Genomic DNA, 55,353 nt, shown 5'->3' with positions numbered 1-55,353 from the left:
CCCGGCACGGCGCGGATCACGAGGAAGACCACCCCCGTGGCCAGCACGAGCGTGACCAGCGCGGCTCCGAGCCGACGCAGCAGGGCCTCGATCATCGGCAGTGCGCCCTCACGCCGCGATCCAGGCCTTGGCGAGGCCGAACCACCAGCCCGTGGGATGCTGCGCGTAGTTCCGCACGCGCTGCTGCGCGACGCTCACCAGGTCGGGCGAGAAGAGCATCACCGTCGGCACGCTCGCGTCCACGACCTTCTGGAACTCCACATAGATCTCCTTCCGCCTCGCGGGATCGGCGGTCGCCATTCCCGCATCGAGGAGGCGGTCGCCCTCGGCGTTGTTCCAGTTGCGGAAGTCGGCGCCCCGCGGCTGGCTGTGGAAGTGGCGGTAGTAGAGGATATGCGGGTCGGGCTGCGTGCCCCAGTCGTTGAAGGTGAAGCGCATGTTCCGCGAGCGGTAGGCGTTCAGCCACACGCCGAGCTCCACGCGCTGGATGTTGAGGCGGATCCCCAGCGGCGCCAGCTGCTGCGCGAGGGTAACCCCGGCCGGGTCCATCCACTCAAAGCCGATGATGCTGATCAGGTCCATGGTGAAGCCGTCCGGCAGCCCGGCCTCGGCCAGGAGGGCCTTCGCGCGGGCCATGTCCGGCTTCTGGTTCGGCAGCGCGCTGATGGGAGCCCCCCAGCTCTCCTGCATGGCCGCGGGGATGGTGCCGAGCACCTTGCCCTTGCCGCTGATGGAAGCCTGCATCACCGCGTCCTTATCCACGGCGAGCGCGATGGCCTGCCGCACGCGTGGGTCCTTCAGCTGCGCGTGGTTGCCGTCCAGGTCCAGCGAGCACTGGCGCAGGGAGGAGGCGGAGGTGATGTTCAGGCCGGCCTGCCCCTGCAGCTGTTCCGCATCCTGCGGGCGGGCCAGCAGCGCGAGATCGACGCGCCGGCTGCGCAGCGCCACCAGCACGCTCGCCGCGTTGGGCTGCACGCTGAACAGGACGCCGTCCAGATAGGGCTGCCCCTGCCGCCAGTAGTTCGGGAAGCGCGCCATGCGGATGTGGCTCTGCGGCCGGAACTCCTGCAGCATGAACGGGCCGGTGCCCACCGATTGCTGGGACAGCCGCGCCCGCGCCTGAGGCGTGGCGAATGTGTCCACCGGCACCACGCCGCCGAAGCGGTTCGTCAGCGTCATCGGCAGGGACGCATTCGGCTCGGAGAGGCGGACCACCACCGTATGGTCGTCTGGCGCCCCGATCTCCGCGATCGTGCCGAAATCCAGCGCGCCCGGGCTGCCGTTCGCGGGGTTGCGAACGTAGTCGTAGCTGTACTTCACGTCGGCCGAGGTCATCGTGCGGCCGGTGTGGAAGCGCACGCCGCGGCGCAGCGTGAAGGTGTAGGTCAGGCCGTCGTCGGAAACGGCCATGGATTCCGCCAGCAAGGGCTTCGCGACCCCCGAGGCGTCCTCGAACATCAGCCCCTGGTACATCAGGACGGTGATCGCCGTGCGCGCGTCGCCGGCCTGGTGGAAGGGGTCCAGGTTCGGCGGCTCGTTGGCGATGGCCACGGTGAGGGTGCCGCCCCGCCGCGCCTGCGGGTCGTCCGGCCCGTAGACCGCCTCCGCGCCTCCATCCTGCCCGCGGGCGGGCAGGGCAAGCCCGCCCCCCAGCAGCCCCGCCCCGGCCAGGAGGGCGGTACGGCGGTCAATCGTCAAGCGAGGTGTCGAGAGCGGCATGGAAAGGATCCTCCGGTCGGTGGCGTGCGTAGGGGACGGTGCTCTCCGTTGTTCTCAGTCGTGCAGGGCGAAGACGAACTCGATCTCCACCGGCACGTTCCGCGGCAGCATGGCCACGCCCACGGCGCTGCGGGCGTGCCGCCCTGCCTCGCCGAAGACCTGTCCCATGATGCCGGAAGCGGCATCGACGACTCGCGGCTGGTCCACGAAGCCGGGAGCGGAGGCGACGAAGCCCGTCAGCTTCACCACGCGCGCCACCGCGTCCAGCGATCCCGTCACGGAGCGCAGCGCCGCCAGGCCCTGCAGCGCGCAGAGCGCGGCCGCCCGCCGGCCGGCCTCCAGCTCCACCTCCTCCCCCAGGCGGCCCAGCACGGGCAGGGCGCCCTCCGCGTCGCGCGGCAGTTGCCCGCTGACCCAGACCAGCCCGCGGTCGATCACGGCCGGGACATAGTCGAAGGCCGGCTTCGGCAAGGGCGGCAGGGTGATCCCCAGCTCGGCCAGTCTCGCCTCGTGCATCAGGCAGCCTCCTCGATGAGTTCCGCGAGAGATTCGGACAGGATGGCGTCCAGGTCCCGCGCCGCGCCCCAGCCCAGGGCGCGCAGGGCAGCGTCGTCCACCAGCGGCAGGTCGGGTTCCCCGGGCTCCTCGCGCGCGGCGATCAGGCCCAGCCCGGCCAGACGGTCCAGCACGGCCGCGATGCCGGCATGGGTCACGGTGAGCCCGGCCATGTTCAGCCGGCGCGGCGGCGCCTCGTGGCGGGCCAGCAGCAGCAGCGCGGCCGCCGCGTCGTCGCCGTGCACCGCATCGAAGGGCGTGGAAGGCACCGCCAGCTCCAGCGGCTCGCGCGACGCCGCCGCCCGCAGCATGCGCGCGTAGAGCGTGGCCGCGCCCGCGTACCAGCGCCCCGGGCCGAGCACGAGCGGCAGGCGCAGCGTGGTGACGGTGAGCCCGAGCGCCTCCGCGCCCCAGTCCGCCGCCTGCTCCGCCATCAGCTTGGAAAGGCCGTATGCGCTGCGCGGGGCGGGCTGCGCCGCCTCGTCCACCCGCCCAGGGGCGTAGAGCGAGGGCGGGCCGTAGACCACGGTGGAGCCGCACCCCACCACGCGCCGGACCCCGGCCATCGCGCAGGCGGCCAGCGCCGCGGCGAAGCCACCGGCGTTGACGGCGATTCCGCCCGCCGGATCCTCGATGGCGGCACGCGCCAGTCCGTCGCCGGCGGGATTGTGCCCGGCGGCCCAGACCAGCGCTGCCGGCCGGAAGTCCCGCAGCGCGTCCAGCAACTGACCCGGCGTTTCCGCGCGGCCGTGATACCGCGCGACGCCGTCGCCGCGATCCACGTCGCCCGGCCCGAAGGAGGCGACCTCCACGCCGGCCGCCATCGCCTGGCGCAGCAATCGCCCGCCCACGAAGCCCGCCCCACCGGCGACAAGGAGGCGCCCGGCCTTCATGGCACCGCCTCCAGCACGTCGTCGCGGATACAGGCGGCCAGCCGGCCCGGCTGGATCTCGCGCAGCGCGGGCACGGTTTCCGCGCAGGCGGGAAGCGCGTGCGGGCAGCGCGTGCGGAACACGCAGCCGGATGGCGGATTTGCGGGGCTCGGGATCTCCCCGCCCAGGACGATCCGCGGCCCCCTCGCCTCGCCGGGCCGGCCGGGCGAGGCGGAGAGCAGCGCGCGCGTGTAGGGATGGGCAGGCGCGCGGAGCACCCCTTCCGCGCTCCCCTCTTCCATCACCCGCCCGAGATAGAGCACGGCGACACGGTCACAGAGGCTCCGCACCGCGTGCAGGTCGTGCGAGACGAAGAGGAGGGCGAGGCCGCGCTCCTCCCGCAACTCCCGCAGCAGCGCCAGGATCTCCGCGCCGACGGAGACGTCCAGGGCCGAGACGGGCTCGTCCGCGACCACGAAGTCCGGTTCCACGGCGAGCGCCCGCGCGATGGCGACGCGCTGCCGCTGCCCGCCCGAGAGCGCGTCCGGGCGCCGGTCGTAGAGACCCGGCGGCAGGCCGACCCGGCGCAGCAGCGCCGCCGACCGCTCCCGCGCCTCCCGCCCCCGGGCGAGCCCGTGCAGCGCCATGCCCTCCGCCACTGCCGCGCCGATCCCCATGCGCGGGTTGAGGCTGCCGAAGGGGTCTTGGAAGACCATCTGCATCCGCCGCCGCAGCGGCCGCATCGCGGGGCGCGACAGGGCGGTGATGTCCCGCCCGCCGAAGGTCACGCGGCCGGCGGTGGGCTGCGCCAGGCGAAGCAGCAGGCGGCCGAGGGTGGACTTGCCGCTGCCGCTCTCCCCCACCAGGCCCAGGGCCTCGCCGCTGCGGATCGCGATGTCCACGCCGGCCACGGCGCGCACGGGCCGGCGGCGCGGCGCCAGCAGCGTCGGCCCACCGAACTCCATCACCAGCCCCTGCCCCTCCGCGATCGGCGCGCTCATGCCAGCGCCTCCCAGCGGATGCAGCGGCTGCGCCGGCCGGGCGCGACGTCGAGGAGCGGAATCGGTCCCTCGCGGCAGGCCTCCACCGCCAGGGCGCAGCGATCCGCGAAGCGGCAGTGCGGGGGCGGTGCCAGCGGGTTCGGCATCGTTCCGGGAATACCGCGCGGCGGCGGGCCCTCCTGCGCGGGAATGCAGTCCAGCAGCGCGCGGGTATAGGGATGGCGCGGCGCGGAGAGCACCTCCGCCGCGCCCCCCTCCTCCACCACCTGGCCGGCGTAGAGCACGCAGAGGCGCTGCGCGACCTCCGCCACCAGGCCGAGATCGTGGCTGACGAAGATCATCGCCATTCCGCGCTCCCGCTGCACGTCGCGCAGCAGCTCCACGATCTGCGCCTGGATGGTGACGTCGAGTGCGGTGGTCGGCTCGTCCGCGATCAGCAGGCGTGGCTCGCCGGCCAGCGCGAGGGCGATGACAGCGCGCTGGCGCATGCCGCCCGAGAGCTGGTGCGGGTACTCGCCGGCCCGGCGCGCGGGATCGGGAATGCCGACAAGGCGCAGCAGTTCCACGGCCCGCGCAGCCGCCTCTCTTCCGCCGAGGCCGAGCAGGTGGCGCAGCGTCTCCGCGATCTGGTCGCCGATGGTGAAGAGCGGGTCGAGAGCGCTGCCAGGGTCCTGGAAGACCACGGCGATCTCCCGGCCGCGCACGCGGCGCAAGGCCTCGCCGCGCAGGGTGAGGAGGTCGACCGGCTCGCCGCCCCGCCCGCGCCAGCGCAGTTCCCCCGCCGCGCGCGTGCCCGCCTCACCGGCCTTCATCCGCGCCACCGCCATGGCCGTCACGGACTTGCCACTTCCGCTCTCCCCCACCAGGGCGAGGGTCTCGCCCTCCTCCAGCGCGAAGGAGATGTCGGCGACTGCCGTCACCCAGCCCTGCGCGCCGAGGAAGCCGACGGAGAGGCCATCCGCCGCCAGCAGCGGAGAAGAGGCGGGCGAGGCGCTCACCGGGGCCGGAAGCGCTCGAGCGCGGCGCGGTCCGGCTCCACGCCGAGGCCCGGGGCGGAGGGCACGGCGATGGCGCCGCCATAAGGCAGCAGCGGCTCGCGGAACAGTTCGTCGCGCAGCGGGTTCTCGGCCACGTCGTACTCGATCCAGGGCGGGTCCACCTCGCTCTCCGCCACGCCGGGATAGGCGGGCTGCGCCGCCACCAGCTGCACGGCCGCGGCCAGCCCCAGCCCGGTGCCCCAGACATGCGGGGAGAGGCGCGCGTGCCGCAGCGTGCAGAGCTGCCCGATCAGCCGCCCCTGGGAGAGGCCGCCGCAGAGGGCGAGGTCGGGCTGGGCGATATCGATGGCACGCGGAGCGAGCAGGCGATCGAAGGCGAAGGCGGTGTAGAGCGCCTCACCGGTGGCGACGGGGATCTCCCGCCGCGCGTAGAGCGCCCGGAAGCCCTCCTCGTCCAGGGGACCCAGCGGCTCCTCGTACCACTCGATGCCGAAGGGCGCGATGGCGCGCATGCTGGCCTGCACCTGGTCCAGCCCGTAATTGCCGTTCGCGTCCACCGCGATCCGCATGGAGTCGCCCAGCGTCTCCCGCGCCAGGCGCACGCGCGCCACGTCGTCCGCCACGCCCCGCCCGATCTTGATCTTGCAGCAGGCGAAGTCGCGGAACCGCGGCAGCTGCGCGGCCAGCCCCTGCGCTGGATCCGCCGTGAAGTAACCGCCCGAGCCGTAGACCTGCACCGTATCCCGCGCGCGGCCGCCGATCAGCGCGTGGGCGGGCAGGCCGTGCTCCTTCCCCAGCGCGTCGTGCACGGCCATGTCGAGGCCGGAGAGCAGCGCCATTAGCCCGTTCTGAAGGCCGAAGTGGTAGTTCCGCGCGAGGACGCGGTGGAACAGCGCGCCGTGGTCGGACAGCCTCGCGCCGCGCCAGTCCGCCTCCACGAAGCCGAGATAGGGGGCGCAGAAGCCGGGCGGTCCCCAGGCCTCGCCGAAGCCGCTGGTGCCGGTGTTGGTCTCGATCTCCACGATCGTCGCGCCGCGCGCGGAGACGAGGCCGCGCGCCATGCCATAGGCGTTCTCCTCGCCCATCACGTGCAGCACGGGGTGCAGCACGATGCGGGCGATGCGTGCCATGGTGTCGGGCGATGTCATGTCGGGGGGTGTCATGGTGCCAGCCGCTCCCTGGAGCCTTCGAGGTGCTCGGCCATTGCCGCCCGGGCGCCCGCGGCGTCGTGCCGCACCATCGCGTCCAGGATGGCCTCGTGTTCCCGCGCCGTGTTCTCGGCCCCCTGCTGGTCGGCCATGTAGAGGCGCGAGGCGTGGACCTGGGAGTTCAGCGCCGCCAGTGCCTGGCGCGCGGGGCGGTTGCCGGAGGCCTTGGCGATGAGGTCGTGGAAGGCCTCGTCCGCCGCGGCGTGGGTGCGGTGGGTCTGCCAGGGGCCGCGCCGCACATGGGCCCCCATGTCCGCAAGGCAGGCGCGCAGCAGCCCGGCCTCGCCCTCCGTCAGGCGCAGCGCGGCCTGGGCCGTGAGCCAGGGCTCGATGTGCAGGCGCGTGTCGTAGAGGTCTCGCAGGAAGTCGGCATCGGGAAGAGGCGCCACGCTGAATCCGACAAAGGGTTCGACGGTCACCAGCCCCCGCGCGACCAGGGCGGCCAGCGCCTCCCTCAGGGGCGTGGTGGAGACCGCCATCTCCCGAGCCAGGGCATCGACGTTCAGCCGCGCCCCGGGCTCCAGGTCGCGGTCCATGATCCGGGCCTGGAGCCGTGCCCGGACCTGCTCACCCAGACCGACGCGCTGAACCGTGCTTGTATCTTGCATCCTATAGGATATGGGATGGGAGGGGCGCTTCCCTGTCAAGCGCCATTCGATGAGGGATCCGCTGATGCTGGCGAACGCGACCAAGCCCTGGGCCACGCTCACTCCCGAGGAGCACGAGTTCCACTACAACCCGCAGCGCGCCTTCCCGGACTTCGCGACGCACCGGGAACGCCGGGCACCGCTGAACGAGGCAGCCCTCACCGATGCGCGCCGCATCGCGGACCTCGCTTATGGCGAGCACCCACGCCGCCGCCTGGACATCTACCCCGCCGACCGGCCGGGGGCGCCGATCCATGTCTTCTTTCACGGAGGGTACTGGCGGGCGAACGACAAGGACGGCTTCGGCTTCGTCGCCGCGGCCCTGGTGCGGCGCGGCTTCACCGCCGTGATCCCGAGCTACGAGCTGTGCCCCGGCTCCACGCTGGACGGCACGGTGGATTCCGCCCTGGCCGCGATCGGGTGGGTGGCGCGCAATGGGGCCCCCTACGGCGATCCCTCCTCAATCACTCTCTCCGGCCATTCCGCCGGCGCACATCTCTGCGCGGCCGCCCTGGCCACCGACTGGGCTGCGCGCGGGCTGGATCCCTCTTTCCTGCGGGCCGCGACGATGATCAGCGGCGTCTACGATCCTGCCCCCGCGATGCTGACCACGGTGAACGAGGCGCTGAGGCTGACGCCGGAGATCTCGGCACGCCTCGACTACGAGCGGGCCGTGCCGCTCTCACGGGCGCGGGTCCACCTCTTCGTCGGCGGGCGGGAGCCCTGGCACTGGATCGACCAGACCTTCCGGTACTCGCACCAGCTTCGCCGGCACGGCGGGGACCCCGAGGTGCACGTGCTGCCCGGCCACGATCACTTCGACATCCTGGATCAGTACACCGCCGAGCATAGCCCCGTCCTGGAAGCCATCTCGCGGCAGAGATGACACCCGAGGCTCCCGCCCGTTCACGGCAGGCGGGGCAGTCCCATGCTCATGGCGGCCGCCCCTGCCCCGGCTCTCGCCTCCGCTTCAGGCCGCGGGCCGGAGAAACAGGCGAAGATCCAGCGCCGGGTACAGGGCATTTTGGCAGTGGTCAGCTAGGCTCCACAGGACGCTGCTGTCCATGCAGCTCAAATAGTGCGCTGGCATGGGCGCGATGATATCGCGTAAATCCCCCTCGCGGCTCAGCCGACCACCGATGATCCGATCAGCTTGCCGAGCGTGATCGGCAACTCGCGCACCCGCTTCCCGATCGCATTGAACACGGCATTGGTCACGGCCGCCCCGACGCTGGTGATGCCGATCTCCCCGATGCCATGCGCGCCGAGCAGGGAGCGCGGATCGGGGATGCCGGTCCACATCACATCGGTCTCCAGGACATCCATGTGCACGGGGAGGTGATGGTCGGCGGCACCTCCCGGTGTTCGCGTCACGATCGCCGGGTGCTCGCCGCTCGCTTGCTGGGATCGGAAGCCACGGTTCGAGACAGCCGCGGGGCGTACAGCCTGAGCGCCTCCACCAGTGCTTCGGCTGCCGGTGAGAGGGACCGGCCGGCACGCCGGATCACGACGACCTCCCGGACGAGGTCCGGTGCCAGAGGGCGCCTCTCCAACTCGGGAGCGATCGCCAGTTCGCTCACGCTGGACGGTAGCAGGGCAACGCCCAGCCCCGCACGGGCCATGTTGATGAGGGTCGCCGCGTGCACCGCGCGCTGGCGCGCCGAGAGGGCCAGCCCCCCCGTCGCGAAGGCGGCCGCGAGTAGGGCATCGACCGAGGTGTCAGTCTCCATGAGCAGCAGCGGCTCGGCGGCCAGTCGCTCCACGGTAACGGCGCCCCTGGCGAGAGGGTGACCCTTCGGCATCACGGCAAGGATGCGGTCCCGGAAGATGGGCTCCGCCTCCAGGTCGGTCCCGTCTTCGGGCCGGGTGGCGATGCCGACCTCGACGAGGTCGCCGCGAACCATCGCATGAACACGCCCCGTCACCGCTTCCCGAAGGCGCACCTGAAGTGCCGGATGCCGCTCCTCCAACCGGGCGACGGCCTGCGGCAGCAGCCCCGAGGCGACGGACGGGATGGCCGCCAACCGCACAAGCCCGGCGCGACGCGCGGCGGTGCCCCGCGCCTCATCCAGCACCTGGTCGATGTCGCGCAGGAGCGGCTCCAGCGCGCGCGCCAGCTCCTTCCCCGCAGCCGTCGGCTCCACGCCGCGGGGCAGCCGGTCGAGCAGGCGCAGGCCGAGCGCCTTCTCCAGCCGTCGCACCTGCACCGTCAGCGCGGGCTGGGTGCGATGGAGCAGCGCGGCCGCCTGGCTGAACGAGCGGTGCCGCGCGACGGCGACGAAGGCGTGCAGGCTCTTCAGGCTGATATCCATATCGTTGTCTTATAGGTGGCCGACAATTTTTCAATTGTCCTATAGCACGCCTGGCAGCAACGCTCCCCCAGGTCATGCGGCAGGGCCGAGAACGGCCCGCCTCTCGGGAGGAGGTCTCCATGCATCATCAGCGGCGTCCGCCGGCGCTCCGGCGCCGGGAGTGGCTGGCGGGAAGCCTGGTAGCCCTTGCCGCGCATGGCCGGGCGCGCGGCGCATCGCCGGACGAGCGGTGGAGGCCGTCGCGCCCCATCACCCTCGTCGTTCCCTTTGCCGGCGGCTCCGCCACCGATGCCGTTGCCCGCCTCCTGGCCCAGATCATCACCGCGAGCTTCAACGGGCTTCCGGTGGTGGTCGACAACCGCGCCGGCGCGAACGGGGTGATCGGAGCGGGGCTCGTGGCCCGTGCGGAGCCGGACGGGCACACGCTGCTCGTGACAACCAACACCACCCACTCCGCGAACCCGGCCCTGCTGCGCCATATCGACTACGACCCAGTCGCGGATTTCGCCCCGGTGGCGCGGGTCGGCGACGTCCCGTTCATGCTGACTGTGGGCCGGAACTCGCCGTACCAGTCAGCTCGGGCGTTGCTGGACGCGGCGCGCGCCCGGCCAGGGCGCATGTCTTATGCGAGCGGCAACAGCACCGGCATCGTCGCGGGCGCCACCATGGCGCGCCGCGCCGGGGCGGAGATGCTGCACGTTCCCTACCGATCCACGCCGCCGGCGATGACCGACGTGATCGCGGGGCGGGTGGACTGCATGTTCGTCGACATCGCCGCGGGGATCGGCAACGTGCGGGGCGGCCAACTCCGCGCCCTCGCCCTCAGCACCGCCAGCCCCTCGCCATTGCTGCCCGACGTGCCACCGCTGGCCGAAGCCACCGGGCTGCCGGGCTTCGACCTGATCTCCTGGAGCGGCGTCTTCGCGCCGGCACGGACCCCTGCCCCGGCCATCGCCGCGCTCAACGCGGCGATCCGGCACTCAATCGAGACGCCGGAGGCGCGCGCCCGCTTCGCGGAGATTGGCTACGCCGTCCTGTCCGGCACACCCGATGAGCTCGGCCACTTCGTGCGCCGGCAGATCGAGGTGTGGCGCGAGCTGGTCGAGGCGGCCGGGATCGAGAAGGAATGAACGGCTCGGCATTCCCTCCGCCCGGCGGCCTGGAGGAGGCGCTGAGTGGCGTCACCGTGCTCGACTTCGGGCAGCTCGTGGCGGGCCCCGTCTGCGGCATGTACCTCGCCGACATGGGCGCGACGGTAATCAAGGTGGAGCCGCCCGAGGGCGAGCTGGGCCGGCAGCTCGGCCCGCCCTGGCAGAACGGGGAGAGCATCGCAGCGCTCTCCTCGAACCGGAACAAGCTCGGCCTCTCCATCGATCTCAAGCGGCCCGGCGCGGAGGCGGTGATCGGCCGGCTCGCTGCGGGCAGCGACGTGGTGCTGGAGAACTTTCGGCCGGGCGTGGCGGACCGGCTCGGCATCGGCTTCGAGGCGCTGAGCCGGTGGAGGCCTGGCTTGATCCACTGCGCGATCTCAGCCTTCGGCCAGGAGGGGCCCTGGCGGGAGAGGCCCGGGGTGGACGGCATCATGCAGGCCGCCACGGGGCTGATGAGCGGCATTGCCGGCCCGGGCGGGGAGCCGGGCAAGGCGCCGCTCCCGCTCGCGGATATGGCGGGCGCCCTGTTCGCCACCATCGCCGTTCTCGGAGCCCTGCGGCGGCGCGACAGCCAGGGCGTGGGGGCGCGGTTGGACGTGAATCTCCACAGCTCGATGCTGATGCTGCAGCAGATGGGCCTTGCAGCCTTCCTGAGCTCCGGCGACTGTCCCGCCCCGGCCGGAAGTGCGGCACCCTATGCCGCCCCAAACGAGGCCTTTCCGGCCGCCGACGGCTGGATCATGGTCGCCGCCTACCAGCCCGGGCGCTGGGTCCGGCTCTGCGAGGCACTTGGGCGCCCGGACCTGCTGGACGATCCGCGTTTCCGCACGAACGCGGAGCGGGTGAAGAACCGGCAGGCACTGAGGGACGTCCTGTTCCCGGTGTTCCGGACCCGGACGGCGACCGAGTGGGAGGCGCTGCTCGCGGGCGCGGACATCCTCGCCGCGCCGGTCGCCGACTTCGAGGCGGTGACGGCTTCCGGCCCCTACAGGGCCAGCGGGATCGAGGTCGGCTTCGACCACCCCGTCGCGGGCCGCGTCCGGATGCCCGGTTTCGCTGTGGGAGCACCATCCCCCGCCCCGCCCCGCCGGCCGCCCCCGCGATGCGGCGAGCACTCGCGCGAGGTCCTGCGGCGCTTCGGCTTTGGTGAGAGCGAGATCGAAGCCCTGATCGCCGAGAAGATTATTCTGGAGCCCGTACCCGCATGAGCGAGCCCTTCCTGAGAGAGGAGCGGCGCGGCGCCGTGACCCTCCTGACCATGGATGGCCCAGAGGACCGGAACGCCCTGTCCTCCGCCGGGCAATGCAGCGAATTCGTGGATGCCTGCCGCCGCATCAATGCGGACCGGGAGGTGAAGGCCGTGATCCTGACGGGACGTGACCCGGCCTTCTGCTCGGGCGGCAACATCAAGCACATGCGCTCACTCGAGGGTTTCATGGCCGGGCCAGTCGAAGACGTGGCGGAAGGCTACCGCGCAACGCTGCAGCAGATGGCCCGGGCGCTGCACGGGCTGGAGGTGCCGCTGATCGCGGCCGTGAACGGGCCGGCGATCGGCGCGGGGCTGGACATCGCCTGCATGTGCGACATCCGCATCGCTTCCGATAGTGCGCGGTTCGCGGAAGCTTTCGTGCGGCTCGGGCTAATTTCCGGCATCGGCGGCGCCTGGTTCCTCCCGCGTGCTGTCGGCGCGTCGCGCGCCGCGGAGCTGAGTTTCACGGCGCGGGTCTTCGACGCCGATGAGGCGCTGAAGTACGGGCTGGTCTCGGAAGTCCTTCCTGCCGACGAGCTGATGCCTCGGGCGATCTCCCTGGCCGAGGAGATCGCCCAGCACCCCGCGACCGCCTTGCGCTTCTGCAAGCGCCTCCTGAGAATGGCCGAAATGGCCGATCTCGGCAGCACCCTGGACGCGACCGCGGCCCTGCAGGCCGTCGCGCACCAGACGCATGAGCACCACGCCGCAGTGGAGCGCTTTCTGCAGGCCAGGTCCCGCTAGGATCGCCCCCCAAGCGAGTCCCGCCTGCGGCATCATCGTCACCCAGGACCGCTGCGTTCCCGACCAGCGTGTCGTGGGTTGAGGCCGCGCTTCGTCGTCACCGTCCGGCCGAGTTCGACGCTGACCGGCTCGCCCGGAGCGCGGGATCTGCGCGGCGGCTGGATGCTGCTCCTCTGATCGACCAGACTCGCGCGCCGGCTACTCAAGAGCCGATACTCTGCGCATCGATATAAGTCTCGGGCATGAGAACCCGGACCTCATGCAAGGGCGTGCCAGTATCAGCAGCAGAGGACCCACATCACTGGCCCTGTTCTCGGATGTAGGCGTGCTTCATGCGCCGACCCGCATCCGAGTTGGCTGGTATCTGGACGCCCCGAACAACTTGCACCAGCGGGGAAAGAGCAGCTTATTCGTCTGGTGCTCCATGTTCCCGCTTCCTTCGCCCGCCGATTCAGCTGGTCGGCAGGAAGCGCCAGGCGGCGCGTTCCCGCTCGTCGAGCTTCTCGATGAGGCCCAGCTCCCAGGCCAGGTACTGGCGCGCGGCCACCTTGTTGCCGCTGTGCCGGTCGTGGACGAAGAACAGGAAGTCGATGGCCTGGGAATCCGCCGGCTGCTGCGGCGTCGCCTCCACCGCGAGGCCCGCGGCGCGCCACGCGGCGGGATCGCCCTTGTGCCAGTGGGTCGCGACGATCCCGCGCTCCGCAAGGTCCAGCGCGGCCAGCCGCGCTACGCCCTCCTCCGCCGCGATCAGCACGAGCGCCCCGGCGGGGGCCGGCACCCCGTCCAGCCGCGGGCGGATCGCCCAGCGCGCCCCTGCGATGTGGCCGGCGCGGAAAGTCATGGAGGGCCGCAGGTCAAGCAGCGCAGCTCCGGCCGCAACCAGGCCCGGCAGCCCCGCCACGTCGAGGGCGACGAGATCGGGCAGGGCCGGCACGGCTGCTGGGGACGGGGCGGGCAGCGACGCGCCGAGCCCCTCGGCCAGCACGAAGGCTTCCCACCCCATCTGCCGCAGCCAGGCCGCCGTCATAGGGGCGCGGACGCCCTCGCCATCAAACAGAACGAGGCGGGCGCCGCGCACCCCGACATACTGGTCCGTCGCCTGCAGGAGCTGACCGCCTGGGGTGGATTGTGCTCCGGGCAGGCTGCCGGCGGCGAATTCCTCGGGCGTCCGCACGTCGCAGAGGAAGGTGTTGCGGGCCGGATCGGCGGCCCAGATAGCCAGGATCGCGGCGTCCACTACCGTCACGCCGGCGCGCTCGGCATGGGCCCCTGCCCTCTCCCGCGCCGCCGCCAAGTCCCCGGACGGGGCGGGGTAGAGGCGGTCCGCGCCGTGGTCGAGGGGAAGGTCGGCGAGGTACCAGCCCTGCGTGCCGTTCTCCAGCGCCAGCACGGGGTTGGGCACGCCGAAATGCCGCAGGGTCTGCGCGCCGATGATGCTGCGCGTGCGGCCCGCGCAGTTCACCACGATCGTCGTCTCCGGATCCGGCGCGAGGGCCGCGATGCGCAGCGGCAACTCCCCGTTCGGGCAGCAGATGCTGCCGGGGATGGTCATTTTCCGGTACTCGTCCACCGGGCGGCCATCCAGCACGACGAGCCTGTCCCCGCGCGCCTGCCGCGCGGCCAGCTCCGGCGCGGTGATGTGGGGCGTGTGATAGACGTGCTCCGCCATCTCGCCGAAGGACTTGCTGGGCACGTTCACCCCGGCGAAGAGCTCGTAGCCCGCAGCCTTCCAGGCCGCCGCGCCGCCCTCCAGCGAGTGGACCGCACCGTAGCCCAAAGCCTCCAGCCGCGCGGCCGCGCGGGCAGCCACGCCGTCGCCCTCGTCGAGGAGGACGATTCGGGTGGCCGGGCGCGGGACGAGCCGCCCGACATCCAGCTCCAGCCGGGAATAGGGCAAAGGGACGGCGTAGAAGGGGTGCGCCTCGCCGTACTGCCCGTGCTCGCGCACGTCCAGCAGCGCGATCTCCGCGCCGTCATGCAGCCACGCCTTCAGCGTGGGCGCGTCGATCAGCCGCATGTCAGCGCCCCTGGTCAGCGCCGGGTCTGCACGCCGATCGGCATGGGCCTGACCGTGTTCGCCGCCACGTCGTAGGTCACGCGCTCGTCCAGCACCTCCAGCGCGCGGCCGTAGAGGTGAAGGTGGCGGATGGGGCGGTCGCCCACGATGTCCACGGAGTGGATGTCGTCCGGCATGAGCGCGATGCCGCTGCCGGCCTTGACCACGATCAGCTCCTTCCTCTCCAGCTCGGCATGGCCGGGCCGGCTTCCATCGTCCAGCCGGTTCCAGACGGTGTTGTGCTCTTCGCCCTCCACGCCCGCGATGCAGGCCCAGGTGGTGTGGTCGTGCGGCGGGATCTTCCGGCCGGGCAGCATGGTGTTGAGATAGAGCGCATAGGTCTGGTCCGGGTCCTCCGCGATCAGGTAGCGCGCCTGCCGCGTGTCCTCGCCCGGGGAGGGGAACTCCTCGGCCGGCCAGAGCTCGGGCCGGGCGGCAAGGCCCTTCAGCACCTCCAACACCCGGCCAAGCGTCGCGCGGTCCAGCGCGCGATCCCCGATCAGCGCCCGGACCTGCCCGATCGCCTCGCCCACCGCTTCCTGGCGCTCCGCCCCGATCGACATCCCCGCTCTCCCAATTCCCGGACTTCCTGGGTTGAGCATGTCACGGGAGCCCGGACAAACGCATTTGCCAGCGAAGACACATTACGGGAGCTAATGTTGAGGTTTCAGGCAAGAGGAACGTATCTGCCGAACAGTCCAGCATCTCCCGAACGTCTCGGTATCCGCGGAACCGTCTCCCCCTTCAATCGGCGCGCCGTATCAGCCGGCCTAATCCATCTCGCGCACAGAAACCGTTTGAATGGCAGATCGTCTCGCGCCACCAATTATGGCGGGCGGGCAGATACTGCCGCGATGGGGGAAAGATGGCGCACGAGCACGGTCGCAGGAACCTTCTCCTGGCCGCACCCGCGGTTCTGACGGCGCGGCCCCTATCCGCACAGGGAGGGTGGGCGCCTTCTCGCCCGCTGCGCCTCATCGTTCCCTTCGCCCCGGGGGGATCGACCGATGTCGGCGCGCGCATCCTCGCCGAGCGCATGGGGGAGACCCTGGGCCAGCCTGTGGTTGTCGAGAACCGCGCGGGCGCGGGCGGCGCGATCGGGACCGAGGCGGTGGCGCGGGCCGCCCCGGATGGCCACACCCTGCTCCTCGGCACCAACGGCGTGATGACCATCGCGCCTAACCTCGGACTGATGCGCAGCGTGAACATCGAGCGCGACCTCGCGCCCGTCTCCCTTGCCTTCCGCACAGACATCCTCGTCGTGGTGCCCGCCAACCTTCCGGCCCGCACTCTTCCGGAGTTCCTCGCGCTGGCCCGGGCCAAGCCTGGCGCGATTTCCTACGGCTCCAGTGGCGTGGGCACGGCGACCCACATTTTCACCGAGGTCTTCGCAGGCGCCGCCGGGATCCAGATGACCCACGTGCCCTATCGCGGCAGCGGCCAGGCGATGAGCGACCTGATGGCGGGCACGATCCAGCTCCTCCTCGACCAGCCCGCCTCCTCCATCGCGCCGATTCGGGAGGGAAGCCTGCGCGCCCTCGCCTCGACGGGGCACAAGCGCAATCCGCTGCTGCCTGACGTGCCAACCGTGGCCGAGATGGGATTGCAGGGGGCCGAGAGCACGTCCTGGGGTGCCATCATGGCACCGGCCGGCATGCCTGGCCCTGCCGCGGAGCGGATCAGCCTCGCCATGCGCGAGGCCGTGGCCAGGCCCGAGACCGCGCGCCGCCTCGCTGGGGCCGGCCTGGACGGGGAGGCTTCCTCCCCCGCCGAGCTGGGGGCCTTCATCCGAAGCGAGACCGAGCGACTGGGCGAGGTGATTCGGCAGCGGAACATCCGCGTGGAGGGATGATCGCGCAGCGTCGTCAGAATGCGACGTCGGACAGCCCGTCGAAGATCCGCCGTGCCGCCTCCCCGCTGCCCGTGCGCAGGAAGAGAGAGAAGGTGACATTGGGCAGGGGCGGCAGCCCATCCGCCTCGCTCAAGACCCGCAGTTCCGGCGTCAGCATCTCGATGTTGCGCGCCGTGACCCCCAATCCGGCCCGGACCGCGGCTCGGATGGCACCGAGGTTGAGGCTGAGATAGGCGAGGTGCCAGGGGCAGCCGGCACGGTCGAGCGCGTCGATGGCCAGGCTACGGAACAGGCTCGGCTCGTTGGACAGGACCAGGGGCAATGGCGCATCGCGCCGGTGCGCGAAGTCCGCGCTGCAAAACCACACGGCAGGAGAACGGCGCAGAACCAGGCGTGGGAAGCTGCGGTGGTCGCGCGTCGTGATGGCGAGATCCAGCTCGCCGCGCTCCAGCTCCTCCATCAGGAAGGGGCTGCGGCCCGTGCGGATCTCCAACAGGATGTTGCGGTGGCTCCGGGCGATGCGGCCGAGCAGGGCCGGAAGCATGCTGTCCACCACGTCGTTGTTTGCGCCGAGGCGCACGACCTCTGTCGGTCCGCCTGGGCCAAGGGCGGCGTTGGCCTCGTCATTCAGAGCGACAAGGCGGCGCGCGTAGGTCAGCAGGCGAAGGCCATCCTCGGTCAGGCGCTTGTGGCGGCCATCCCGCCCGAAAAGTGCGCGGCCCGTCGACGCCTCCAGCCTTTGCATCTGCTGGCTGACGGCGGACTGAGTGCGGTGGACCCGGGCGGCGGCGGCGGCGAAGCTGCCGGCATCCGCCACGGCCACGAAGCTCCGGAGCAGGTCGAGATCGAGATTGCGGCTCACGGCGTTATTATCAGGCCTTCTAATGAGTAGCGCGTCAAGAATTCGCTTGTCGCCGGTTTGCAACCGTAAAAACATAAGCTGGACGATGGTGATACGTGCAGCAATCGGGCTGCAAACCTTAGCGAGGCAGGAGCGACGATGCAGGACTTCCCGACGGCCTTTGCCGCTTCCGCACCTGGCCGCCACAAAGCACGGATCGCCTTGGGGACGAGTGCCAGCGGGACGGAGCTGGGCATCCCCGTCACCATCCTTCGCGGGGCGCGGCCGGGACCGTGCCTGTGGATCAACGGCCAGGTACACGGCGACGAATTGAACGGGTTGCTCGCCGCCTTCGACCTGATGGACTCAATTGACCCGACCTCGCTCTCCGGCAGCATCGTGCTGAGTACGACAGCCAATCCCTTTGCCCTGGACGCGCGGCGCAAGCGCACGCCGGCAGATGAGGAGGACCTGGACCAGTCCTATCCCGGTCGCGCCGATGGATTGCCGACGCAGCGTCTCGCGGCCGCACTCTTTCCCCACATCGCGGAGCACGCCGATGTCACGGTCTGCATGCACACCGTCGGAACGCCTTATGACGGCCGACCCTACGCTGTTTACAAGCTGCACCCGGACAGCGGTGTGACCGAGGCCGAACTCCTGCGGCTTACGGCGCATTTCTCGCCCGCCATCTCCTGCCGCATGTCGGTGGCAGCAGGCGGGGCGGAACTGCCCGGCAACATCGCCGGCGCGCTCGACTACCAGCTCCTCGCGCGCGGGCGCACCGCCTTCATGCTGGAGGTCGGCGGCGGCGGCCGTGCAGAATCACCCTTCATCGCCGCGGCCACCACCGGGCTGCGCGGGCTCGCCACGTCGATGGGGATGCTCGGCGGCAGCGCGCCGGCCCTGCCGCGCAGCCTTCTCCGCGCAACGCGGCGCGGGCACCTCACCTGCAGCCATGGTGGTTTCGCGCAAACCGGCGTCGTGCCGGGCAGCGTGGTGAAGGCTGGCGAGCCGATCTTGCGGATCCGGAACGCCTGGGGCGAGTTGGTCGAGACTGTCACCCAGGACAGGGATGTCTTCGTCATCGCCCTTCGCCGCGACCCCGTGATGCAATCGGGTGATCGTGCGGCCTTCGTGGCCTGGGAATGGGATGATGTCCCGATCGATTGACGGGACGAAGGATCCGGCCCGTGTCGCGCGCCAGGCGGCTGCGGCACGAAGGCGGGAAAGGCTGCGCCAGAAACAACGGCATCCGATCAAACAAGGATGTTTCAGCCATGCAGGCTCTTTTTCACCCCATCTCGCGCCGCTCCTTTGGCGCGCTTACCGGCGCGGCGCTGGCCCCTCCGGCGCTGGCGCAGGATCCATGGCCCAGCCGGCCCATCAGCCTCGTCGTGACCTACGCGCCAGGCGGCTCGGCGGACGTGCTCGCACGGCTGATCGCGCCCGGGATGGGCAAAGCCCTGGGCACGACTGTCGTGGTCGAGAACCGGGCCGGGGGCGGCGGTATCGTCGGCTCCGACTACGTGGCACGCGCGGCACCGGACGGCCATGTGATCCAGATTGGCGCGGTGAGCTCGCACGCCATCGCGAAGCAGCTCTTCGGTGCGCGGCTGCCCTACGACCCGCAGCGCAGCTTCACGCCCATCTCGATGATTCTCAGTCAGCCCAACGTTCTGTTGATCGGCAACCACGTCCCGGTTCGCAACACCGAGGAGTTCGTGCGCTGGGGCAAGGCCCAGCGCGCCGTGCTGTTCGGCACAGCTGGTGTCGGCTCCTCCAATCACCTCAGCGGCGCGATGATCGGCGACGCCTTCGGCATTCGGATGGAGCACGTGCCCTACCGCAGCGGTGGCCAAGCGCTGTCCGACCTGATGGCAGGGAACGTGCACGGGGTGGTGGACAACATCGTCACCGCCGCGCCGCTCGCGAAGGACGGACGGGCAAGGGCGATCGGCGTGACCTCCGGTGGCCGGTCCGATCTGCTGCCAGACGTTCCGAGCTTCCGCGAGGCTGGCGCGCCAGATTTCGATCTCGTCTCCTGGCAGGCGCTGTACGGGCCGGCGGGCATCCCGGCGGAGCGGACGGCGCGGCTGAACGCGGCGCTTCGTGAAGCCCTGGCGGACTCTACCGTCCGCGCCCGGCTGACTGAATCCGGTGCCGCCGTCTCACCGGGTTCGCCCGAGGATCTGGCGCGGTTCATGGAGGCGGAGATTCCGAAATGGAGCCGCCTCGTCGTGCTCTCTGGTGCCACGCCCGACTGACCGAAGGGGTGTACCCCCAGCATCGTCAACGCCCCCTACCCGTTCCCAGGGTCCGGCCTCAATCAGCACTAAACGGCGACGATGGCGGCGGTCATCCTGCCGGTGAGCACCGCGCTGGTTCGTGGGCGTGAACGGCTCGATCACGGCCCACTATGCATCTGAGAACCGGAACAGGTCTGCCAAGACCACCTCCGTGCCGCGCACCAGCAACACGGAGTCCCGATTACCTCGCCAGATCGGTAGCCTGATCGAGTTTCGACCCCAATTGCGAACTGTCAGGAGCGGCCATGCCGCCTTCGGCCGGTCCAGACAGGTCGGACGTGAGATCGTGGCCAATGTCCCGCGTTGGATCTGGCCTGTCGGGGCGGCAGGGCTCCGGGTCCGGACATCATAGCAAGTCTCTTTCCTCACCGGTCGCGCAGGTCAGGGTTTTGGCCGGATGCTGATGTTTTCCGCGCCCAGGCCTGCTCCGATTTGCAGCAGGCTCGACGCTCCAGCCCCCCTTGCGGGTGCTTCAAGTTCGAGCGGGCGCCATATCCGGCCGAACGATGCAACGGAAGCCGACATGCGTCGTGCCCGTCTCGACGGATTGTGGCTGGCGCGCTGCGGGACGGTAGCGGTGGCAGTAATTCGGTGCGCAGAGATGCGAGCCGCCCTTGATGACCTTGCGCGGCATGGGCCCGCCGAGGGGGCCCTGTGCGGGTTCCGGTACACGCGGGGCGGGGCCCGGAGTGCAGCAGGGCCGCGTCGCCTCGCGAGGGTGGCCGGATCGCCAGTCCTCGTCCGTCCACTCCCAGACATTGCCGATCATGTCCACGAGGCCGTGCGCATTGGGCGGGAAGCTGCCCACGGGCGAGGTGCCCGCGAAGCCGTCCTCCACCCGATTCTCGAAGGGGAACTCTCCTTGCCAGGTATTCGCCAAGTGCCGCCCGCCAGGCGCCAGGTCATCGCCCCAGGCGAACTCCGTGCCCCCTGCCGCGCCCTGTGCCGCGAACTCCCATTCCACCTCGGTGGGCAGCGCCTTGCCCGCCCAGGCCGCGTAGGCCGCGGCATCCTCGTGACACACCTGCACCACGGGGTGGCGCGGGTCGGGCGCGGCGCCACTGCCGTCGGGGTCGCGCCAGCAGGCGCCGGGCACGAAGCGCCACCAGTCGCCCCAGAAGCGCATCTCCGCACGGCTCCCCGGAGGGGTGAACACGACGGAGCCGGGGACGAGGAGGGCCGGATCGGCGCCGGGATAGTCCTCCGGCCGGGGCGGCCGCTCGGCGACGGTGCGGTACCCCGTCGCCTTCACGAAGCGGGCGAAGTCTCCCACCGTCACGGGAGCGCGATCCATCCAGAAGCCGCCCACGCTGCGCTCGTGAACAGGCGCCTCCTCGGGGTAATGGCGGTCCGATCCCATGCGGAAGGTGCCGCCGGCGATCCAGACCATCCCTTCCTCCGGGCCCTCCATGGCAGTCAGCGCCCGCCGCGGTCCTTCACGGCCTCCGTCCAGCCCTGGGTCTTCAGGTCGCTGCGGATCCGCCACTTCAGGATCTCGTTGATCAGCGCGCGGCGGACCGGCTCGTGCGCCGGATCGTTCCAGAGGTTTCGCAGCTCCTGCGGGTCCGCCTGCATGTCGAAGAGCTGGCCCTCCTCGCTGTCCACGAAGTGGACGAGCTTCCAGCGGTCGTCCCGGATCATCGTCATAAACTCGGTGCCGCTGAGGATGCGGTCGCCCGCGTGCTCGGCAAAGACGTGGGGCCGCGGCTCGACCTCGCCCTCGGTCAGGTACGGCATCAGGGAGCGCGCCTCCATCCAGCGCGGGGCGCTGATGCCGGCCAGTTCCAGAATGGTCGGGCCGAAGTCGAACAGGGAGACGAGGTCCTCGACGGTCCGCCCCGCCGCGACGCGGCCCGGCGCCCAGACGATGGCGGGCACGCGCACGGATTGCTCGTACATCGTCCATTTCTGGCTGTGGCCGTGGTCGTTCAGGCAATCGCCGTGGTCGGAGGTGAAGATGATCACCGTATCCTGCAGCACGCCGCGGCGCTCCAGCGCCTCCATCAGCCGGCCGATCTGGGTATCGATCATCGTAACGTTGGCGAAGTAGTGCTCGCGCTGGCGCTGCGTCTGATCCGGCGTCGGCTCGTCCAGGTGCACCACCGCATCGTGGTCCACGGAGAGGTGCTGTTCGCGCAGCTTCTTCAGCGCCGTCGGCTGGCTGTCGATGTCGGCGCGGTCCCAGATCGGCTTCGGCAGGTCGCGCCCCTTGTACGTCTCCAGCACATCGGGCGTGGGGTCATACGGCGGGTGCGGTCCGGGGATGCCCACCTCCAGGAAGAAGGGACCTTGCCCGCGCCACGTGTCGATCCAGTGGGCGGCCAGGCCGGGCACGAAGTTGTCGGAGTGCAGTTGCTCAGGCAGCTCCCACACGAATGCGCCGAGGCGGTCGCGGTAGTCCTCCCGCCGGGCGTAGGTCACGCGGCTCGGCTTCTCCAGCCCGTGGGCTAAGAAGGCCTTGTCCCAGTTGTCCAGGAAATATGGCAGGCGGGGCGTGGCGCGGTCCTTGTTCTCCACCACGTGGCGTTCGTGGAAGCCGAAGGACTCCTCGAAGGGATGCGTGTGCATCTTGCCCACGTTCACGCAGCGGTACCCGGCATCCGCCAGCTGCCGCACCCAGGTATGGGTCCAGCGCTCGTCGTTGCGGAACACCCCGTTGGTGTGAGGGTAGAGGCCCGTGAACAGGCTGGCCCGAGACGGCGCGCAGGAGGGAGATGTGACGTACATCCGGGTGAAGAGCACGCCCTCCCTCGCCAGCCGGTCGAGCACGGGAGTGGTCATGTAGTCGAACCCGGCCGCGGCGATCGTGTCGAAGCGCTGCTGGTCCGTGATGACGAAAACGATATTCGGGCGTGCAGGCTTGTCCACGGGCCGGTCCTCCTTGTCCCGCCGGCGGGGCGGCGATCCCAGCAGATTTCGTAGCGCTGCGATCGAAGCGGGGTCAAGCTGCGCACCCGGCGTGCGAACCGCCCCAACCTAGTCTAGAGCCCCGCCATGCAGTGGATCCCCCGATGGACCAGAGACTGACCACGCGCCGCCGGCGCCGGATGCAGCGCGTGACAATGGCGGAGGTCGCGCGGGCCGCGGAGGTCTCGCCCTCCACCGTGTCGCTCTATCTCCGGAAGCCCGGCCAGGTCTCCCCCGCTGTCGGAGCGCGGATCGCGAGGGTGGTGGACGCGCTGGGCTATGTGCCGAGCCTCGTCGCCGGAGGCCTTGCGGCTGCCGGCTCGCGCGCGGTGAGCGTGATCGTCCCGACAATCCAGAACGACTTCTTCGCCAACACGATTTCCGCCCTGCAACAGTCCCTGGAGCCGGCCGGCCTTCAGCTCCTGCTGGGAAACACCGATTACGACCCGGCGCGGGAGGAGCGGCTGGTGCGGACCGCCCTGTCCTGGGCGCCAGCCGCCGTCGTGCTGGTCGGGCTGGAGCACGGCCGCGGCACGATGCGGCTGCTCCTCGAGAGCTCGGCGCCGGTATTCGAGATCTGGGAGTGCGGCGGGGGCCCGATCGACACTGCGGTGGGCTTCCACCACCGCGAGGTCGGCGCGACGGCGCTTCGGCACCTTGCCGAGCGCGGCCGCCGGCATTTCGCCTTCCTCGGGGCAAGGATGGAGGAGGACCGACGGGCGCGGCAGCGCGCGGAGGGCTTCGCCGCGGCCGCGGCCGCCGCTGGACTGGCGGCGCCCCTCATCCTCGGCGCGCCCGAGCGGGCGAGCACGGAGCTGGGCGGGCGCCTGCTGGCCGAGGCGCTATCGGGCCGGACACGGATCGACGGGATCGCCTGCTCCAACGACCTGATGGCGCTCGGGGCGCTGTTCGAGTGCCAGCGGCGCGGGATCGAGGTGCCCGGAGGGTTGGCGGTGGTCGGCTTCGGCGACCTCGGCTTCAGCGCCTCCTGCGTGCCGCCGCTGACCACCATCCGGCCACCGGGTGAGGCGATCGGGCGGGAGGTGGGGCGGTTGATCCAGGAGCGCCTGGCCGGGGCGGAGCCTCCGGCACGTGCCGGGATGATCGACCTCGGCTTCGAGTTGGTTCCGCGCCGGAGCAGTTGATCGGACGCCCCCATCGCATTGACAGCCCTTCTCGCAGCGCTACGATCCCCGGGTCATCCTGATGCCCGTCGCGCGCGAACGGCGCCGCCGTCCCTCCTCATGCGGGCCGAAGGACCTCCGAAGCGCTCGCCGGGGATGCGGGCCGACAGAGGAGGGAATGCATGAAGCTCACCCGGCGTCGGCTCGCCACGACCGCACTTTCCCTGGCCGCGCTGCCCGGTCTGGCTTCGGGCGCGCGCGCCCAAGGCGCGGAGGCCTGGCCCAATCGCCCCGTGCGGGTCCTGATCGGCTTCCCGCCAGGCGGGGGCGTGGACATCGTCGGCCGCATCGTCCTGCCGCGCGCGGCCTCGCGCCTCGGACAGCCCTTCGTGATCGAGAACCGCGGCGGCGCAAACGGCAATCTGGCAATGGAAGTGCTGTTCCAGGAGCCGGCCGACGGGAACACCCTTTTCTTCGGCAATGTCGGCAATCTCGCCGTCACCAACGCCCTCTACCCGCACCTGCGCTTCGACACGGTGCGCGACTTCGCGCCCGTGGCGCAGGCGGTGGAGGTGCCGCTCGTCGTCACCGTACACAGCCGCCTGCCGGTGGGCACGCTGCGCGAGTTCATCGACTACGCGAAGGCCCGCCCCGGCGCGCTGAACGCGGGGTCTGGCGGCTCTGGCGGTCCTTCGCATCTGGCGTTGGAGCTCTTCAACCGCCGCGCCGGCACAGACATCGTCCATGTTCCCTATCGCGGCAGCGCGCCGGCGCTGCAGGACCTCGCGACCGGCCGAACCCAGATGATGATCGATTCCTACAATATCATGCGGCCGATGGTGGAGGCAGGGCAGGTGAAGCTTCTCGCCATCACCTCGGATGCGCGGCGCGCCATCCTGCCTGACCTGCCGACCACGGCCGAGGCGGGGCTGCCGGACTTCGTGGTCTATGGCTGGCAGGGCTTGGTGACGCGGGCGGGCACGCCGCCCGAAATCATCGAGAAGCTGGAGAAGGCCATGGAGGCCGCCCTGCAGGAGCCGGAGGTGCGGCAGGCGCTGGCAGCCCAGGGCGCCGATGTGCGCTTCCGCGGAGCGGCGGAGTTCGCCGCCTTCCTGCGTGCCGAGCGCGAGCGCTGGGGCGGCGTGATCCGGGACGCCGGCATCACCCTCAACTGATGCGCGGGGCCATCGCCCTGCCGTCTGGCCCGGGGGTGGCCCGCTGATGACGGGCACGACCGTCGCTGTGCGCCTGTCCGGCTGGCGCCGGCGGCGTGCGCGCCAGCTCCGGCGCCTGCGCCTCACGGTCGCCCATCCCGCTCGGGGGCTCGCGGCGCTGCGGGCCTGGATCCGGAGGGGCGAGCTCGGCGTCCTCGTCCTGGCAATCGCGGCGGGGGTGGCGAGCGGCGTCCTCGCCCGGCTGCTCGGTGGCGCCGTTGGGCAGCTTCATATCCTGCTCTTCGGAGAGGGCGCCGAGCACGGGGTAAGCGCCATGCGGCGGATCTCCCCGCTTCCGTTGCTCCTCCTGCCGGCCGTTGGCGGCCTCGTCCTCGGCCTCCTGAACCTCGTGCTGGCCCGCTGGTACCCGCGCACGCCGGTGGACCCGATCGAGGCCAATGCCCTGCACGGTGGAAACGCCTCGATCAAGGATGGGGTGATCGTTGCCGCGCAGAACGTCGTCTCGAACGGGGGTGGCGCCTCCGTCGGGCTGGAGGCGGCCTATGCCCAGGTCGGCGCCGGGATTGCATCCCGGCTAGGGCGGGCCTTCGGGGTGCGGCGGAGCGACCTTCGCCTCCTGGTGGGCTGCGGGGCGGCGGGCGCCATCGCGGCCTCCTTCGATGCGCCGCTCACGGGCGCCTTCTACGCTTTCGAGCTGGTGATCGGGATCTACGCCCTGAGCAGCCTCGCGCCCGTGCTGGCGAGCGCTGTGGCGGGCACCCTGGCCGCGGGCCTGCTTGACGATGCCGGCGTGAAGACTGCGGCCGGCGCCATCGGCGCACCGGATGCCGGGGACTACGTCTACGCGCTTCTCACAGGCCTGTTCTGTGGCTTGCTCGGAATAGCCCTGATGCGCGGAATGAGCGTGGCCGAGGGCCTGATCCGGCGGGGCGTACCGTGGCAGACACTGCGACCCGCGGCGGGCGGCCTGCTCGTCGGCGGCCTGGCGATCGTCACGCCCGGCGTGCTGTCCAGCGGGCACGGCGTTCTTCACGACGTCCTGCTGACCGACTTGCCCTTCCAGTTCCTGTTGGTCCTGGTCCTCCTGAAGGCGCTCGCTTCCGCCATCTCCATCGGCTCAGGTTTCCGTGGAGGCCTCTTCTTCGCGTCCATCCTGCTCGGGGCGATCGTCGGCAAGCTCTTTGCGGCGGTCACCGCCGCCACGGTTCTGCCGACCGTGGATTCCATGCTCCTCTCGATCGTGGGCATGAGCGCCTTCGGGGCCGCGGTGATCGGCGCGCCGCTCGCCATGACGTTTCTTGCGCTGGAGACCACGCGAGACTTCGCGGTGGCGGGGCCGGTCCTGGTGGCCGTGGTCACGGCCGCGATCGTCGTACGGCGGCTCTTCGGCTACTCCTTCGCCACCTGGCGCTTCCACCTGCGCGGCGAGGCGATCCGAGGCCCGCATGATGTCGGCTGGATCCGGGACCTCACGGTGGGCAAGGTGATGCGCCGCAACGAGCGGACCATCCGGGCCGACACGCGGCTTTCCGCCTTCACGCGGGACTTCCCCCTCGGATCCAGCGCCCAGGTCGTGGTGGTGGACGAGGCCGGGCGGTACGCCGGCATGGTCCAAGTGGCCGAGGCACACGGCGTGGCCCCCACCGACGAGGGCGGCACGGTCTCGTCGCTGCTGCACCTCCGCGACCGCGCCCTGTTGCCGGCCATGAACGTGAAGGAGGCGCTCGCGCTGTTCGAGGCTGCCGAGGCAGACGTGCTGGCCGTCCTGGACGGCAAGGAGACGCGGCGCGTGATCGGGATCGTGACCGAGGCACACCTGCTGCGCCGCTACGGCGAGGAGCTTGATCGGCGCCGCCGGGACGAGGCCGGTATTAGCTGAGAGGGCCATCGCGCCTGCCGAAAACGGTCGGCGTCGTCGAGGGTACAGCAGGCTTAACTTCGTTCGATTTCTTGCCTGCCCTCCCCTGCCCTGCCTAACTCGCCAAGAGGGTTTTTGGCAGGTCGCATCGGGTGGTTCTGGCCGGAGCTTCTGTGGTCTGGCGAGCCCTCGAAACGCGCGTGCTGATCACAGCCCGTAGCGCTGCGCCGTATAGGGAAAAGGAACCGCGCTTTCTGAGAGTGGCGGACGCGCAACCCGGCCCGCGACTACGACCGATCCATGGTTCGCGAGCGGCCGGATCCCATCAACTTGCGTCAGGAGCGGGAGCATGGCCGCACCTTCACTGCTTCCGGGTTCACGACCTGCGGCACTGGTTGGCGGTCCGGTGGCTCGTAGCGGGCGGGAACATCTACGTCCTGTTCAACCCTCGGGCATAGCTCCCTCCGGACGACCGAGACCGACCTCGATCACCTCACAGAACAAGAACGGGGGGGGGGTGGCACAAAAAGGGACCCGGCACCTGCCCGGACGTGCCAGATCTCCCTCTCGGCAAGGGAATTTGGATGACGCAGATTAGCTAGGCTTTGCAAGGGTAAATGGCGGAGGGGATGGGATTCGAACCCACGATAGGACTTGACATCCTATAACGGTTTAGCAAACCGCCGCCTTCGGCCACTCGGCCACCCCTCCGCAGGAGTGGAAGTCACACGGCGTTGCAGGCCCCGCTTCTAACCGCCCCGGGGCCTGCCGTCAAACCTCCCCGGTCAGGAAAGCGCGACCTCGAAGCCGCGCCTCACGCCGGGCCGCGCCATCATCCGCTCATACCAGGCCGCAACATTGGGCAGGTCGTCGAAAGGCACCTGGTGACGCTCATGCCGCCAGGCCCAGCCGATGATCGCGAAGTCAGCCACGCTCGGCTCCCCCTGCGTCGCCACGAAGTCCCGGCCCGCCAGCCTCTTCTCCAGCACGCCATAGAGCCGGCGCGTCTCCTTCCCGTAGCGGGCGAGGCCGTAGTCTTTCGCCGGCCCGTCCGGCTGCATCAGGAAGTGGTGCACCTGCCCGGGCATGGGCCCGAATCCACCCATCTGCCACATCAGCCACTCCAGCACCGGCACCCGCGCGCGAAGGTCCGGCGGCAGGAACTTCCCGGTCTTCTCCCCGAGGTAGAGCAGGATCGCCCCCGATTCGAAGATGCTGATCGGCTGCCCGCCCGCCCCCTCGTCATCCACGATGGCGGGGATCCGGTTGTTGGGGCTGATCGCCAGGAACTCCGGCCGGAACTGCTCGTCCTTGCCGATGTTCACGGTCCTCACTTCATAGGGAAGCCCCATCTCCTCCAGCGCCACGCTGATCTTGCGCCCGTTCGGCGTATTCCATGTGTGCAGCGTGATCATCCGCGCTCTCCATGCCTCAACAGGGCCGGGCGATCGGCCTCCGCTCCGGGCGGGCGGCAGCATCGCCCCGCCCTGCCGAGATGAGAAGCCACCCCGGCCTCACTCTGGAACCAGCCCCCACCCAGGGCGATATGCCCGGTGCCATGCCGGACACACACCAGCCCGACCTCGCCCGTCTCACCCCGCCGGAGGCGCCGCTCGGCAGCCTCGCTCTGATCCGGGCCATCATCCGCAACCCGCTGGAAGCCCTGCCGCGGGAGGCGTTCGAGCAGCCCCTCACCCGCCGCACCTTGCTGGGCCGGCCGCGCGTCTTCGTCACCGGCCCCGACCTGATCCAGACCGTGCTGCTGACCGAAGTGGACGCCTTCGTGAAGTCGGACGCCATGCGCCGTGCCCTGGCGCCCGCGCTCGGCGATGCCATCCTCACCGCCGATGGCGAGCGCTGGCGCTGGCAGCGCCGGGCGGTGGCCCCGATCTTCCGTCCGGACCGCGTGAACGGCTTCCTGCAACCGATGCTGGACGCCGCGGCCGCCACGCGGGACCGCTGGCTGGCCCTGCCACCCGGCAGTACGGTCGAGCTGGGCCACGAAATGATGCGGACCACCTTCGACATCATCGTGGAAACCATGCTCTCAGGCCACGGCGCAATCGACGTCGCCAGGGTGGAGCGTGGGATCACCGAGTACCTGGCGAGCACGGGCTGGTCCATCGCCCTCGCCTTCGCCCGCGCCCCCGCATGGACCCCCTACCCCGGCCAGCGCCGCGCTGCCCGCGCGCGGGACTACCTGCGCGGCGAGCTCCTGCGCCTGGTCGAACAGCGCCGGCGCCTCGGCTCGGAGCGCGACGACCTCATCGCCTCCCTCCTCGCCGCGCGCGACCCGGAGACGGGCCAGGCGATGGACGACCGGGACATCGCCGACAACCTCCTCACCTTCATCACCGCGGGGCACGAGACCACCGCCCTCGCCCTGACCTGGGCCTTCTACCTGCTGGCGAAACACCCGGAGGAGGAGGCGCGCCTCCTCGCCGAGATCGGCTCCGTGACCGGCGGAGCCACGCTCCTGCCGTCCCACGTCGCGGCCCTCCCCCGCGCGCGCCAGACGGTGCAGGAGGTGCTGCGCCTCTACCCGCCCGCCCCCATCATCGCCCGCACCACCACCCGTGAGGTAATGCTGGGCGGGGAACGGGTGGAGCGCGGGGCCAACGTCCTGCTGCCCGTCGTCGCCACCCACCGCCTGCAAGGTCTCTGGCCCGATCCGGACCGCTTCGATCCCTCTCGCTTCAAGCCGGCGGCGGCCAAGGCGCGCCATCGCTACGCCTGGCTGCCCTTCGGAGGCGGCCCCCGCATCTGCATCGGCCTTGGCTTCGCGTTGGAGGAGGCCGTAGCCATCCTCGGCACGCTCCTGCCAGCCCTGCGGCTTCGGCCGGAGCCGGGCTTCGATCCCGGCCTCCAGATGCGGATCACGCTGCGCCCCGCCCGCGGCATGCCCATGAGAGTGGAGCGGCGCTGAGCCGGGCTTGCCCGCCACCGCCCGCCCGCCGCAGTTTCCGAGAGCAGAGGGGAACCCGAATCGCATGTCCGGCCGCATTCCAAATTCCGGCAACACCGGCCTGAGCGACGCCGCGGCGATGATGCACTACGATGCCAACAAGCGCTCCGTGCTCGTCGCCTACGTCCTCTGGTTCTTCCTCGGCTGGTTCGCCGCCCACCGCTTCTATGCCGGGCGGATGGGAAGCGGCCTGGTCATGCTCGTCGTCAGCCTCGTCTCCTGGGCGTTGACCGCGGTCGCCATCGGCTATGTCGGCCTGTTCCTGATCGGGCTCTGGCTCCTCGTGGATGCCTTCCTGATCCCGGGCATGATCCGGTCCTACAATCGCGGGATTATCGCTTCGCTCGGGCGGTAGCAGCCCGGCTCGTTCCGCGTTCGCGTTGACACCAGCCCCGCCACCATGCGCCAATCCACCCGGCATTCCCGGCGAACAGGGGAGCCGGGGATGCCAGGCCGTCACGGAACCGCATGGAGACGACCATGGCCCCGAGCACGCCCGCGCTGCCGCGCCGCGCCCTTCTCTCCCTTCCCGCTGCCGGGCTGCTCGCGCCCGGCGCCCGGGCCCAAACGGGAACAGGGCCGGCTTCCACGCTGAACCTCGCCGTCGCGGCCCCCGTCACCTCGCTGGACCCGCACTACCACACGCTCTCGCCCAACAACATGATGGCGGAGCACTTCTTCGACCAGCTTGTGGGCCGCGACGCGAAGGCCGCTCTGCGCCCGGCCCTCGCGGAGTCCTGGCGCCTGGTGGACGATACCACCTGGGAGTTCAAGCTGCGCCGCGGCGTAAAGTTCAGCAACGGCCACGACTTCACCGCCGAGGACGTGGCCTTCACCTATAGGCGCGTGCCCAACGTGGTGAACAGCCCCGGCTCCTTCGGCATCTACACGAAGGCCATCACGGGCACCGAGATCGTCGATGCCCACACGATCCGCTTCAGGACGAACGGCGTCTACCCGCTGCTGCCGCAGGACCTGAGCCAGGTCTACATCATCTGCAAGGCCGTCGGCGACAACGTCACCACCGGCGACTTCAACAACGGCCGCGCGATGATCGGCACGGGCCCCTTCCGCTTCGCCTCCTTCAACCCCGACGATCGCGTGGTGATGACCCGCAACGACGCCTACTGGGGCGAGAAGCCGGAATGGTCCCAGGTGGTGTACCGGTTCATCCCCGGGGACGGCGTGCGTGTGGCCGCCCTTCTCTCCGGTGACGTGCAGATGATCGATGTCGTGCCGCCCAACGACATGCCGCGCCTGCGCAGCACCCCCGGCATCACCTTCGCCGAGGTGCCGAGCCTGCGCTGCATCTATCTCAAGCTCGATACTGCGCACGATGTCTCGCCGCACATCACGGACAATGACGGCAAGCCGTTCACCAAGAACCCGCTGCGCGACCTCCGCGTGCGCCAGGCCCTCTCGATCTCCATCAACCGCCAGGCGATCGTGGACCGTGTGATGCAGGGCGCGGCCACGCCGATCGGGCAGATGATGCCGCCCGGTGCCAACGGCTACGTGGCGGACCTGCCGCCGCCCACCTTCAGCATCGACCGCGCCAAGGCCCTGCTCGCCGATGCCGGCTATCCCAACGGCTTCCAGATCACCCTGATCGGCCCCAACAACCGCTACGTGAACGACGCGCAGATCATCCAGGCCGTCGGCCAGATGTGGCAGCGCATCGGCATCCGCACGAGGGTGGAGGCGATGCCCTTCGCCGTCCTTGCCCAGCGGCAGGCGAAGAACGACATGTCCGCCATGCTCATCGGCTGGGCGACAGCCGGGGAGCCCTCCACCGCCATCCGCGGCAACCTCACCACCCGCATCCCGGAGAAGGGCTTCGGCACTGTGAACTTCAACGGCTACTCCAACCCGCGGGTGGACGCATTGACCGACGAAGGGCTGCGAACCTCAGACGATGCGAAGCGCGAGGCGATCTTCGGCCAGGCCATGCGCGTGGCAATGGAGGACGTCGCCCTCATCGCCCTGCACATGCAGAAGAACATTTGGGCGCTGAAGGGCGGCCTAACCTATGAGGCACGGGCCGACGAGTACACCATGGCCGGCGGCGCGAAGCGGGCCGTAGGCTGAGGAAACCGTACGCACCCCCCGCGCGTCTGACCCGCGCGCGGAGGTGACTCATGGCCAAAGACGGCATCCTCGATGCCCTGATCATCGGCGGCGGCCCGGCGGGGCTGACCGCCGCACTCTACCTCGCCCGCTTCCGGCGCCGTTTCGCTCTGATGGACGGCGGTGACAGCCGCGCGGCCTGGATCCCCACCAGCCACAACGTCTCCCTCTTCGCCGACGGCATCGGCGGCCGCGAGATGCTGGCCCGCCAGCGGGAGAGCCTCGCCCGCTACGGCATCGCCCCGCGCCATGCGGAGGTAACGGCCCTGGCCAAGGAGGACGGCCACTTCGTCGCCTCCACGGGCGATGGCGAGGACATCCGCGCCCGCCGCGTCCTGCTCGCCACCGGTTGCCGCGACACCCCGCCCGACCTGCCGGACCTGCACGAGGCCCTGCAGCGCGGCCTGCTCCGCTACTGTCCGATCTGCGACGGCTACGAGGCGCGCGGCCGCAAGGTGGCCATCCTCGGCCATGGCGCGCGAGGGCTGGGGGAGGCCGTGTTCGTCGCGCGCACCTATACCCGGGACGTCACCCTCCTCACCCTCGGCGAGACCCTTTCCGCCGAGGATCGCGCCCGCGCGGAGGAGCACGGCATCCGCCTCCTCACCGCCCCCATCGAGGCGCTGGAGACGGAGGAGGACCGGATCTCCGCCATCCGCCTCGGCGGGCAGGAGTACCGCTTCGAGACGCTCTACTCCGCCCTCGGCCTCAAGGTCCGCTCCGGCCTCGCCACGGCGTTGGGCGCCGAGTGCGACGAGACGGGTGCCCTGACCGTGGACGACCACGCCCGCACCACGGTTCCCGGGCTCTACGCTGCCGGGGACGTGGTGCGCGGGCTGAATCAGATCGTGGTGGCGATGGGCCACGCCGCCATCGCCGCCACCGACATCCACAACCGCTGCGAGCTGCCAACCGAGGATGAGCCGGGCGGCAACCAGAACCGCTAGCCGTCCAGCTTCGCCTTCAGCACCTCGTTCACCAGGGCCGGGTTCCCCTGCCCCTTCATGGCCTTCATCACCTGGCCGACGAACCAGCCGAACAGCGTCGGCTTGGCGCGGTACTGCTCCACCTTGTCGGGGTTGGCGGCGATGATGGCGTCCACGGCGGCCTCGATCGCCCCCGTGTCCGTCACCTGCCGCAGCCCGCGCTCCTCCACGATGGTGCCGGGCGCCTTGCCGGTCTCGCCCATCGCCTCCAGCACCTCCTTCGCCATCTTGCCGGAGAGGGTCTTGTCCGCGATCAGGTCCAGCAGCGCGCCCAGGTGCTTGGCAGAGACGGGGCTGTCCTCGATCCCCTTCCCCATCCGGTTCAGCATGGCGAAGAAGTCGCCCGTCACCCAGTTCGCCGCCACCTTCGGATCGCGCCCGGCGGCCACCTCCTCGTAGAAGGAGGCCGTCTCCTTCTCCGCGGTCAGCACGTTGGCGTCGTAGGCCGAGAGCCCGAAGTCGTTCACGTAGCGCGTGCGCCGCGCGTCCGGCAGCTCCGGCAGGCCCGCCTTCAGCTCCTCGATCCAGCTCGGATCAATCACCAGTGGCGGCAGGTCCGGGTCCGGGAAGTAGCGGTAGTCATGCGCGTCCTCCTTGGACCGCATAGAGCGCGTCACGCCGCGCGAGGTGTCGAAGAGGCGCGTCTCCTGATCGACGGTGCCGCCGGACTCCCACACCTCGATCTGCCGCCGCGCCTCCGCCTCCACCGCCTGCATGACGAAGCGGATGGAGTTGACGTTCTTCACCTCGCAGCGCGTGCGGAAGCCCTCGCCGGCCTTGCGGACGGAGACGTTCACGTCCGCCCGCAGCGAGCCCTGCTCCATGTTCCCGTCGCACGTTCCGAGATAGCGCAGGATCTGCCGCAGCTTCGTCAGGTACGCCCCCGCCTCCTCCGGCGAACGCATGTCCGGCTCCGACACGATCTCCATCAGCGCCACGCCGGAGCGGTTCAGGTCGATGAAGCTCTTCGTCGGGTGCTGGTCGTGGATCGACTTGCCCGCATCCTGCTCCAGGTGCAGGCGCGTGATCCCGATCTCCTTCGTGCTGCCGTCGGACAGTTCCACGGTGATCACGCCCGTTCCCACGATCGGGTGCGCGAACTGGCTGATCTGGTAGCCCTGCGGCAGGTCAGCGTAGAAGTAGTTCTTCCGGTCGAAGCGCGACCAGGGGTTCACCTGCGCGTTCAGCCCCAACCCCGTGCGCACCGCCTGGGCCACGCATTCCCGGTTGATCACGGGCAGCATGCCCGGGAAGCCCGCATCCACGAAGCTGACCTGCGAATTCGGCTCCGCGCCAAACTCCGTGGCCGCGCCGCTGAACAGCTTGGCATTGCTCGTCACCTGGGCATGGACTTCCAGCCCGATCACCAGCTCCCAGGGGCCGGTCTCGCCCTCGATGGTGTAGGTCATGCGAAAGCCCTCACCTGCGGCAGCGCCTTCAGGCCCGCTGCCAGCTCGATCGCTGTGCCCACCGCGAACACGGTTTCCTCGTCGAAGTCGCGCGCCAGCACCTGTAGGCCCAGCGGCAGCCCGTGCCGGTCATACCCCGCCGGCACCGTCATGCCGGGGATGCCCGCCAGGTTGGCCGTCACGGTGAACACGTCGTTCAGGTACATCGCCACCGGGTCGTCCTGCTTCTCCCCCGCGGCGAAGGCGGCAGAAGGGGTGGCCGGCGTCAGGATGGCGTCCACGGTCTTGAACGCCTCGTCGAAGTCGCGCTTGATCAGCGTGCGCACCTTCTGCGCCTTCAGGTAGTAGGCGTCGTAGTAGCCGGCGCTCAGCACATAGGTGCCGATCATGATGCGCCGCTTCACCTCGGCCCCGAAGCCCGCCGCGCGCGTGCGCTCGTACAGGTCCTTCAGGTCCTCGCCATTCACCCGCGCGCCATAGCGAACGCCGTCGTAGCGCGCGAGGTTTGAGGAGGCCTCCGCCGGCGCCACGATGTAGTAGGTCGGCAGCGCATACTTCGTGTGCGGCAGGGAGATGTCCACGATCTCCGCGCCCTCGGCCCGCAGCCAGTCCAGGCCCTGCTGCCACAGCGCCTCGATCTCCTCCGGCATTCCCTCCAGCCGGTACTCCTTCGGCACGCCGATCCGCAGGCCCTTCACGCCGCGCGCGCAGGCCGCCGCGAAGTCCGGCACCGGCAGGTTGGCGCTGGTGCTGTCCTTCGGATCGTGGCCGGACATGCTCTCCAGCAGGATGGCGCAATCCTCCACCGTGCGCGCCACAGGCCCCGGCGTATCAAGCGAGGAGGCGAAGGCCACCACGCCCCAGCGCGAGCAGCGCCCATAGGTCGGCTTGATCCCGGCGATGCCGCAGAAGGCCGCCGGCTGGCGGATGGAGCCGCCCGTGTCCGTCGCCGTCGCGCCCAGCGCCAGCCGCGCGGCCACCGCCGCCGCAGAACCGCCGGAGGACCCACCGGGCACCAGCCGCACGCCGTCGTCGTTGGAGCGCTGCCAGGGGTTCTCCACCTCGCCATAGGCCGAGGTGGCGTTGGAGGAGCCCATGGCGAACTCGTCCAGGTTCACTTTGCCCAGGAACACCGCGCCGTCCCGCAGCAGGTTGGACGTCACCGTGCTCTCGTAGGGCGGGGTGAACTCGCCCAGGATGCGGCTGGCCGCCGTGGTGCGGGTGCCGGCCGTGCAGAACAGGTCCTTGATGGCCAGCGGGATGCCTTCCAGCTTCCCCGCCAGCCCGTCGGAGCGCCGCTTGTCCGAGGCGCGTGCAGCCTCCAGTGCCTTCTCCGCCGTCACGGTGATGAAGGCGTTCAGCCGCGGGTTCAGCGCCTGGATCGCGTCCAGATGCGCCTGCGTCAGCGCCTCGGAGGTGACGATCCCCTCGTTCAGCGCCTCGAGCGCGCCGCGGATGGTGAAATCGGTGGGGTGCATCACTCGACAACCTTCGGAACGGCAAAGAATTCGCCCGCGCGGTCCGGGGCATTGGCCAGGACGGCCGCCGCCTGCCCGCCATCGGTTACGACATCCTCGCGCATCGGCATGGCGGAGGCTCCGGCGCCGGCCAGCGGCTCCACCCCCTCCGTGTCCACGGCCTGCAACTGCTCGATCCAGCCGAGGATATCGTTCAGCTCCGCTTGCAGGCGCTGGTCCTCCCCCTGGTCCAGATGGAGCCGGGCGAGCGACGCGACGCGCCTCACGGTCTGCAGGTCGAGTGACATGGAACGTCCTGGTCTGAAGGCAATCAGCCCTCAGGAAGCCGCCGCCCCCCCTCAAGTCAAGGGGCCGCGCCTTCCCCCGCCGTTCTCCCGGGCGCATATCGCACCGGCATGAGGCTCCGCCCCCTCCCCATCCTTGCCGCCCTCCTCCTCAGCGCCGGCGCCGCCCGGGCCGCCTGCCCTCCCGGGGAAGGCGAGCGCCTGGTCCTCGCCGCCCCGGCCTCCCCGGCGGCGCGGGCCCTGCTCGGCGGCGCGGCCGTCGGCCCCCTGCCCGTGGTGCTCGCCCAGGCGAACGGCGCCGCTCTGCCCTTCGTGCTGGACACCGGGTCCGGCCTCACGATGCTGCGCCCAGAGGCCGCCGCCGCCCTTGACCTCTCGATGGACCCGGACCGCGCCACCCCCATCACCGGCATCGGCGGCACCTCCCGCATGCCCAACGCTCTGCTGCGCCACTTCCAGATCGGCCGCCGCGTGTTCCTGAACCTCTCACTGCCCGTGGCACCCGGCAGCGGAGACGAAGGGGGCATCGCCGGCATCGTCGGCGCCGACCTGCTGCGCCATGGTGCCCTGGAATTGGACCTGCCTGCGGGGCGGGCCGTGCTGCACGACTCCCCCGCCTGCATCGCCGCCCCGCCCCCCTGGCCCGCCGAGGCCATCCCGGTCGAGGTGACCGGCGAGGGGCTGGTGGTTGTCCCCCTCACCCTCGACGGGCGCCCGGCCCGCGCCCTGCTCGACACGGGCGCCGTCCGCACCGTGCTGCGGCAGGACCGGATCACGGATTTCGGCATCCCCGCCGCCGCCCTCCGCGCCCCGCCCGCCGGCACCGTCTTCGGCACCGGCGGGGAAGCTGCCTCCTTCCATATCCACGAGGGTGCGACCCTCCGCCTGGGCGAGCTCACCACGGCCGCCATGCCGATCGTCATCGCGCCGCTGCCGCCCTCCCTGCCGGTGGAGCTGGTGCTCGGCCAGGACATCCTCGGCACCCGCCGCCTCCTGCTCTCCTATGCGGCCCGGCGCCTCTGGGTCGGCCCCTCGGCCCGCTGACCATGCCCGTCACCCCCCTCCCCCAGCTACGCGCCGCCCTGCCCCGCCACGCCCGCCTGATCGGGCTGGATCCCGGCAGCAAGATCATCGGCATCGCCCTCTCGGACGTGCTGCTGATGCTCGCCTCGCCCTACGCGGCCCTGCCCCGGGGCAAGCTGGCCCCTACCGCCGCCGAGATCCGCCGCATCGCGGAGAAGGAGGGCGCGGGCGGCCTCGTCTGCGGGTTGCCACTGGGGATGGACGGCTCCTTCGGCCCCGCCGCCCAGGCCGCGAAGGACTGGGCCATGGCGGTCTCCGACACCACCGGCCTGCCCGTGGCGCTGTGGGACGAGCGCCTCTCCTCCTCCGCCGTGAACCGGATGATGATCGAGGCCGACCTCTCCCGCGCGAAGCGCGCCAAGGCGGTGGACGCGGCCGCCGCCGCCTACATGCTCCAGGCCGCGCTGGACGCCACGCGGGGCTGATCGCCGCGCATTGGACATCCCGCAGCGGCTGGCGCATCCCGTGGGATACAAGCAGCAGGGGAGCCCGAGCCGATGCAGGGTCCGAGTGACAGCGCGGCGGCCCTGCCGCTGGACGGAATCGGCACCGGCCGCGCGCCGCCGAGCTGCGCCCAGCTCTTCCTCGGCTTCCTCGGCCTCGGCCTGATCGGCTTCGGCGGCGTCCTCCCCATGGCGCGCCGAATGCTGGTGGAGGACCGGCGCTGGCTTACGCCGGACGGGTTCACGGAGCTGCTGGGCCTCTGCCAGTTCCTGCCGGGTGGGAACATCATCAACCTTTCCGTCGCGGTCGGGCTTGAGTTCCGCGGCGTGGCCGGGGCCGTCTCCGCCCTCCTCGGCCTCATACTCGGCCCCACCGCCGTCGTGATCGGGCTCGGCGTCCTCTACGACCAGTACAAGGACGACCCGACGCTCCAGCACATCTTCATGGGCCTGGCCGCCGCCGCGGCGGGGCTGCTGGCCTCCACCGCCCTGAAGATGCTCTCGCCCCTGAGGACCCGCCCGGTGGCGCTGGGGATCGTCCTCCTCACCGTCCTTGCCATCGCCGTGCTGCGCCTTCCCCTGCTGCCGAGCATGGCCGTGCTGGCGCCCCTCAGCATCCTCGCCGTGCGGTGGTCCGGCCGATGACCACGCTGGTCGCCCTCGCCGTCATCTTCACCCAGCTCTCGCTGCTCGCCTTCGGCGGCGGGAATACCATCCTGCCGGAGATGCAGCGCCAGGTGGTGGAGGTGCACCGCTGGATGAGCGCGCAGGACTTCACCGCCCTCTTCGCGCTCGCCCAGGCCGCGCCGGGCCCGAACATGATGGTCGTGCCGCTGGTGGGTTGGCACGTCGCGGGCTGGTCGGGCGTGCTCGTCTCCTCGCTGGCGAAGTTCGGGCCCTCCTCCATCCTCACCGGGATCGTCATGGGGCTCTGGAGGCGCTTCAAGGACCGCCCCTGGCGCAAGGTGGTGCAGGCCGGGCTGGTGCCGATGACGGTCGGGCTGGTCACGGCCAGCGCCCTGCTGATCACAGAGGCGACTACCACCCACTGGCTGCTCGGTGCCATCACCGCCGCCGTCGCCGCCCTGTCCATGACGACGAAGTTGCATCCACTCTGGCTGCTCGCCGGGGGCGCGGTCGCCGGGCTGGCCCTGTCGTAGCGGCCCCCCTGCCGAGAGTTGACCAGCGCGGGTGGATGCGGACTCGTACGGAGCGGCTAGCCTTCATCCATGCGCCTCCTGTCCGCCGCCCTCGCCCTCCTTCTCGCGCCCTTCGCCGCCCAGGCCGCCGATTGCCTCGGCCTCGGCCCCGCCGGCACGCCCGCCGATCTGCGCATGGTGCGGGACGGCCCGTCCCGCCCCCTCTACCGCGGGGCCGAGGACGCGGGCTGCCCCGCAGAGACCGCCGCCTGCCGAACCGGCACGACGCTCGGCCCACGGTTCCGCGTGGTGGCCGGTGAGACGAGCGGCCCCTTCACCTGCGTCACCCGGGCCGATGCGCGGGGCCGGCTCACCACTGGCTGGCTACCCACCGAAGCCCTGGCCCCGGCGCCCGATGTCCCGCTCCGCGCCGCGGACTGGGTGGGACGCTGGCACAATGGGCCGGACCGCTACCTCGTTGTCACCGCCACGCTGGACGGCGCCCTGGTCCTGCGCGGCGAAGCCCGATCAGGCGCCCGCACCACCCGCCGCACCCCACGCCCTACGGTCCATCACGGCGTGCTGGACGCCCGGATCGAGACCGATGGCGACGATGCCGCCTTCACGATCGGGGAGGACGGCGCCACCCGCCCGGACGTGCCGGAGGAGGCGGCGCTCTGCCGCGTCGCCCTCCGGCGCCGGGGCCCGTACCTCATCGTCCAGGACAATGGCCGCTGCGGGGAAGCCGGGGTGAGCTTCACCGGCCCCTACCGCCGCACGGGCTGATCCGCCGCCCGCTCCATGTAGCGCGCACCGGGGTCGTAGCGCCGCAGCACCGCGTCCAGCGCCGGGTCCGGCACGGCGGCGAAACCCTGGGCGCGCCAGAACACGCCCGTGCCCCCGATCGCGACGAGGGCCATCGGAAGCCCCCCGGCCAGCTCCGACAGGACCTGCACGACCGCCCCGCCGGCCCCGCCGCCGCGCATCTCCGGCAGGATCGCCAGGTCGTGCAGGTAGAGGACCCCCGGCGCCTCAGGCAGCCCGCCCAGAAGCGTGTCCAGCGCCGGCGGTCGCCGCCTTCGCCAGGGATGGGCGATGGCGTATCCCGCGGCCCCGGCGCCCGCCTGCAGTACCAGGCACCCCGCCGGGAAAAGCCCGAGCCGCTCCGCGAAGACGGCATCCGATTCCGGGTGCCCGGGATGCACGGCCGCCGCGATGGCCGAGACCGCGGGCAGGTCCCCCGTTACCATGGGGCGCCAAGCCCAACCCTTTTCGCCCAGGCCTGCCTCCCCTAAACAGCCGGGGGTCGGCGACTCGCCCTCCCTCGCCCCGTCCACCGCCAGCGAGGCCCCATGCCCCTCTACCCGCACCGGCACCTCCTCGCGCTCGAAGGGCTGGAACCGCCCTATATCGCGGAACTCCTGGACCTTGCTGAGAGCTACGCCCTTCTGAACCGGGGCGGGAAGACCCAGCGGGACGTGCTGCGCGGCCTGACCCTCATCAATCTCTTCTTCGAGGACAGCACGCGCACCCGCACGAGCTTCGAGCTCGCGGGCAAGCGCCTGGGCGCGGACGTGATCAACATGTCCGTCTCCACCAGCAGCGTGAACAAGGGCGAGACGTTGCTCGACACCGCCTCTACCCTCAACGCGATGAAGACGGACCTTCTGGTGGTCCGCCACGCCCAGTCCGGTGCCCCCGCCCTCCTCTCGCAGAAGGTGGAAGCGGCGGTGATCAACGCCGGCGACGGCACGCACGAGCACCCCACCCAGGCCCTGCTGGACGCGCTGACGATTCGCCGCCGCAAGGGCACGCTGGAGAACCTCACCGTCGCGATCTGCGGCGACGTGCTGCACAGCCGGGTGGCCCGCAGCAACATCCACCTGCTGCTGGCGATGAACTGCCGCGTCCGCGTCGTAGGCCCGCCCACGCTCATCCCGGCCGAGGTGGAGGCGCTGGGCGTGGAGGTGTTCCACGACATGCGCGCGGGCATCAAGGACGCGGACGTGGTGATGATGCTGCGCCTGCAGAAGGAGCGGATGCAGGGCGGCCTAGTCCCCTCCGCCCGCGAGTTCTTCCGCTTCTACGGGCTGGACGCCGCGAAGCTGAAGCTGGCGAAGCCCGATGCCATCGTCATGCACCCCGGCCCGATGAACCGCGGCGTGGAGATCGACAGCGCGGTGGCCGACGACCCGACCCGCAGCGTGATCGGCGAGCAGGTGGAGATGGGCGTCGCCGTCCGCATGGCCGTGCTCGACATCCTCTCCAAGAGCACCCGGCGGAACAGCTGATCCGGCACGTGGATTGCTTGTCATGAGCGACCCACCTTCCGTATCGTCCCGCTGAAAGGGGCCGGGAACAGCCCCGGCCGGTCCGTCCCATGCCGTCACGCCGCCACCTTCTCGCCGCCGCAGCCCTCCTGCCCCTCCCGGCCATGGCTCAGACGGGCGGCGCGGCCCGTCCGCTCCGGATCGTCATCCCCTTTCCACCGGGCGGGACCAGCGATGTCCTGGTGCGGCTGATGCAGCCCCGCCTCGCGGAGCGGCTGGGCCGAACGGTTCTGGTTGAGAACCGCGCGGGCGGTGCCACGATCATCGGCACGGACCTGGTCGCGAAAGCCCCGGCCGACGGGGACACCATCCTCTTCATCGCCAACAGCTTCACCATCAACGCCACCCTGGTCCGCAACCCGCCCTTCGATGCGCGGCGCGACTTCACGGGGCTCGCCTCCATCGGCTTCAACCCGCACGTGCTGGTGGTGAACAACGACTTCCCCGCGAGGACCGTGGCCGAGGTGGTCGCGGCGGCGAAGGCGCGGCCCGGGCAGCTCAGCTACGCCTCCTTCGGCAACGGCACCTCCAGCCATCTTGGCGGGGAGAGCTTCAAGCAGGCCGCCGGGATCGAGATCCAGCACGTGCCCTACCGGGGCGGCGCGCCGGCCCTGCAGGACATGATGGGCGGCCAGGTGCCCATGATGTTCAACAACCTGCCGGACACGCTGCCCATGATCCGCGACGGCCGCGTGCGGGCGATCGCCGTCGCCGATTCGCGCCGCGCCGACGTGCTGCCGGATGTCCCGACCTTCGCGGAGGCAGGCCTGCCAGGCGTGACCTCCAACTCCTGGTTCGGCCTGATCGCGCGCGCCGACGTCCCGGCGCCGCTCCTCGACCGGCTGAGCGAGGCGGTGGCCGCCACGCTCGCCGAGTCCGCCATCGCCGCGCGCTTCGTGGAGCTCGGCGTGCAGCCGCGCCAGATGAGCCGCGCCGCCTTCGACAGCTTCGTTCGCGCGGAGATCGACGGCAACGCGGCCATCATCCGCAGCGCGAACATCAAGGCGGATTGAGGCGATGACCCTTCCCCCACGACCGGCCGAGGTGCCAGGCATCCCGCCGGGCAACGTCGCCCTCGTCGTCAATGGCGGGCTGATGCGTGGCATGCGGGCGCATGACCGCATGCTGCAGGCCGGCGCCGTCTTCCTGCGCGAGGTGACGACCGCTCCGCGATACCGCCTCTGGTCCATCGCGGACCGCTTCCCCGGCATGCTGCACGCGCCCGCGGGCGGGGCGGCCATCGGCGCGGAACTCTACGCCGTTCCCCGTGCCGGCTTCGCCGGGATCGTCGAGAGCGAGCCGGATGGGCTCTGCGTCGGCCGCGTGCTCCTCTCGGACGGTACCGCGCCGCTGGGCGTGCTGGCGGAGCCCCGGCTCGTGGAAGGCCGGACCGAGATCACGGCCCATGGCGGCTGGCGGGCCTATGTGCTGGCCCAGGGCATTCCGCAGGCCTGACCGCCGAAGCCCCGGGAACGCGGAGGGCACGCCGCGTCCCATGGAAGGGACCGGGCTCACCCCCTATAAGCACGGCCGATGCGCGACCTCCTGATCACCAATGCCCGCCTCCTCGACCCGGCGAGCGGACTGGACACCATGGGCGGGCTCCTGGTCCGGGGGGGGCTGATCGCGGATCAGGGCCCGATTCTCGCGGGACCTGAGGGCGCCGAGGTCGTCGATGCTGGCGGCCACGTCCTCGCTCCCGGCCTGATCGACCTGCGCGCCACCCTCGGCGAGCCCGGCCACGAGCACCGCGAGACGATCGAGAGCGCGGCCGAAGCGGCGGCGGCGGGCGGAATCACTACCCTCTGCGCCCTGCCGGACAGCGAGCCGGCGCTGGACGATCCCGCGCCCCTGCAATTCATCCTCCGCCGCGGCGAGATGACGGGCAGCCTTTCCATCCTGCCCTACGGCGCCGCCACGCGCGGCTGCGCGGGGAAGGAGATGACGGAGTTCGGCCTGCTGCGGGAAGCCGGCGCGATCGCCTTCACCGACGGCACCCACGCCATCGCCGATGCGCGCACCATGCGCCTCGCCCTCTCCTACGCCCGCGCCTTCGGCACCTTCATCGTGCAGCACCCGGAGGAGCCGAGCCTCGCCCGCAACGCGAGCGCGACCGAGGGCGAGATGGCGACCCGCATGGGCCTCCCCTCCGCCCCCGCCGCCGCGGAGGCGATGATGGTGGCCCGCGACATCGCCCTGGCCCGGCTGACGAGGGGCCACGTCCACTTCGCTCATGTCTCCACCGGCGCCGCGCTGGACCTGATCCGCGCCGCCAAGGCCGAGGGCCTGCGCGTCACCTGCGACACCGCGCCCCCCTATTTCGACCTGAACGAGACGGCGATCGGCGACTTCCGCACCTATGCCAAGCTCTCCCCGCCCCTGCGGCGGGAGGAAGACCGGCTGGCCGTGATCGAGGCCCTGCGCGACGGCACGATCGACGCCGTTGCCTCTGACCACCAGCCGCGCGACGCGGACGACAAGCGCGTGCCCTTCGCCCAGGCGGAGGCAGGCGGCGCCGGCCTCGCCACCCTGCTCGGCGTTACCCTGGCGCGCTACCACGGCGGCGACCTGACGCTGCTGCGCGCGCTGGAGCTCCTCACCGCCGCCCCTGCGAAGCTGCTGGGCCTGGAGGCCGGCCGCCTCGCCCCCGGCGCCCCGGCGGACCTTGTCCTCTTCTCCCCGGACCGGGGCTGGAAGGTCGAGGCCGGGAAGCTGCCGGGCAAGGCGCAGAACTCCCCCTTCGACGGCCGCGCGCTGGAGGGGAAGGTGATCGGCACCTGGAAGGCCGGCCGGAGGGTGTTCGGATGAGCCCATACCTCGGTGGGGACACCGGCACGGTCCTGCTCGCCGCCGCCATCGGCTACCTGCTCGGCTCCATCCCCTTCGGCCTGGTCCTAACCCGCGCCGCCGGGCTGGGCGACATCCGCGCCATCGGCTCCGGCAACATCGGCGCCACGAACGTCCTCCGCACCGGCAACAAGAAGATCGCCGCGGCGACGCTGGCGCTGGATTTCCTGAAGGGCGCCGTTGCCGTCTGGCTCGTCGCCTTCCTCATCGGCCCGGACCTCGCCGGTATCGCAGCCATCGGCGCCGTCCTCGGCCACTGCCACCCCGTCTGGCTCGGATTCCGGGGGGGCAAGGGGGTGGCGACGGCGCTGGGCGTTTTCCTCGGCCTCGCCTGGCCCGTCTTCGTCGCGGCGGCCCTCACCTGGCTCGCCATGGCAAAGCTGGTGAAGATTTCCTCCGCCTCCGCCCTCACCGGCATGGCGGTTGCGGCGCTCGTGGCCTTCCTCTGGGGGGGCTGGCCACTTTTCTGGCCGGTCGCCCTGATCGTCGCCTATGTCGTCCTGCGCCACCACGCCAATATCGCCCGCCTGATCGCTGGCACCGAGCCCCGGATCGGCCAGGGGAAGTAAAGGTGCTCAAGTGATCCCGCCGGCCGAGTCCCTCGCCCGCCTCCGGCTGGTGCGCTCGGACGGGGTCGGCCCTCAGACCTTCCGCCGCCTCATGGCGGAGCATGGCAGCGCCGCCCGGGCCCTGCGCGCCCTGGCCGGCCGCGCCGGCGATCCGGGCGCCGCCGAGCGCGAGCACGACGCCCTCCTCTCCATGGGAGGCGCCTGGCTTCACCTCGGCACCCCCGCCTACCCGCCGCTTCTGGCCGCCATCGCGGACCCGCCCCCCGTCCTCGCCGCCCTGGGCGACCTCTCCCTCCTCACCTCCCGGCCGGTCGCCATCGTCGGCGCCCGCAACGCTTCCGCCGGCGGCCGCCGCATCGCGGAGGAGATGGCGGAGGCCCTGGCGGCGGCCGGCGTCGCCGTCATCTCCGGCCTCGCCCGGGGTATCGACACCGCCGCCCATGCCGGCGCCCTCCGCCACGGCCGCACCATCGGTGTGGTCCCCGGCGGCCTGGATGTGGCTTATCCGCCCGAGAATGCCGCCCTCCAGCACCGCATCGCCGCGGAAGGGCTGCTCCTGGCCGAGTTCCCCCTCGGCACGGCGCCGGTGGCGCAGCATTTCCCCCGCCGGAACCGGATCGTCGCCGGCCTAGCCCTCGGCGTCGTGGTGGTGGAGGCCGCCCCCCGCTCCGGCACCCTCATCACCGCGCGCCTGGGGGCCGAGGCCGGGCGGGAGATCTACGCCGTCCCCGGCTCCCCGCTCGACCCCCGCTGCCGCGGATCCAACGACCTGATCCGCAACGGCGCCCATTTCTGCGAGGGGGCTGCGGACGTGCTGGAAACCCTGCCCGCCAGCGCGGAGGCGGCCCCTGTTTTTCATAGTTCCTCCCGCCGCCACCCCTCGCGCGCCCACGCGCAAATGCCCGCACCCGCCCGCGATACGCGCGAGGAATCCAGCGATTCCGGCCTCCTCTCCCTCATCGGCCCGACACCCGTTGCGGTTGACGAGGTGCTCCGCCGCTGCCACCTGTCCCCGCCTGAGGCCCGCGCCGTGCTCCTGGAACTGGAGCTGGAAGGGCTGATCGAGGCGCTGCCCGGAAATCGCGTCGTGCGCTCCGGCATCCGGCGCGAAGAGGAATTCGGAGGGTTTTCTACCCCCACATGACGGATGTCGTCGTCGTCGAATCGCCCGCAAAGGCGAAGACCATCAACAAATACCTGGGCAGCGACTACCACGTCCTGGCCAGCTTCGGGCACGTGCGCGACCTCCCGGCCAAGGACGGCTCCGTCCGGCCGGAGGAGGATTTCGCCATGGACTGGTCCTCCGAGGACCGGGGCGAGAAGCAGGTGCGGGAGATCGCCCAGGCCCTGAAGGCCGGCCACTCCAAGCGCCTCTACCTCGCTACCGACCCGGACCGTGAGGGCGAGGCCATCTCCTGGCACGTGCGCCAGATGCTGGAGGACAAGCGCGCCCTGAAGGGCGTGGAAGTCCACCGGATCACCTTCAACGAGATCACGAAGCGCGCCATCCAGCACGCCATCGAGAACCCGCGCGAGCTGGACGTCCCGCTGATCGACGCCTACCTGGCCCGCCGCGCGCTGGACTACCTGGTGGGCTTCACCCTCTCGCCCGTCCTCTGGCGCAAGCTCCCCGGCTCCCGCTCCGCCGGCCGCGTCCAGTCCGTCGCGCTGCGCCTGATCACGGACCGCGAGGCGGAGATCGAGGTCTTCAAGCCGCGGGAATACTGGACGATCGAGGCGGCCTTCCGCACCCCGGCGGGTGCCCCCTTCACCGCCCGCCTGACCCACCTCGAAGGCAAGAAGCTCGACCAGTTCGACCTGGCGGACGAGGCTTCGGCGCACCGCGCCAAGGCCCTGGTCGAGGGCGGCAGCTACACCGTCTCCGCGGTGGAGAAGAAGCGCGTCCGCCGCAACCCGCCGCCGCCCTTCACCACCTCCACACTCCAGCAGGAATCCTCCCGCAAGCTCGGCTTCGGCGCCCAGGCCACGATGCGCCTGGCCCAGCAGCTCTACGAGGGCGTGGACATCGGCGGCGAGACCGTCGGCCTCATCACCTACATGCGGACCGACGGCGTGCAGATGTCGCGCGAGGCCATCTCGGCCATCCGCGACCACGTGAAGGACGAGTTCGGCGACAACTACCTGCCCGCCGCCCCGCGCGAGTACTCATCCAAGGCGAAGAACGCCCAGGAGGCGCACGAGGCCGTGCGCCCGACCGATGTGGGCCGCACCCCGCAGGAGGTGGCCCGCTACCTCAACCCCGAGCAGCGCCGCCTTTACGACCTCGTCTGGAAGCGCGCCGTCGCCAGCCAGATGCAATCCGCCGAGATGGACCAGACCGCGGTGGACATCGACGACGCGGCAGGCAAGGCCCGGCTGCGCGCCACCGGCCAGGTCATCGCCTTCGACGGCTACCTCAAGCTCTACCGCGAGGACATCGACGACGCGAAGCTGGCGGCGGACGACGAGAACCGCACCCTTCCCCCGCTGCAGGAGGGCGAGCAGCCCAAGCGCGGCGACGTGGCGGCGAGCCAGCACTTCACCCAGCCCCCGCCCCGCTACACCGAGGCCTCGCTGGTGAAAAAGATGGAGGAGCTCGGCATCGGCCGCCCCTCCACCTACGCCTCGATCCTGCAGACGCTGCAGGACCGCGACTACGTGCGGCTGGAGCAGCGGCGCTTCGTGCCGGAGGATCGCGGGCGCCTCGTCACCGCCTTCCTCGTCTCCTTCTTCGAGCGCTACGTGGACACCGGCTTCACCGCCGCGCTGGAGGAGAAGCTCGACGACATCTCCGGCGGCCGGGCCGAATGGCGCCAGGTGATGCACGAGTTCTGGGACCAATTCCGGACCGCCGTGGACGCCACCAAGGACCTCAAGATCAGCGACGTCATCGACGAACTGGACGAGGACCTCGGCCCCCACTTCTTCCCGCAGCGCGGCGACGGTGCGGACCCCCGCGGCTGCCCGCGCTGCCAGCAGGAAGGCCGCACCGGCGGCCGCCTCGGCCTGCGTCTGGGCCGGACCGGCGCCTTCATCGGCTGCTCCAACTACCCGGAATGCCGCTACACCCGCCCCCTGGCCGTGCCGGGCGCGGAGGGCGATGCGGCCGAGGGCGAGGGCAGCGACCGCGGCCTTGGCACCGATCCCACGACGCAGCAGGAGGTCTCCCTCCGCCGCGGCCCCTATGGCCTCTACGTCCAGCTCGGCGAGCCGGGGGTGGACGAGAAGGGCAAGCCCACCAAGCCCCGCCGCGCCTCCCTGCCCCGCGGCATGGATCCGGACACGCTGACGCTGGAGCGGGCGATCGCGCTGCTGAACATGCCGCGCATCGTGGGCGCGCATCCCGAGACGGGCGAGGAGATCACGGCCAATCTCGGCCGCTTCGGCCCTTACCTGAAGATGGGCGCCCTCTCGCAGAGCCTGCAGCCCGGCGACGACGTGCTCTCCATCGGCATGAACCGGGCCATGGAGCTGCTGGCCAACGCCAAGCCGCGCGGAATCGCCCTCGGCGCCCATCCGAAGGATGGCGCCCCGGTGGAGGTGAAGCGCGGCCGCTTCGGCCCCTTCGCCCAGCACGGCCAGACCGTCGCCTCCCTGCCGCGCGGGACGGAGATGGAGAGCTTCACCCTCGACCAAGCCGTCGCCCTGCTGGCCGAGAAGGGCAAGGTCCTGGCGCCGAAGAAGGGCGCCGGCAACCGAAAGACAGCCAGCGCGAAGGCGAAGAAGCCCGTGGCGGCGGATGCCGAGGCCGCGCCGAAAGCCCCGGCCCGCGCCAAGGCTGCCGCGAAGCCGAAGGCGGCGGCGGCGAAGAAGCCGGCCGCCAAGGCTACGACCGCGAAGGCCTCGACCGCGAAGGCTACCCCGGCAAAGGCGGCGAAGCCCGCGGCGCGCGCCAAGCGGTCCGTCTGATTTGGCCACCAAGCGCCCGCCCCGCAAACCGCGCCGCGGCGGCCCCGGCCCCTCGGCGCCGGATGCACCGGCGGGCGCCCGGGTGGTGTTCCGCAACAAGCGCCTGCCCCGAATCGGGGCAGCGCCCCGGCCCCGCGCGGCGGAGGGGGAGCCGAACCCCATCCCCAGCCGGGAGGAGCTGCGCACCTTCATCCGGAATGCCACCGGCCGCGTCGGCAAGACGGAAATCGCCCGCCACTTCGGCCTCTCCACCGACCAACGGCCCGCGCTGCGCGTTCTGATGGCTGAACTCAAGGAGGAGGGCAGCATCGCCCCGGTCGGCCGCCGCACGATCCGCCATTCCGCCAACCTGCCGGACATGGCCGCGCTGGAGGTATTCGGCACGGACGCGGACGGCGATCCCATGGCCCGCCCCATCACCTGGGAAGGATCGGAGAAGCCGGTCGTCTACATGCGCCCGGAGCGCGCCGGGCAGCCCGCCCTTGCGCCCGGGGATCGCGTGCTGGCCCGCATCACCAGGATCGGCCCCAACAAGTACGAGGGCCGCACCTTCAAGCGCATCGGCACCGGCGAGGCCTCCCGCGTGCTCGGCGTGTTCAGCGCGGGCATGGTGGAGCCGGTCGATCGTCGCTCCCGCGCCAACTGGATCATCCCGCCCGGTGAGGAGAACGGCGCAGAGGATGGCGAGCTGGTCCAGGCCGAGCCGATCCCCGGCGGCACTCGCGAACGCCTCTTCGGCCCGAAGCCCGCCCGCATCGTGGAGCGGCTGGGGCGCATGGACGACCCGAAGGCGGTCTCCCGCCTCGTCATCGCCGCCCACCGCATCCCCGAGGAGTTCCCGGAGGAGGTGGTCCAGGCCGCCGAGCGGGCCCAGGCCGTTCCGCTGGGCAGCCGCGACGACCTGCGCGACATCCCACTCGTCACCATCGACGGCGAGGACGCGCGCGACTTCGACGACGCCGTCTTCGCGGAGCCGGACGGAGAAGGCTGGCGCATCCTCGTCGCCATTGCCGACGTGGCCCACTACGTCCGGCCAAAGGCGCCGCTGGACCGCGAGGCCTGGCACCGCGGCAACAGCGTGTACTTCCCCGACCGCGTCGTGCCGATGCTGCCGGAAGCTCTCTCGAATGGCTGGTGCAGCCTGAAGCCCGGCGAGGACCGCGGCTGCCTCTACGTCGAGATGCGTTTCGACGGCGAAGGGGAGAAGACCGGCCACCGCTTCGGCCGTGGCCTGATGCGCAGCGCCGCCCGCCTGACCTACGAGACGGTGCAGGCCGCCCGCGACGCGGGAGAGGACCTGGAGTTGGAGCCCGGCCACGTCGCCCGCCTCTACGGCGCCTTCGCGGCCCTGCTCGCCGCCCGCACCCGCCGCGGCACGCTGGACCTGGACATTGCCGAGCGCCGCGTGATCCTCGGCCCCGACGGCAAGGTGGCCAGCATCGCCCCCCGCGCGCGCCTCGACAGCCATCGGCTGATCGAGGAGTTCATGGTCGCCGCCAATGTCTGCGCCGCCGAGGAGCTGGAGCGCTTGCACCAGCCCTGCATGTACCGGATCCACGACCGCCCCTCGGACGAGAAGATGGAGACGCTGCGGGGCTTCCTCTCCGGCTTCGGCTTCAACCTGCCGCCATCGGACAGGGTCCGCCCCGGCGACTTCGCCCGCATTCTGGAGAAGACCGGCGAGATGCCGGAGTCCCGCCTGATCAGCGAGACGATCCTGCGCGGCCAGTCCCAGGCGGAGTATAATCCGGAGAACATCGGCCATTTCGGCCTGGCCCTGCCCCGCTACGCCCATTTCACCAGCCCGATCCGCCGCTACGCGGACCTCCTGGTCCACCGCGCCCTGATTCGCGGCCTGAAGCTGGGCGAGGACGGGCTGACGGAGGACGAGGCGGCCTCCATGCCGGACACGGGCGAGCACATCACGAAGACCGAGCGACGCGCCGCCCTGGCCGAGCGCGACGCGGTGGACCGCTACCTCGCCGCCTACATGGCAGACCGCGTCGGCGCGCATTTCCCGGCACGCGTTTCGGGGGTGACACGCTTTGGCCTCTTCGTGACACTGGAGGAGAACGGCGCCAGCGGGATCATCCCGATGAACGCCCTGCCGGACGACCAATGGTTCCACGAGGACGCGGCGATGCGCCTGATCGGCCGCCGCACGGGATTGAGCTTCAGCCTGGGCCAGGAGGTCGAGGTCCGGCTGTCGGAGGCCGTTCCGCGCACGGGCAGCCTCACCTTCCAGCTCCTCCAGGGCGATCCGCGCGCCGGGGCGCCGCGCCCCCCGCCCCACCAGCCCGCCCCGCCCCGCGGCCGCCAGAAGATCACGGACCGCAAGCCGAAGCCCGGGGCCGCGCGCCCGGGCAAGGGCAAGCGCCCGCGCTGATCCACCGCCTCGCCGCCCCGCTCCTGGCCGCATTCCTGCTCCTGGCGCCCGGCGGCGCCCGGGCGCAGGACTTCGCCGCCACCCTCCGGGCGGCCTACACGGCCATCGCGGAGCGCCACCTGGAGCCCACCGATCCCGGCGATGTCAGCCTGTGGACCTTGCGTGGGCTGGAGGCGATCGACCCCTACATATCGGCCGTCCGCCGGGGGCCCGACCTCACCCTCGGCCTCTCGGATACCGCCCTGGCCCGGCGCCCGGCCGGCACCACGCCCCAGGCGGCGGCCGACTCCGTCGCCGCCCTCTTCGCGGAGGCGGAACGGCAATCGCCGGCCCTGCGCCGCGCCGGGCGCCAGGCGATGCTCCAGGCCGGGTTCGAGGAGGTCTTCAACCACCTGGACCCCTATAGCCGCTACCTGACCCCGCCCGAGGCCCAGCGCGGCCGGGAGCGCCACCTGGGCGCATCCGATCTCGGCCTGACCCTCGCGCCCGGCCGCCGGGGCGAGGTGACCATCGGCGCCATCGTCCCCGGCAGCGCGGCCGACCGCGCCGGCCTCCGCCGCGGGGACCGCGTGACGGCCGCGGACGGGATTGCCCTAGACGCAGAGGACATGGACGAGGCTCATGCCGTGCTGGAGGGCCCGCCCGGCAGCAGCGTCCTCCTCTCCGTCCGCCGGGGTCGCCGGCGGGTGGACGTCCTCCTGACCCGCGCCGCCGCGCCGCAGCTCTCCGTCACCGCCCAGGTGCGGGACGGCATCCTCTGGCTCACCCTGCCCCTCTTCTCCGCAACCACGCCGGAGCAGCTGGACCGCGCCCTAGCGGAGACCCCGCCCTCCGCCGCGCCCCTGGGCATCGTGCTCGATCTTCGCGGCAACCGCGGCGGCCTGCTGCAGCAGGCCATCCGGGTGGCGGACGCCTTCATCCCAACGGGCACCATCGCCTTCACGGATGGCCGCCACATCGATTCCCGCCGGCAGTTCGATACGTCGGGGCCGGACCTCGCCGCAGGTCGGCGCCTCATCGTGCTGGTGGACGGCCGCACCGCCTCCGCGGCCGAAGTGGTCGCGGCCGCCATCGGCGATCTCGGTCGGGGCGTGGTGGTTGGCAGCGCCACCATGGGCAAGGGGCTGATCCAGGTCCTCGTCCCCCTGCCCGGCGGCGCGCAGCTAGCCCTCTCCTGGTCGCGCATCCTCGCCCCGCGCGGCTGGCCCCTGCAGATGCTCGGGGTCCTCCCCGCGCTCTGCACCAGCAACGGCGCGGATGCCACGGCGCGCAACATCGCCACCCTCGGCACGGCGGACAGCCCCATGACCGTCCCGCTCGCCCGGGCCCGGGCCGCCCGCGCGCCCGTGCCCGGCAGCGAGATCGCGGCCCTGCGCGGCGCCTGCCCGCCCGCCGAAGGCCGGGAGGCCGACTACGCCGCCGCCCGCGCGGTGCTGGAGAAGCCAGAACTCTACGAGGCGGCGCTGGCGCGCTGAAGTGCGGGCCCGTCCCCAGCCCGGAGCCGGCGATCAGTGCCGCGAGATCCCGGCAACAAACTCTCCCAATTTCACACAATCATAAGTTGTTTCTTCGAAGTTTACGCACCCTGAGGTAGGAACGATGTGAGACGGCGCCACGTTACGATTCCGGCCGAGAGATGGATGAGCATGGACGGTCCTGACACCGGAGCACCGGCCCGCAACCCCGGCGAGCAGTCCTCCGCCCGTGACATCCCGCTCTGGCAGGGCGACGATCTGACGAAGCTCGCCGACCGCCGCGAGTTCTACATCCGTCTCCGCGACATGCTCGCCAGCTCCGGCACAGCAGGCCAGGACGCACCAGAGCGCCGCATCGCGGTGCTGCTGATCGACCTGGACCGATTCAAAACGGTGAACGACAGCCTGGGCCACCCTGCCGGCGACACCCTTCTGCGCAAGGTCGCCGGCCGCCTCCGCTCCGCCCTGCGCGAGACCGACATGCCGGCCCGCCTCGGTGCGGACGAGTTCGGCGTTCTCCTGGACAAGCCGGTGGACGAGCGCGTCGCGGACGGAATCGCCGCCCGGCTCGTGGAGCTGATCGGCCGCCCCTACATGATCGACGGCAGCGTCGTGAACATCGGCGCCAGCATCGGCATCGCCTTCGCCGCGCCGGAAACGGGCCCGGACGAGGCCATGCGGCACGCCGACCTCGCGCTCGACAAGGCGAAGGTGGACGGGCGCGGCCGCTTCGTGTTCTTCGAGCCCGCCCTGCACGAGGCTGCGCAGGCCCGAAGGGCGTTGGAGTTCGACCTGCGCGCCGCCCTGGCGCTCGGCCAGTTCGAAGTCTTCTACCAGCCCAAGCTCCACCTCCTCAAAAACCGGCTAAGCGGCTTCGAGGCGCTGATCCGCTGGCGCCACCCCGTGCGCGGCCTCGTGCCGCCCGACCTTTTCATCCCCCTGGCCGAGGAAGTCGGCCTGATCGCCCGTATCGGCGAATGGGTTCTGCGCGCCGCCTGCGAGGAAGCGGCGCGCTGGCCTGGGGGGCTGGGCGTGGCGGTGAATGTCGCGCCGTCGCAGTTCTACACGGGTACGCTGGTGCCGACGGTCACGGCCGCCCTCGCCGCCTCCGGCCTGCCCGGCCACCGCCTGGAACTTGAGATCACCGAGACCGCGCTTCTCCGCGACGGCGCCGAGGTGCTCAGGCAACTCACCGCCCTGAAGGCCCTGGGCGTGAGGATCGCGCTGGACGATTTCGGGACCGGCTACTCGTCGCTGACACAGCTCCGCAGCTTCCCTTTCGACCGGGTGAAGATCGACCGCTCCTTCGCCGATGATGCCGTGGTGGTCCGCGCCGTCGCGGCCCTCGGCACCAGCCTGGGAATGGGGGTTACGGCGGAAGGGGTGGAAACGGCCGACCAGTTGCGCCGCCTGCGGGAGGATGGCTGCACGGAAGCCCAGGGTTACCACCTCAGCCGGCCGGTCCCCGCTTCGGACGTGCCCGGGATCATCGGGCGCTACGTGAACGCTTCCGACATGGAGGAGAGCAGCCCATGACGAGCGATCAGCCGAGCTACCGGCTCATCTACGTCAGCAGGAACGCGCTCCGCGGCACCCCGGCGGAGCGGGAGGAGGAGGTGGACCGCATCCTCGAGGCTTCCCGCCGCAACAACACGCGGGACGGCATCACCGGGGCCCTGCTCTTCAACGAGAGCTGCTTCGCGCAGGTCCTGGAGGGCGGGTCGGAGGCCATCCATGAGGTGTTCGAGCGCATCCAGCTCGACCCTCGCCACAGCGACACGGTGGTGCTGGCCTTCGAGCCCGCCCCGCGCGAGTTCGGCGGCTGGTCCATGGCCTATGCCGGAGGCGCGGCGGAGAGCTCCACGCGCTACCACCAGCTCGCCCTCCCCGGCGCGGCCGAGATCGCCTCGGGGCGGATCCTGGACCTTCTCCGCGGCGTTCTGCTGCGCCAGGGCACCGCCTGAGGCCCCGCTTCCGGCCAAAAAGCTTGACGTAGCGGCATCGGACGCTAGTTTGCGCGGCCTCTACGACCCGGCCCTGGCCGGCACCCGTCCCTTTGGAATCGAGTCATGGCCAAGTCCAACACCATTCAGATCCGCCTCGTCTCCTCCGCCGACACCGGCTACTTCTACGTGACGAAGAAGAACACCCGGAACGCGACCGGCAAGATGGAGAAGAAGAAGTACGACCCCGTCGCCCGCAAGCACGTCGTCTTCCGCGAGGCCAAGATCAAGTAATCTCCGCGGCCGCGCCCACGGCCGGCTGATTCGATCCGCGACGCCCGGGGACGCCTCTGTCCCGCGGGCGTTTTCGCGCGTGCATGGCCTGAATCTGGACGCGGACGCCGCCGAGGGTCCAGTCTGGCTGCCTCCCCGGGCAGAGGCGGTCATGGCCACCACCATCGTCACCCTGCGCAGCATTTCCGGCACCGAGGCCGCGCTCGGCTGGTCCGGGCACCACAGCGTCATCGTGGACCGCCCCGCGGGTGTGGCGGGCGGACTGGGGCTGGGCTTCAACGGCGGCCAGCTCCTCGGCCTCGCGATAGGCGGCTGCTTCTGCAACGACCTGCGCTATGTCGCCCATGAGATGGGCGTCGCCCTCGCTTCCGTCTCGGTCGAGGTAGAAGTGGAGTTCGAGGGCACCCCCCTCCTCGCCACCTCGGCCAGCCTCCAGGTCTCCATCGAGGCCGAGGACCCGGCGGCCGACCTGGCCGCCGTGCTCCGCCGGGCGAAGGAGGGCTCCACCGTCGCCAATTCCCTCACCCGCGGGCTGCCGGTCTCGGTCAGCCGCCGCATAGGGGGCTGACCGCGCCCCTCACGCTGCCTCGGCCTTGAGCACCACGCGCCCGGTGACCTTGCCGTCGCGCAGGCGCTCCAGCACGGCGTTCGCTTCCGGCATGGGTGCCGTGGTGACGGGCAGCGCCGCCAGCCTGCCTGTCTGGGCCAGCCCCATCACCGCCCGCAGGTCGGCCAGCGAGCCGACATAGGAGCCCTGGAGCGTCAGGGCGCGGATGGCCATGATCGGTAGCGGCACCGTCACCTCGCCGCCGAACAGCCCGACCTGGATCAGCTTGCCGCCCTTGCCCAGCGCGTCGAAGGCGAAGCGGGCGGTCGCACTGCCGTTCACGAGGTCGATCACCGCCATGGCCGGCCCGCCGCAGGCGGCAACGATCGCCCTCGTCGTCTCGGCGCCGTCCGCCGAGCCCAGCACCGTCTCCGTCGCCCCGGCCGCCCTCGCGGCGTCCAGCTTCCCGGCCGAGACATCGACCGAGACGATGCGCCGGTGCCCCAGCGCGCGCAGCATGTGGATGGCGTTCAGCCCCAGCCCGCCGGCGCCCACCAGCAC

Annotated in this window: 53 protein-coding genes and 1 tRNA gene (1 of these 54 only partly in view); 32 read left to right on the top strand and 22 right to left on the bottom strand. The window is 71.2% G+C overall.

The window, feature by feature from the left end; translation table 11 throughout:
• The 8 genes in view from NRP21_RS03275 to NRP21_RS03240 are tightly spaced (at most 54 nt apart) and all read right to left on the bottom strand, a layout consistent with a single transcriptional unit that may run on beyond the window.
• On the bottom strand, positions 1-95 hold the start of the coding sequence (locus tag NRP21_RS03275; protein WP_257714747.1) for an ABC transporter permease. 853 nt of this gene lie to the left of the window's left edge; only the first 95 of its 948 coding nucleotides appear in the window; its start codon is at positions 93-95; its stop codon lies beyond the left edge, outside the window.
• 13 nt (positions 96-108) lie between these two features.
• Positions 109-1,719, bottom strand: coding sequence for an ABC transporter substrate-binding protein (locus NRP21_RS03270; protein ID WP_257714746.1), 1,611 nt, complete (start codon positions 1,717-1,719; stop codon positions 109-111).
• 54 nt (positions 1,720-1,773) lie between these two features.
• Complete coding sequence (locus tag NRP21_RS03265; RefSeq protein WP_257714745.1) at positions 1,774-2,235, bottom strand: RidA family protein; 462 nt, start codon at positions 2,233-2,235, stop codon at positions 1,774-1,776.
• Entirely contained in the window at positions 2,235-3,167 is a 933-nt protein-coding gene (locus NRP21_RS03260) for an NAD-dependent epimerase/dehydratase family protein (protein ID WP_257714744.1), read from the bottom strand. The genes NRP21_RS03265 and NRP21_RS03260 overlap by 1 nt, the downstream gene beginning before the upstream one ends.
• Positions 3,164-4,147, bottom strand: a complete 984-nt coding sequence (locus tag NRP21_RS03255; RefSeq protein WP_257714743.1) for an ABC transporter ATP-binding protein — start codon at positions 4,145-4,147, stop codon at positions 3,164-3,166. The genes NRP21_RS03260 and NRP21_RS03255 overlap by 4 nt, the downstream gene beginning before the upstream one ends.
• Positions 4,144-5,145, bottom strand: coding sequence for an ABC transporter ATP-binding protein (locus NRP21_RS03250; protein ID WP_257714742.1), 1,002 nt, complete (start codon positions 5,143-5,145; stop codon positions 4,144-4,146). The genes NRP21_RS03255 and NRP21_RS03250 overlap by 4 nt, the downstream gene beginning before the upstream one ends.
• Positions 5,142-6,308, bottom strand: coding sequence for a mandelate racemase/muconate lactonizing enzyme family protein (locus NRP21_RS03245; RefSeq protein ID WP_257714741.1), 1,167 nt, complete (start codon positions 6,306-6,308; stop codon positions 5,142-5,144). Before NRP21_RS03245 ends, NRP21_RS03250 begins: the two co-directional genes overlap by 4 nt.
• A complete protein-coding gene (locus NRP21_RS03240) occupies positions 6,305-6,961 on the bottom strand; it encodes a GntR family transcriptional regulator (RefSeq protein ID WP_257714740.1) in 657 nt (218 codons plus the stop codon). Before NRP21_RS03240 ends, NRP21_RS03245 begins: the two co-directional genes overlap by 4 nt.
• Before the next feature lie 64 nt (positions 6,962-7,025).
• On the opposite strand from NRP21_RS03240, the gene NRP21_RS03235 reads away from it, so the two are divergent.
• Positions 7,026-7,886: an alpha/beta hydrolase gene (locus NRP21_RS03235; RefSeq protein ID WP_257714739.1), complete on the top strand. Its 861-nt coding sequence runs from the start codon at positions 7,026-7,028 to the stop codon at positions 7,884-7,886.
• A gap of 239 nt (positions 7,887-8,125) precedes the next feature.
• Here the strand turns inward: NRP21_RS03235 and NRP21_RS03230 are convergent, their stop codons facing one another.
• The gene (locus tag NRP21_RS03230) at positions 8,126-8,302 is read right to left on the bottom strand and encodes a hypothetical protein (protein WP_257714738.1); all 177 of its coding nucleotides are present in this window, start codon (positions 8,300-8,302) and stop codon (positions 8,126-8,128) included.
• Between the two features lie 68 nt (positions 8,303-8,370).
• Entirely contained in the window at positions 8,371-9,312 is a 942-nt protein-coding gene (locus NRP21_RS03225) for a LysR family transcriptional regulator (protein WP_257714737.1), read from the bottom strand.
• Positions 9,313-9,431: 119 nt separating this feature from the next.
• Here NRP21_RS03225 and NRP21_RS03220 point away from each other — a divergent pair, with 119 nt between their 5' ends.
• The 3 genes from NRP21_RS03220 to NRP21_RS03210 are packed head-to-tail and all read left to right on the top strand — an operon-like array spanning position 9,432 to position 12,456.
• Positions 9,432-10,442 (top strand): Bug family tripartite tricarboxylate transporter substrate binding protein, encoded by a 1,011-nt coding sequence (locus tag NRP21_RS03220; protein WP_257714736.1) that lies wholly within the window; start codon positions 9,432-9,434, stop codon positions 10,440-10,442.
• Positions 10,439-11,671, top strand: coding sequence for a CaiB/BaiF CoA transferase family protein (locus NRP21_RS03215; protein WP_257714735.1), 1,233 nt, complete (start codon positions 10,439-10,441; stop codon positions 11,669-11,671). The genes NRP21_RS03220 and NRP21_RS03215 overlap by 4 nt, the downstream gene beginning before the upstream one ends.
• Positions 11,668-12,456: an enoyl-CoA hydratase-related protein gene (locus NRP21_RS03210; protein WP_257714734.1), complete on the top strand. Its 789-nt coding sequence runs from the start codon at positions 11,668-11,670 to the stop codon at positions 12,454-12,456. The genes NRP21_RS03215 and NRP21_RS03210 overlap by 4 nt, the downstream gene beginning before the upstream one ends.
• A 451-nt stretch (positions 12,457-12,907) precedes the next feature.
• On the opposite strand, the gene NRP21_RS03205 is transcribed toward NRP21_RS03210, so the two are convergent.
• Positions 12,908-14,473 carry a rhodanese-like domain-containing protein gene (locus NRP21_RS03205; RefSeq protein ID WP_257714733.1) on the bottom strand — a complete coding sequence of 522 codons (1,566 nt, stop codon included), beginning with the start codon at positions 14,471-14,473 and terminating at the stop codon, positions 12,908-12,910.
• A 14-nt stretch (positions 14,474-14,487) separates the two neighbouring features.
• On the bottom strand, positions 14,488-15,075 hold the full coding sequence (locus tag NRP21_RS03200) for a cysteine dioxygenase family protein (RefSeq protein WP_257714732.1): 588 nt from the start codon (positions 15,073-15,075) through the stop codon (positions 14,488-14,490).
• A 302-nt stretch (positions 15,076-15,377) separates the two neighbouring features.
• Between NRP21_RS03200 and NRP21_RS03195 the strand changes: the two genes are divergently transcribed.
• Positions 15,378-16,364, top strand: coding sequence for a Bug family tripartite tricarboxylate transporter substrate binding protein (locus NRP21_RS03195; RefSeq protein WP_257714731.1), 987 nt, complete (start codon positions 15,378-15,380; stop codon positions 16,362-16,364).
• 13 nt (positions 16,365-16,377) lie between these two features.
• On the opposite strand, the gene NRP21_RS03190 is transcribed toward NRP21_RS03195, so the two are convergent.
• Positions 16,378-17,226 (bottom strand): LysR substrate-binding domain-containing protein, encoded by an 849-nt coding sequence (locus NRP21_RS03190; protein WP_257714730.1) that lies wholly within the window; start codon positions 17,224-17,226, stop codon positions 16,378-16,380.
• 138 nt (positions 17,227-17,364) lie between these two features.
• Here NRP21_RS03190 and NRP21_RS03185 point away from each other — a divergent pair, with 138 nt between their 5' ends.
• The gene (locus tag NRP21_RS03185; RefSeq protein ID WP_257714729.1) at positions 17,365-18,378 is read left to right on the top strand and encodes a M14 family metallopeptidase; all 1,014 of its coding nucleotides are present in this window, start codon (positions 17,365-17,367) and stop codon (positions 18,376-18,378) included.
• Positions 18,379-18,398: 20 nt separating this feature from the next.
• Positions 18,399-19,472, top strand: a complete 1,074-nt coding sequence (locus NRP21_RS03180; protein ID WP_257714728.1) for a Bug family tripartite tricarboxylate transporter substrate binding protein — start codon at positions 18,399-18,401, stop codon at positions 19,470-19,472.
• A gap of 514 nt (positions 19,473-19,986) precedes the next feature.
• Here the strand turns inward: NRP21_RS03180 and NRP21_RS03175 are convergent.
• Together NRP21_RS03175 and NRP21_RS03170 are read right to left on the bottom strand one after the other, a co-directional pair.
• A complete protein-coding gene (locus tag NRP21_RS03175; RefSeq protein ID WP_257714727.1) occupies positions 19,987-20,904 on the bottom strand; it encodes a formylglycine-generating enzyme family protein in 918 nt (305 codons plus the stop codon).
• A gap of 26 nt (positions 20,905-20,930) precedes the next feature.
• Positions 20,931-22,382 (bottom strand): sulfatase family protein, encoded by a 1,452-nt coding sequence (locus NRP21_RS03170; protein WP_257714726.1) that lies wholly within the window; start codon positions 22,380-22,382, stop codon positions 20,931-20,933.
• A gap of 143 nt (positions 22,383-22,525) precedes the next feature.
• On the opposite strand from NRP21_RS03170, the gene NRP21_RS03165 reads away from it, so the two are divergent.
• The 3 genes from NRP21_RS03165 to NRP21_RS03155 all read left to right on the top strand — a co-directional run bounded on the left by NRP21_RS03165 (position 22,526) and on the right by NRP21_RS03155 (position 26,599).
• Entirely contained in the window at positions 22,526-23,566 is a 1,041-nt protein-coding gene (locus NRP21_RS03165; RefSeq protein WP_257714725.1) for a LacI family DNA-binding transcriptional regulator, read from the top strand.
• Positions 23,567-23,727: 161 nt separating this feature from the next.
• Positions 23,728-24,720 (top strand): Bug family tripartite tricarboxylate transporter substrate binding protein, encoded by a 993-nt coding sequence (locus NRP21_RS03160; protein ID WP_257714724.1) that lies wholly within the window; start codon positions 23,728-23,730, stop codon positions 24,718-24,720.
• 46 nt (positions 24,721-24,766) lie between these two features.
• Positions 24,767-26,599: a chloride channel protein gene (locus NRP21_RS03155; protein ID WP_257714723.1), complete on the top strand. Its 1,833-nt coding sequence runs from the start codon at positions 24,767-24,769 to the stop codon at positions 26,597-26,599.
• A gap of 597 nt (positions 26,600-27,196) precedes the next feature.
• On the opposite strand, the gene NRP21_RS03150 is transcribed toward NRP21_RS03155, so the two are convergent.
• Together NRP21_RS03150 and NRP21_RS03145 are read right to left on the bottom strand one after the other, a co-directional pair.
• A tRNA-Ser gene (locus NRP21_RS03150) sits at positions 27,197-27,289 on the bottom strand.
• 74 nt (positions 27,290-27,363) lie between these two features.
• Positions 27,364-27,993 carry a glutathione S-transferase family protein gene (locus NRP21_RS03145; protein ID WP_257714722.1) on the bottom strand — a complete coding sequence of 210 codons (630 nt, stop codon included), beginning with the start codon at positions 27,991-27,993 and terminating at the stop codon, positions 27,364-27,366.
• A gap of 143 nt (positions 27,994-28,136) precedes the next feature.
• On the opposite strand from NRP21_RS03145, the gene NRP21_RS03140 reads away from it, so the two are divergent.
• From NRP21_RS03140 to NRP21_RS03125, 4 genes are all read left to right on the top strand, one after another.
• Positions 28,137-29,504, top strand: coding sequence for a cytochrome P450 (locus tag NRP21_RS03140; RefSeq protein ID WP_257714721.1), 1,368 nt, complete (start codon positions 28,137-28,139; stop codon positions 29,502-29,504).
• A gap of 64 nt (positions 29,505-29,568) precedes the next feature.
• Positions 29,569-29,898, top strand: a complete 330-nt coding sequence (locus NRP21_RS03135; protein WP_257714720.1) for a TM2 domain-containing protein — start codon at positions 29,569-29,571, stop codon at positions 29,896-29,898.
• Between the two features lie 125 nt (positions 29,899-30,023).
• The gene (locus tag NRP21_RS03130; protein ID WP_257714719.1) at positions 30,024-31,631 is read left to right on the top strand and encodes an ABC transporter substrate-binding protein; all 1,608 of its coding nucleotides are present in this window, start codon (positions 30,024-30,026) and stop codon (positions 31,629-31,631) included.
• Positions 31,632-31,681: 50 nt separating this feature from the next.
• Positions 31,682-32,617 (top strand): NAD(P)/FAD-dependent oxidoreductase, encoded by a 936-nt coding sequence (locus NRP21_RS03125; protein WP_257714718.1) that lies wholly within the window; start codon positions 31,682-31,684, stop codon positions 32,615-32,617.
• Here NRP21_RS03125 and gatB read toward each other — a convergent pair.
• Genes gatB through gatC form a run of 3 tightly spaced genes read right to left on the bottom strand, consistent with a single transcriptional unit; the run spans position 32,614 to position 35,830 of the window.
• Entirely contained in the window at positions 32,614-34,065 is a 1,452-nt protein-coding gene (gene gatB / locus NRP21_RS03120) for an Asp-tRNA(Asn)/Glu-tRNA(Gln) amidotransferase subunit GatB (protein ID WP_257714717.1), read from the bottom strand. The two genes, NRP21_RS03125 and gatB, sit on opposite strands and share 4 nt — an antisense overlap.
• A complete protein-coding gene (gene gatA, locus NRP21_RS03115; protein ID WP_257714716.1) occupies positions 34,062-35,543 on the bottom strand; it encodes an Asp-tRNA(Asn)/Glu-tRNA(Gln) amidotransferase subunit GatA in 1,482 nt (493 codons plus the stop codon). Before gatA ends, gatB begins: the two co-directional genes overlap by 4 nt.
• Positions 35,543-35,830: an Asp-tRNA(Asn)/Glu-tRNA(Gln) amidotransferase subunit GatC gene (gene gatC / locus NRP21_RS03110; protein WP_257714715.1), complete on the bottom strand. Its 288-nt coding sequence runs from the start codon at positions 35,828-35,830 to the stop codon at positions 35,543-35,545. The genes gatA and gatC overlap by 1 nt, the downstream gene beginning before the upstream one ends.
• Positions 35,831-35,938: 108 nt before the next feature.
• On the opposite strand from gatC, the gene NRP21_RS03105 reads away from it, so the two are divergent.
• The 5 genes from NRP21_RS03105 to NRP21_RS03085 all read left to right on the top strand — a co-directional run bounded on the left by NRP21_RS03105 (position 35,939) and on the right by NRP21_RS03085 (position 39,278).
• Positions 35,939-36,871, top strand: a complete 933-nt coding sequence (locus NRP21_RS03105) for an aspartyl protease family protein (RefSeq protein WP_257714714.1) — start codon at positions 35,939-35,941, stop codon at positions 36,869-36,871.
• 2 nt (positions 36,872-36,873) lie between these two features.
• On the top strand, positions 36,874-37,335 hold the full coding sequence (gene ruvX, locus NRP21_RS03100; RefSeq protein ID WP_257714713.1) for a Holliday junction resolvase RuvX: 462 nt from the start codon (positions 36,874-36,876) through the stop codon (positions 37,333-37,335).
• A 72-nt stretch (positions 37,336-37,407) separates the two neighbouring features.
• A complete protein-coding gene (locus NRP21_RS03095; RefSeq protein ID WP_257714712.1) occupies positions 37,408-37,998 on the top strand; it encodes a chromate transporter in 591 nt (196 codons plus the stop codon).
• Positions 37,995-38,513 (top strand): chromate transporter, encoded by a 519-nt coding sequence (locus NRP21_RS03090; RefSeq protein ID WP_257714711.1) that lies wholly within the window; start codon positions 37,995-37,997, stop codon positions 38,511-38,513. The genes NRP21_RS03095 and NRP21_RS03090 overlap by 4 nt, the downstream gene beginning before the upstream one ends.
• 69 nt (positions 38,514-38,582) lie before the next feature.
• On the top strand, positions 38,583-39,278 hold the full coding sequence (locus NRP21_RS03085; RefSeq protein ID WP_257714710.1) for a hypothetical protein: 696 nt from the start codon (positions 38,583-38,585) through the stop codon (positions 39,276-39,278).
• Here the strand turns inward: NRP21_RS03085 and NRP21_RS03080 are convergent.
• Positions 39,260-39,742: a GNAT family N-acetyltransferase gene (locus tag NRP21_RS03080; RefSeq protein ID WP_257714709.1), complete on the bottom strand. Its 483-nt coding sequence runs from the start codon at positions 39,740-39,742 to the stop codon at positions 39,260-39,262. The two genes, NRP21_RS03085 and NRP21_RS03080, sit on opposite strands and share 19 nt — an antisense overlap.
• Before the next feature lie 102 nt (positions 39,743-39,844).
• Between NRP21_RS03080 and NRP21_RS03075 the strand changes: the two genes are divergently transcribed.
• From NRP21_RS03075 to NRP21_RS03015, 13 genes are all read left to right on the top strand, one after another.
• On the top strand, positions 39,845-40,783 hold the full coding sequence (locus NRP21_RS03075; protein ID WP_257714708.1) for an aspartate carbamoyltransferase catalytic subunit: 939 nt from the start codon (positions 39,845-39,847) through the stop codon (positions 40,781-40,783).
• An 89-nt stretch (positions 40,784-40,872) separates the two neighbouring features.
• Positions 40,873-41,835 (top strand): tripartite tricarboxylate transporter substrate binding protein, encoded by a 963-nt coding sequence (locus tag NRP21_RS03070; RefSeq protein WP_257714707.1) that lies wholly within the window; start codon positions 40,873-40,875, stop codon positions 41,833-41,835.
• A gap of 4 nt (positions 41,836-41,839) precedes the next feature.
• The gene (locus tag NRP21_RS03065; protein ID WP_257714706.1) at positions 41,840-42,277 is read left to right on the top strand and encodes an allophanate hydrolase-related protein; all 438 of its coding nucleotides are present in this window, start codon (positions 41,840-41,842) and stop codon (positions 42,275-42,277) included.
• 78 nt (positions 42,278-42,355) lie between these two features.
• Complete coding sequence (locus tag NRP21_RS03060; protein WP_257714705.1) at positions 42,356-43,630, top strand: dihydroorotase; 1,275 nt, start codon at positions 42,356-42,358, stop codon at positions 43,628-43,630.
• Positions 43,627-44,238 (top strand): glycerol-3-phosphate 1-O-acyltransferase PlsY, encoded by a 612-nt coding sequence (plsY, locus tag NRP21_RS03055; protein ID WP_257714704.1) that lies wholly within the window; start codon positions 43,627-43,629, stop codon positions 44,236-44,238. Before NRP21_RS03060 ends, plsY begins: the two co-directional genes overlap by 4 nt.
• 13 nt (positions 44,239-44,251) lie before the next feature.
• Positions 44,252-45,382, top strand: a complete 1,131-nt coding sequence (gene dprA / locus NRP21_RS03050) for a DNA-processing protein DprA (RefSeq protein WP_257715094.1) — start codon at positions 44,252-44,254, stop codon at positions 45,380-45,382.
• Entirely contained in the window at positions 45,379-48,147 is a 2,769-nt protein-coding gene (gene topA / locus NRP21_RS03045) for a type I DNA topoisomerase (RefSeq protein WP_257714703.1), read from the top strand. The genes dprA and topA overlap by 4 nt, the downstream gene beginning before the upstream one ends.
• 112 nt (positions 48,148-48,259) lie before the next feature.
• Complete coding sequence (gene rnr / locus NRP21_RS03040) at positions 48,260-50,533, top strand: ribonuclease R (protein ID WP_408639595.1); 2,274 nt, start codon at positions 48,260-48,262, stop codon at positions 50,531-50,533.
• Positions 50,534-50,691: 158 nt separating this feature from the next.
• Positions 50,692-52,008: a S41 family peptidase gene (locus NRP21_RS03035; protein WP_257714701.1), complete on the top strand. Its 1,317-nt coding sequence runs from the start codon at positions 50,692-50,694 to the stop codon at positions 52,006-52,008.
• 171 nt (positions 52,009-52,179) lie between these two features.
• Entirely contained in the window at positions 52,180-53,544 is a 1,365-nt protein-coding gene (locus tag NRP21_RS03030) for a putative bifunctional diguanylate cyclase/phosphodiesterase (RefSeq protein WP_257714700.1), read from the top strand.
• On the top strand, positions 53,541-53,972 hold the full coding sequence (locus tag NRP21_RS03025) for a BLUF domain-containing protein (protein ID WP_257714699.1): 432 nt from the start codon (positions 53,541-53,543) through the stop codon (positions 53,970-53,972). Before NRP21_RS03030 ends, NRP21_RS03025 begins: the two co-directional genes overlap by 4 nt.
• 105 nt (positions 53,973-54,077) lie before the next feature.
• Complete coding sequence (rpmG, locus tag NRP21_RS03020) at positions 54,078-54,245, top strand: 50S ribosomal protein L33 (protein ID WP_073134866.1); 168 nt, start codon at positions 54,078-54,080, stop codon at positions 54,243-54,245.
• 151 nt (positions 54,246-54,396) lie between these two features.
• The gene (locus NRP21_RS03015) at positions 54,397-54,813 is read left to right on the top strand and encodes an OsmC family protein (RefSeq protein ID WP_257714698.1); all 417 of its coding nucleotides are present in this window, start codon (positions 54,397-54,399) and stop codon (positions 54,811-54,813) included.
• A gap of 9 nt (positions 54,814-54,822) precedes the next feature.
• Here NRP21_RS03015 and NRP21_RS03010 read toward each other — a convergent pair.
• A partial coding sequence (locus tag NRP21_RS03010; protein WP_257714697.1) for a zinc-binding dehydrogenase occupies positions 54,823-55,353 on the bottom strand: 531 nt, incomplete at its 5' end.

Origin of the sequence: Roseomonas populi (assembly GCF_024594815.1) — a bacterium.
Classification (GTDB): Bacteria; Pseudomonadota; Alphaproteobacteria; order Acetobacterales; family Acetobacteraceae; genus Roseomonas; species Roseomonas populi.
Note: the sequence above shows the minus strand (reverse complement) of the source record. Positions and strands in the feature narration are given on the sequence as shown.

Bases quoted from the DNA above. Each gene is read 5' to 3' on its own strand.
- NRP21_RS03270 (WP_257714746.1), bottom strand. From the start codon at position 1,719: ATGCCGCTCTCGACACCTCGCTTGACGATTGACCGCCGTACCGCCCTC.
- NRP21_RS03265 (WP_257714745.1), bottom strand. From the start codon at position 2,235: ATGCACGAGGCGAGACTGGCCGAGCTGGGGATCACCCTGCCGCCCTTG.
- NRP21_RS03260 (WP_257714744.1), bottom strand. From the start codon at position 3,167: ATGAAGGCCGGGCGCCTCCTTGTCGCCGGTGGGGCGGGCTTCGTGGGC.
- NRP21_RS03255 (WP_257714743.1), bottom strand. From the start codon at position 4,147: ATGAGCGCGCCGATCGCGGAGGGGCAGGGGCTGGTGATGGAGTTCGGT.
- NRP21_RS03245 (WP_257714741.1), bottom strand. From the start codon at position 6,308: ATGACACCCCCCGACATGACATCGCCCGACACCATGGCACGCATCGCC.
- NRP21_RS03240 (WP_257714740.1), bottom strand. From the start codon at position 6,961: ATGCAAGATACAAGCACGGTTCAGCGCGTCGGTCTGGGTGAGCAGGTC.
- NRP21_RS03235 (WP_257714739.1), top strand. From the start codon at position 7,026: ATGCTGGCGAACGCGACCAAGCCCTGGGCCACGCTCACTCCCGAGGAG.
- NRP21_RS03230 (WP_257714738.1), bottom strand. From the start codon at position 8,302: ATGTGGACCGGCATCCCCGATCCGCGCTCCCTGCTCGGCGCGCATGGC.
- NRP21_RS03225 (WP_257714737.1), bottom strand. From the start codon at position 9,312: ATGGATATCAGCCTGAAGAGCCTGCACGCCTTCGTCGCCGTCGCGCGG.
- NRP21_RS03220 (WP_257714736.1), top strand. From the start codon at position 9,432: ATGCATCATCAGCGGCGTCCGCCGGCGCTCCGGCGCCGGGAGTGGCTG.
- NRP21_RS03215 (WP_257714735.1), top strand. From the start codon at position 10,439: ATGAACGGCTCGGCATTCCCTCCGCCCGGCGGCCTGGAGGAGGCGCTG.
- NRP21_RS03210 (WP_257714734.1), top strand. From the start codon at position 11,668: ATGAGCGAGCCCTTCCTGAGAGAGGAGCGGCGCGGCGCCGTGACCCTC.
- NRP21_RS03205 (WP_257714733.1), bottom strand. From the start codon at position 14,473: ATGCGGCTGATCGACGCGCCCACGCTGAAGGCGTGGCTGCATGACGGC.
- NRP21_RS03200 (WP_257714732.1), bottom strand. From the start codon at position 15,075: ATGTCGATCGGGGCGGAGCGCCAGGAAGCGGTGGGCGAGGCGATCGGG.
- NRP21_RS03195 (WP_257714731.1), top strand. From the start codon at position 15,378: ATGGCGCACGAGCACGGTCGCAGGAACCTTCTCCTGGCCGCACCCGCG.
- NRP21_RS03185 (WP_257714729.1), top strand. From the start codon at position 17,365: ATGCAGGACTTCCCGACGGCCTTTGCCGCTTCCGCACCTGGCCGCCAC.
- NRP21_RS03175 (WP_257714727.1), bottom strand. From the start codon at position 20,904: ATGGTCTGGATCGCCGGCGGCACCTTCCGCATGGGATCGGACCGCCAT.
- NRP21_RS03165 (WP_257714725.1), top strand. From the start codon at position 22,526: ATGGACCAGAGACTGACCACGCGCCGCCGGCGCCGGATGCAGCGCGTG.
- NRP21_RS03160 (WP_257714724.1), top strand. From the start codon at position 23,728: ATGAAGCTCACCCGGCGTCGGCTCGCCACGACCGCACTTTCCCTGGCC.
- NRP21_RS03155 (WP_257714723.1), top strand. From the start codon at position 24,767: ATGACGGGCACGACCGTCGCTGTGCGCCTGTCCGGCTGGCGCCGGCGG.
- NRP21_RS03145 (WP_257714722.1), bottom strand. From the start codon at position 27,993: ATGATCACGCTGCACACATGGAATACGCCGAACGGGCGCAAGATCAGC.
- NRP21_RS03140 (WP_257714721.1), top strand. From the start codon at position 28,137: ATGCCGGACACACACCAGCCCGACCTCGCCCGTCTCACCCCGCCGGAG.
- NRP21_RS03135 (WP_257714720.1), top strand. From the start codon at position 29,569: ATGTCCGGCCGCATTCCAAATTCCGGCAACACCGGCCTGAGCGACGCC.
- NRP21_RS03130 (WP_257714719.1), top strand. From the start codon at position 30,024: ATGGCCCCGAGCACGCCCGCGCTGCCGCGCCGCGCCCTTCTCTCCCTT.
- NRP21_RS03125 (WP_257714718.1), top strand. From the start codon at position 31,682: ATGGCCAAAGACGGCATCCTCGATGCCCTGATCATCGGCGGCGGCCCG.
- gatB (WP_257714717.1), bottom strand. From the start codon at position 34,065: ATGACCTACACCATCGAGGGCGAGACCGGCCCCTGGGAGCTGGTGATC.
- gatA (WP_257714716.1), bottom strand. From the start codon at position 35,543: ATGCACCCCACCGATTTCACCATCCGCGGCGCGCTCGAGGCGCTGAAC.
- gatC (WP_257714715.1), bottom strand. From the start codon at position 35,830: ATGTCACTCGACCTGCAGACCGTGAGGCGCGTCGCGTCGCTCGCCCGG.
- NRP21_RS03105 (WP_257714714.1), top strand. From the start codon at position 35,939: ATGAGGCTCCGCCCCCTCCCCATCCTTGCCGCCCTCCTCCTCAGCGCC.
- ruvX (WP_257714713.1), top strand. From the start codon at position 36,874: ATGCCCGTCACCCCCCTCCCCCAGCTACGCGCCGCCCTGCCCCGCCAC.
- NRP21_RS03095 (WP_257714712.1), top strand. From the start codon at position 37,408: ATGCAGGGTCCGAGTGACAGCGCGGCGGCCCTGCCGCTGGACGGAATC.
- NRP21_RS03090 (WP_257714711.1), top strand. From the start codon at position 37,995: ATGACCACGCTGGTCGCCCTCGCCGTCATCTTCACCCAGCTCTCGCTG.
- NRP21_RS03085 (WP_257714710.1), top strand. From the start codon at position 38,583: ATGCGCCTCCTGTCCGCCGCCCTCGCCCTCCTTCTCGCGCCCTTCGCC.
- NRP21_RS03080 (WP_257714709.1), bottom strand. From the start codon at position 39,742: ATGGTAACGGGGGACCTGCCCGCGGTCTCGGCCATCGCGGCGGCCGTG.
- NRP21_RS03075 (WP_257714708.1), top strand. From the start codon at position 39,845: ATGCCCCTCTACCCGCACCGGCACCTCCTCGCGCTCGAAGGGCTGGAA.
- NRP21_RS03070 (WP_257714707.1), top strand. From the start codon at position 40,873: ATGCCGTCACGCCGCCACCTTCTCGCCGCCGCAGCCCTCCTGCCCCTC.
- NRP21_RS03065 (WP_257714706.1), top strand. From the start codon at position 41,840: ATGACCCTTCCCCCACGACCGGCCGAGGTGCCAGGCATCCCGCCGGGC.
- NRP21_RS03060 (WP_257714705.1), top strand. From the start codon at position 42,356: ATGCGCGACCTCCTGATCACCAATGCCCGCCTCCTCGACCCGGCGAGC.
- plsY (WP_257714704.1), top strand. From the start codon at position 43,627: ATGAGCCCATACCTCGGTGGGGACACCGGCACGGTCCTGCTCGCCGCC.
- topA (WP_257714703.1), top strand. From the start codon at position 45,379: ATGACGGATGTCGTCGTCGTCGAATCGCCCGCAAAGGCGAAGACCATC.
- NRP21_RS03030 (WP_257714700.1), top strand. From the start codon at position 52,180: ATGGACGGTCCTGACACCGGAGCACCGGCCCGCAACCCCGGCGAGCAG.
- NRP21_RS03025 (WP_257714699.1), top strand. From the start codon at position 53,541: ATGACGAGCGATCAGCCGAGCTACCGGCTCATCTACGTCAGCAGGAAC.
- rpmG (WP_073134866.1), top strand. From the start codon at position 54,078: ATGGCCAAGTCCAACACCATTCAGATCCGCCTCGTCTCCTCCGCCGAC.
- NRP21_RS03015 (WP_257714698.1), top strand. From the start codon at position 54,397: ATGGCCACCACCATCGTCACCCTGCGCAGCATTTCCGGCACCGAGGCC.